The sequence below is a fragment of the Pseudomonas spartinae genome (assembly GCF_965197125.1).
Taxonomy (GTDB): domain Bacteria; phylum Pseudomonadota; class Gammaproteobacteria; order Pseudomonadales; family Pseudomonadaceae; genus Aquipseudomonas; species Aquipseudomonas composti_A.
This window is the reverse complement of sequence record NZ_CBDAMB010000002.1, coordinates 507,306-564,976: the sequence shown is the minus strand read 5'-3', so window position 1 is coordinate 564,976 and position 57,671 is coordinate 507,306. Positions and strand designations below refer to the sequence as shown.

Below are 57,671 nucleotides of genomic sequence, written 5' to 3'. Positions count from 1 at the left end.
GCTTGCCTCAGGTTACAGATTGTGGATAACCGAAGTTATCCACAACTCTGATGCGCCCGTTGCCAGGCGCATGGGTGATTACAGTTTCTTCGCTTTCTCGATGGCTTCTTCAATACCGCCAACCATGTAGAACGCTTGTTCCGGCAGGTGGTCGTAGTCGCCTTTGAGGATGCCGCTGAAGCCAGCGATGGTGTCTTTCAGGGACACGTACTTGCCTGGCGAGCCGGTGAAGACCTCGGCCACGAAGAACGGCTGGGACAGGAAGCGCTGAATCTTACGAGCACGGGATACCAGCTGCTTGTCGGATTCGGACAGCTCGTCCATACCCAGGATCGCGATGATGTCCTTCAGCTCCTTGTAGCGCTGCAGAACATACTGAACGCCACGAGCAGTCTCGTAGTGTTCGTTGCCGATGACGTTCGGATCCAGCTGACGGCTGGTGGAGTCCAGCGGGTCAACGGCCGGGTAGATACCCAGGGAAGCGATGTCACGGCTCAGTACGACGGTGGCGTCCAAGTGGGCGAAGGTGGTCGCCGGGCTCGGGTCGGTCAGGTCGTCCGCAGGTACGTATACGGCCTGGATCGAGGTGATCGAGCCTTTCTTGGTGGAGGTGATGCGCTCTTGCAGAACGCCCATCTCTTCGGCCAGGGTCGGCTGATAACCTACTGCCGAAGGCATACGGCCCAGCAGTGCGGATACTTCGGTACCGGCGAGGGTGTAACGGTAGATGTTGTCGACGAACAACAGAACGTCACGACCTTCGTCACGGAACTTCTCGGCCATGGTCAGGCCAGTCAGTGCTACGCGCAGACGGTTGCCTGGTGGCTCGTTCATCTGACCGTAGACCAGGGCTACCTTGTCGAGAACGTTGGAATCCTTCATCTCGTGGTAGAAGTCGTTACCCTCACGAGTACGCTCACCCACACCCGCGAACACGGAATAACCGCTGTGCTCGATGGCGATGTTACGGATCAGTTCCATCATGTTTACGGTCTTGCCGACACCGGCACCACCGAACAGACCGACTTTACCGCCCTTGGCGAACGGGCAGACCAGGTCGATAACCTTGATGCCAGTTTCCAGCAGGTCGTTGCCGCCGGCTTGCTCGGCATAGCTCGGCGCAGCGCGGTGGATTTCCCACTTTTCTTCTTCGCCGATCGGGCCGGCTTCGTCGATGGGGTTGCCCAGTACGTCCATGATACGGCCCAGGGTTTTCACCCCGACCGGTACCTGGATGCCTGCGCCAGTGCTGTCGACGTCCAGGCCACGCTTGAGGCCTTCGGTCGAACCCATCGCAATGGTACGTACCACGCCGTCGCCCAGCTGTTGCTGAACTTCCAGAGTGGTTTCGGCGCCGACTACTTTCAGCGCGTCATAAACACTCGGCACCTTGTCACGCGGGAATTCCACGTCGATGACGGCGCCGATGATTTGAACGATACGTCCGCTACTCATCTTTGGTTCCTCTGACTTTTTTCAACCGTTCTAACAGTTGAACCGTTCTTTAAACCGCGGCAGCGCCGCCGACGATTTCCGAAATTTCCTGGGTGATCGCTGCCTGACGCGCCTTGTTGTAAATCAGCTGCAGGTCTTTGATGAGATCACCAGCGTTGTCGGTGGCGTTCTTCATCGCAATCATCCGCGCAGCTTGTTCAGCCGCGTTGTTCTCGACCACCGCCTGGTACACCTGGGATTCGACATAGCGAACCATCAGGCCGTCGAGCAGCTCTTTGGCATCGGGCTCGTACAGATAGTCCCAGTGATGCTTGAGCTGTTGATCCGGATCGGCCACCAGCGGAACCAACTGCTCCACTGTAGGCTTCTGCGTCATGGTATTGATGAACTTGTTCGAGACCACGGACAGACGGTCGATGCGACCTTCGAGGTAGGCGTCGAGCATGACCTTGACACTACCGATCAGGTCGTTGATCGACGGCTCTTCGCCGAGGTGGCTGATCGCAGCGACGACATTGCCACCAAAGTTGCGGAAGAATGCCGCGCCTTTGGAGCCAATCACGCAGAGATCGATCTCCACGCCTTGCTCGCGATCTTTCGCCATGTCCTTGACCAGGGCCTTGAACAGGTTGGTATTCAAACCACCGCACAGACCACGGTCACTGCTCACCACTACATAACCGGCACGCTTTACTTCGCGCTCGATCATGAAGGGATGGCGGTATTCCGGGTTGGCGTTGGCCAGATGACCAATTACCTGGCGGATACGCTCCGCGTAGGGACGGCTAGCTGCCATGCGCTGTTGAGCCTTGCGCATTTTGCTGACCGCCACTTTTTCCATGGCGCTGGTGATCTTCTGCGTGCTTTTGATGCTCGCAATCTTGCTGCGAATCTCTTTTGCGCCTGCCATTTCACACCTATCGGGTTAGCAGGCGGGCGTCTCGCGACGCCCGCTGCGGCTTACCAGGTTTGGGTGGCTTTGAACTTCTCGATACCGGCTTTGATGGCGGCGTCGATTTCGTCGTTGAAGTCACCTTTGACGTTGATCTTGGCCATCAGATCGGCCAGGTCACGGTTGAAGTAGCTCAGCAGAGCTGCTTCGAAGGCGCCAACCTTGTTCACTTCCACGTCGGTCAGGAAGCCGCGCTCGGCAGCGTACAGGGACACGGACATGTCGGCGATCGACATGGGCGCGTACTGTTTCTGCTTCATCAGTTCGGTAACACGTTGACCGTGCTCGAGCTGCTTGCGGGTGGCTTCGTCCAGGTCAGAGGCGAACTGGGCGAATGCTGCCAGTTCACGGTACTGAGCCAGAGCGGTACGGATACCACCGGAGAGCTTCTTGATGATCTTGGTCTGAGCTGCACCACCCACACGGGATACCGAGATACCGGCGTTGACGGCCGGACGGATACCCGAGTTGAACATGGCCGATTCCAGGAAGATCTGACCGTCGGTGATCGAGATCACGTTGGTCGGAACGAACGCGGAAACGTCGCCAGCCTGGGTTTCGATGATCGGCAGAGCGGTCAGCGAACCGGTCTTGCCAGTCACGGCGCCATTGGTGAACTTCTCGACGTACTCTTCGGAAACGCGGGAAGCGCGCTCCAGCAGACGGCTGTGGAGATAGAACACGTCGCCCGGGTAGGCTTCACGGCCTGGCGGACGGCGCAGCAGCAGGGAGATCTGACGGTAAGCCACGGCCTGCTTGGACAGGTCGTCGTACACGATCAGGGCGTCTTCACCGCGGTCGCGGAAGTATTCGCCCATGGTGCAACCGGCGTACGGTGCCAGGAACTGCAGTGCGGCAGACTCCGAAGCCGAGGCGGCAACAACGATGGTGTTGGCCAGGGCGCCGGATTCTTCCAGCTTGCGTACCACGTTGGCGATGGTCGATTGCTTCTGACCGATGGCAACGTAGACGCAGAAGATACCGCTGTTCTTCTGGTTGATGATGGCGTCGACTGCCAGGGCAGTCTTACCGATCTGACGGTCACCGATGATCAGCTCACGCTGGCCACGGCCTACCGGGATCATGGCATCGACCGACTTGTAACCGGTTTGCACCGGCTGGTCGACCGACTTACGCCAGATCACGCCCGGTGCCACTTTCTCGACAGCGTCGGTAGCGGCGGCGTTGATCGGGCCTTTGCCATCGATCGGGTTACCCAGGGCGTCGACGACGCGGCCCAGCAGTTCCGGACCAACCGGAACTTCCAGGATGCGGCCGGTGCACTTGGCGCTCATGCCTTCTGCAAGGCTGGTGTAAGCACCCAGTACTACAGCACCTACGGAGTCTTGCTCCAGGTTCAGCGCCATACCGTAGACGCCGTCCGGGAACTCGATCATCTCGCCGTACATGACGTCGGCCAGACCATAGATGCGCACGATGCCGTCGGAAACGGAGACGATGGTGCCTTCGTTGCGGGCTTGGGAGGCGACGTCGAGTTTCTCGATGCGCCCCTTGATGATTTCACTAATTTCGGAAGGATTGAGTTGCTGCATAGCTCTGCTGCCCCTTCAAACTCAAGATTTCAATGCTTCGGCCAGCTTCGCGAGTTTGCCGCGAACTGAGCCATCGATAACCAGGTCGCCGGCGCGAATCAGTACACCACCAATCAAGGTGGCATCTTCCGCGGCGTGCAGACGCACTTCTCGGCCGAGCCGTGCACTGAGAACCTTGGCGAGTTTGTCTTGCTGTTCATCGCTCAATGCGAAGGCACTTGTTACATCCACGTCGATCGACTTCTCCTGCTCGGCCTTGTACAGCTCGAACTGGGCGAAGATGTCCGGCAACAGGGCCAGACGGTCGTTCTCGGCGAGAACGTGGATGAAGTTCTGTGCCTGGGCGTCGAACTTGTCACCACACACCTCGATGAAGGTGGTGGCCTTTTCTGTACTCGTCAGACGCGGGGCCTTGAGCACGCGCTGCATGGTGTCGTCGATAGACACCGCCGCAGCCAGGCCGAGCATGGCTGACCAATTGGCCAGTTGCTGGTGGGCCTGGGCGTGCTCGAAGGCAGCCTTAGCGTAAGGTCGGGCCAGCGTGGTCAGTTCTGCCATGATCGCGCCCTCGCTTAAATTTCGGCTGCCAGTTTGTTAACCAGCTCCGCATGCGCGTTTTGGTCGATGGATGCGCCCAGGATCTTCTCCGCACCGCTGACTGCCAGGCCACCCACTTGGGCGCGCAGGGCGTCTTTGATGCCGTTGATTTCCTGTTCGATCTCGGCCTGAGCCTGAGCCTTGACACGTTCAGCTTCGCCACGGGCCTGATCACGGGCTTCGTCGACGATCTGAGTTGCACGTTTCTTGGCTTGCTCGATGATTTCGGCGGCCTGACCTTTGGCTTCGCGCAGTTGCTGGGCCACTTTTTCGTGGGCCAGCTCCAGATCACGAGCCGCGCGGTTGGCAGCGTCCAAGCCGTCTGCGATCTTCTTCTGACGTTCCTGCAAAGCAGTAATGACCGGAGGCCATACGTACTTCATGCAGAACAACACGAAGATGAAGAAGGCAACGGACTGGCCAATCAGGGTTGCATTAATGTTCACGCCAACACCTCGCTCGTTCGTTGTCCGTCACACCAATTCACTCGAAAAGGAGTGAATTAGCCTGCGATTTGACCAACGAAGGGGTTCGCGAAGGTGAAGAACAGAGCAATACCAACACCGATCATGGTCACGGCGTCCAGCAGACCGGCGACGATGAACATTTTGACTTGCAGCATCGGGACCATTTCCGGCTGACGCGCAGCGCCTTCCAGGAACTTGCCACCCAGCAGACCGAAACCGATGGCGGTACCCAGGGCACCCAGGCCGATCAGCAGTGCAACGGCGATAGCGGTCAAACCAACTACAGTTTCCATTTTTCCTCCCGACTTACAGTCGTATTGGTTAAGGTTTTTGTTGAAGCGGTAAAGCGAAATCGTTTTTTACTGCGTCCCCATGACAGGGGTTGTCCCGGTGGCGTCACGAGTGACGCCACGGCACGTCATGCGCCTTAGTGGTTATCTTCATGCGCCATCGACAGGTAGACGATGGTCAGCATCATGAAGATGAACGCCTGCAGCACGATGATCAGGATGTGGAAGATGGCCCAGGCCAACTGCAGCACACCGCCCAGACCGCCCAGCAGCATGCCGCCGCTGTACATGATGGCGATCAGGATGAAGATCAGTTCACCGGCATACAGGTTGCCGAACAGTCGCAGCGCCAGGGAAACCGGCTTGGCGATCAGGGTGACGAATTCGAGCAGGAAGTTCACCGGGACCAGCAGGATCTTCAGGGCGATATTCTTGCTGCTGAACGGATGCATGGTCAGCTCACCGAGGAAGCCGCCGACACCCTTGACCTTGATGCTGTAGAACAGGATCAGGCCGAATACCGACAGGGCCAGGCCCAGAGTGGCGTTCGGGTCGGTGGTCGGAACCACGCGGAAGTACAGGTGCGGATCCCCAACGATGGTCGCGGCCAGCATCGGCAGCCAGTCAACCGGGATCAGGTCCATGAAGTTCATCAAGAAGACCCAGACGAAGATCGTCAGAGCCAGCGGGGCGATCAGCGGGTTACGGCCGTGGAAGGTGTCCTTCACGCTGCCGTCGACGAACTCGACCAGCACTTCGACGAAATTCTGCAAACCGCCAGGCTGGTCGGACGTCGCTTTGCGCGCTGCCAGACGGAACAGAAGAATGAAGATCAGGCCGAGAACCACCGACACCGCCAGGGTGTCCACGTGGAAGGCCCAGAAGCCCATTTCTTTGGCTTCCTGTGCGGTGTGGGCGAAACTCCAACCATTCACCGGATGCTGACCATAGGTCAGGTTCGTCAGGTGGTGCTGGATGTAACCCGAAGCGGTATCTGCTGCCATTATTTGCCCCGAACGCTTTAAGGTCTTGAGAATTTAGTTATTAGCAGCGGAGCGAACCAGCTGACCATCAGGGTCAGCAGGTAGACACCGAACAGCATCGGTGCCTCCAGCGGTTTCACACCCGCAAACGCTAGTGCAAAGAGCACGAACGTCAAAATCAGTTTTCCTGCCTCGCCCGCATAAAAAGAACGGACGATTTCCTGCGCTGCCCGCGCTCCACTGAATCGGAACGCCTTGTGGGCGAAATACAGATTCGGCAGCCAGGCGATCAGTCCACCCAACAAGGCCGAATATCCGGCGACGTTACCGCGCCATTGCCAGCCCACCGCAGCGGCCAGCAGCAGGACGATGAGTTGGGCCACCAGAACCGGAAAAACCGGCAGACGATGGAAGGGCAGGCGCTTCGGCATGCGGCGTTCCATCAACTGATGTCCTCGACTATCGAACGCTTTAACTCAATGAATTGGCATAAAAAGTGCCAACAAAATTGCGCGCAGAGTATAGGGGGCCTATCCCCCCCATTCAACTGCCGGGTAGTGATTTCCGACCGTGCGCTACACGGTCAGATGTGGCGAATTGTTTCAGCGGATATGGGCGAGCACACCCTGCAGTTCGTCGAGAGAGTTGTAGCGGATAACCAACTGGCCCTTGCCCTTGGCCCCGTGCTTTATCTGCACTGGCGAGCCCAGACGCTCTGCCAGGCGCTGTTCGAGGCGACTGATGTCAGGGTCGGCCTTGGCTTTGGCCGGTGCCGGTTTGGCCGACAGCCACTGGCGAACCAGGGCTTCGGTCTGGCGAACGGTGAGGCCACGTGCGACAACGTGTCGCGCAGCTTCCACCTGCTGTTCGAGGGGCAAACCGAGCAATGCACGGGCATGGCCCATTTCCAGGTCGCCATGGGAAAGCAGCGTCTTGATTTCTTCCGGCAGGGCAATCAGGCGCAGCAGGTTGGTGATGGTGACACGCGACTTGCCAACGGCATCGGCGACCTGCTGCTGGGTCAGTTCGAACTCCTGCTGCAGCCGCTGCAGGGCCACGGCTTCCTCGATCGGATTGAGGTCTTCACGCTGGATGTTCTCGATCAACGCCATGGCGATGGCCGCTTCGTCCGGCAGATCGCGCACCATGGCCGGGATCTTGTCCTGACCGGCCAGCTGGCTGGCACGCCAGCGGCGCTCGCCGGCAACGATCTCGAAACGACCGTCGCCAATCGGGCGCAGCACGATAGGTTGCATCACGCCCTGGGCACGGATCGAGGCAGCGAGTTCTTCCAGTGCGGTCTGATCCATGTCGCGACGCGGCTGATACTTGCCACGCTGGATCAGCTCCAGGGGTACATATTGCAGTTCGCGCGTGTCGACCTGGGAGGCCTCTTCTTGCAGTGCGCTGACGGTGTTGCCACCGAGCAGTGCGTCCAGACCTCGACCCAGACCTCGTTTCTTCGCAGCCATGCGGATGTTCCTTAAGCGGTAGCGGTTTTCGCGGCGGCACGCTGACGGCGCACCAGCTCGCCGGCCAAGGCCAGGTAGGCGATGGCACCACGGGATTGTTTGTCGTAGACCAGCGCCGGCATGCCGAAGCTCGGTGCCTCGGCCAGGCGTACGTTGCGCGGGATAACGGCGTCGTACAGCTTGTCGCCGAAGTGCTGCTTGAGCTGAGCACTGACATCGTTGGTCAGGCTGATGCGCGGGTCGTACATGGTGCGCAGCAGACCTTCGATCTGCAGATTGGGATTGAGCAACTGGGTGATGCGCTGAATGCTGTTGACCAGGTCGCTCAGCCCTTCCAGTGCGTAGTACTCGCACTGCATGGGGATGATCACGCCATCGGCAGCGACCAGGGCATTGACGGTCAGCATGCTCAGCGAAGGCGGGCAGTCGATGAGGATGTAGTCGTAGTTCTCGCGGATCGGCGCCAGGGCATAGCGCAGGCGACTCTCCTTCATCTTCATTTCCAGCAGGGCCACTTCCGCGGCGGTCAGGTCGCGGTTGGCCGGCAGCAGCTGGTAGCCGCCATGCTCGGAAAACTGCATGGCCTGGCTCAGGTCGCACTCGCCGATCAGGACATCGTAGATCGAGTGCTCGAGGCCGTGCTTGTCGACACCACTGCCCATGGTGGCATTGCCCTGCGGGTCGAGGTCGATCAGGAGCACGCGGCGCTTGGTCGCCACCAGTGAAGCAGCCAGGTTGATACACGTCGTGGTTTTGCCCACGCCGCCTTTCTGATTGGCGATCGCGAATACCTTGGCCATCTTCTTTCCCCTTAGACCGAGCGACGCAGTATCAACAGATGGCGCTGGCCTTGGCAACCGGGAACCCGCAGCACATGTGTGGCACTGAGACTGAAGTCAGCCGGCAACGCCTGCAGCTCGTCATCCGGGTGCACGCCTTTCATCGCCAACCAGTGAGTGTTGCCGTCGCCGAGATGGCGCGTCCAGTTGCTGAAGTCTTCCAGGCTGCTGAAAGCCCGCGAGCTGATGCCGTCGAAGGGGCGCTCAGGTCGGTACGTTTCGACCCGGCTGTGGACAACCTCGAGATTGGCGAGTTTCAGCTCCAGCTTCACCTGGACCAGAAAACGGGTCTTCTTGCCGTTGGAATCGAGCAGGGTGAACTGCCGCTCGGGAAACATGATCGCCAGCGGCACACCGGGCATGCCGCCGCCACTGCCGACATCCAGCCAGTTATCTCCACGCTCGGCCACGAAGGGCACCACCGACAGGCTGTCGAGCAAATGGCGCGAGACCATTTCGTCGGGGTCACGCACGGCGGTGAGGTTGTATGCCTTGTTCCACTTGATCAACAGGCCCAGGTAGGCGAGCAGTTGTTCTTGCTGCTGGGCACTGAGTTCGATGCCGAGCTCGCGGGCACCCTGGAGCAGTTCTTCGGCGTGACGCTGAGTGACCGACATCAGGCGCTCTGCTCCAGCTTCTGGCCGGCACTGCGCTTTTTCAGGTGAATCAGCAACAGCGAGATTGCCGCCGGCGTGACGCCAGGAATGCGCCCGGCCTGGCCGAGCGTGGCCGGACGGGTGTTGCTCAGCTTGAACTGGATCTCCTTGGACAAGCCGGAAATGCCGCTGTAATCCAGATCATCCGGCAGCTTGGTGTCCTCGCTGGCACGCAGCTTGGCGATCTCTTCCTGCTGGCGATCGATGTAGCCGGCGTACTTGGTCTTGATCTCGACCTGCTCGGCCACCTGGTTATCCACAGCAGGGGATTCGGTCACTTCGGCCAGGGTGGCGTAATCGATCTCCGGGCGAGCCAGCAGGTTGAGCAGGTTGTACTCGTGAGCCAGCGGCGTGCCGAAGCGGGTGGCGATGGCATCGCCCTGCGGCGTCCCTGGACGCACCCAGGTGCTTTTCAGGCGCTGCTCTTCCTGCACGATGCCCTCACGCTTGGCCTCGAAGGAAGCCCAACGCTGGTCATCGATCAGACCCAGCTCGCGGCCTTTCTCGGTCAGGCGCAGGTCGGCGTTGTCCTCGCGCAGGATGAGCCGGTATTCGGCACGCGAGGTAAACATGCGGTACGGCTCCTGAGTGCCCAGGGTGATCAGGTCGTCGACCAGAACGCCGATGTAGGCCTCGTCGCGGCGCGGGCACCAGGCTTCTTTGCCCTGGGCGCGCAGTGCCGCGTTGCAACCGGCCAGCAGGCCCTGGGCGCCGGCCTCTTCGTAGCCGGTGGTGCCGTTGATCTGACCAGCGAAAAACAGCCCGCCGATGACCTTGGTCTCGAGGCTGTACTTGAGGTCACGCGGGTCGAAGTAGTCATATTCGATGGCATAGCCAGGACGCATGATGTGGGCGTTTTCCATGCCACGAATACTGCGCACCACCTGCAGCTGCACGTCGAACGGCAGCGAGGTTGAGATGCCATTGGGATACAGCTCATGGGTGGTCAGGCCTTCCGGCTCGATGAACACCTGATGGCTGTCCTTGTCGGCGAAGCGGTGGATCTTGTCTTCGATCGACGGGCAATAACGCGGGCCGATCCCTTCGATCATTCCCGAATACATCGGCGAGCGGTCGAGGTTCGCCGCGATGATTTCGTGGGTACGCGCGTTTGTGTGAGTGATCCAGCAGCTGATCTGCTGCGGCTGATGCTCACGCTTGCCAAGGAAGGACATCAGCGGCGTGGGGGTATCGCCGGGTTGCTCGGTCATCACCGAGAAATCCACGGAACGGCCATCGATACGCGGCGGGGTGCCGGTTTTCAGACGACCGACGCGTAGCGGCAGCTCACGCAGGCGATGAGCCAGCGCGATCGAAGGAGGGTCACCGGCACGACCACCGGAGTAGTTCTGCATGCCAATGTGGATAAGTCCGCCGAGGAAGGTGCCTGTGGTCAACACCACGGAGTCCGCATGGAATCTGAGGCCCATCTGGGTGACCACGCCTTTGACCTCGGCGTTTTCCACAATCAGGTCATCGGCAGCCTGTTGAAAAATCCACAGGTTGGTCTGGTTTTCCAGAATCTCGCGTACCGCAGCCTTGTACAGAATGCGATCAGCCTGAGCACGCGTTGCACGAACGGCTGGCCCCTTACGGCTGTTGAGGATGCGGAACTGGATGCCCCCTTTGTCGGTGGCGATGGCCATGGCGCCGCCAAGGGCATCGATTTCCTTGACCAAGTGGCTCTTGCCGATCCCACCGATGGCCGGGTTGCAGCTCATCTGGCCAAGGGTCTCGACATTGTGGGTGAGCAGCAGGGTCTTCACGCCCATGCGTGCTGCAGCCAGGGCTGCTTCGGTACCGGCATGACCGCCACCGATCACGATCACGTCAAAACGGGAAGGGAAATCCACCACGCACCTCGTGCCTGTTGAGAAAGGGGGTTTTCAGAAAGGCGGCAAGTATAGGGACTTCAGCCTCTTGAATGAAGCCTTCTGCACAAAAAATAGCCAACCGGCGGGTGATCTGCATTCCACCAAGCGCCGTTACCTGACTTCCTGTTTGCCCATGCGCGATACGTTCAGGCTTATAAAGAATAGAAAGAGAGAATGTTTATAAAGCTTGTTCTTTATGTTTATGTATGGTGCAGCACTTTTCTGTGGATAAAGCTCTGAAGGCCTTGCTAGCTCTACTGTACAGCTAATGATAAGCCTGTGCTGATCCTGCTCGGTTCCACTGAGAAAGCTGCTGAACCACTGTGGATGGAAGTGCCAGTTACCCACAGGGGCATTTACGCCCAGCTTTGTCATAGGGTTATGGGCAGGGTTCAGGGGCTGTTTTCCACAGGGTTTATCCGGGTCTGAATAACTCTGAAAATAGTTTCCAGGCGTGCATTTATTGCTGATCAGAGTGCGCTCGAATGCCATCCATGGAATGGTTGGAAAGCTTGCGGATTGCAGGAGGCGAGCATCTGCCAGGCTCATTTCCCGGGCAGATCCATTAGAGAGCTGGCTGTGGGCTTCTGAATGGACAGCCTACGAGGGGCTGCTGACGGCACGCAGCTATCCGCTTGGCCAGGAAGTGAACGGCAGGAGGGTTCGAGCAGGGATCGATAGTGGGCTGGTGCCACAGGCCATATAGCTGTGGATAAAAGTGCAAGGCAGCCGGCTGCCATGTATGCCAGGCGCGAATCGGCTAAGCACAGGGGCCGGGCGAGCTTTAGCCCACGACCTTCATTTACCGATGCAGAAGCTGGAGAAGATCCGGCCCAACAGGTCATCGCTGCTAAAGGCACCGGTAATCTCGCCCAGGGCCTGTTGGGCCATGCGCAGGTCCTCGGCCAGCAGTTCGCCAGCGCCCATCAGGGTGAGCTGGTTGCGGCCGTGCTGGAGGTATTGCTCGGCCTGGTGCAGCGCTTCCAGGTGACGGCGGCGGGCGCTGAAGCCGCTTTCCGCTGTCTGTTGATAACCCATGCAGGCTTTCAGGTGATCGCGCAGCAGTTCCAGACCCTCGGCGGATTTGGCGGACAAGCTCAAGGTGACGTGGCCATCGGCGCTGGTTTCCAGCGCGACCGCCTCACCGGACAGGTCGGCCTTGTTGCGGATCAGCGTCACTCGCGCCGGATCCGGCCGCTGTTCGAGGAACTCCGGCCACAGGGCGAACGGGTCGGCCGCCTCCGGGGCGGTGGAGTCGACCACCAGCAGCACCCGATCGGCCTCGCCGATGGCCTTGAGCGCACGCTCCACACCGATGCGTTCCACCTGGTCGTCGGTATCGCGCAAGCCGGCGGTGTCGACCACGTGCAGGGGCATGCCGTCGATGTGGATATGTTCGCGCAGCACGTCGCGCGTGGTGCCGGCGATATCGGTGACGATGGCCGCTTCACGGCCAGCCAGGGCATTGAGCAGGCTGGACTTGCCGGCATTGGGCCGTCCAGCGATGACCACGGTCATCCCGTCGCGTAGCAGAGCCCCTTGTCCCGCCTCGCGCAGCACTGTGGATAAGTCGGCGCGAACGATGTCGAGCTGGCTCAGTACGTGGCCATCGGCGAGAAAGTCGATTTCTTCCTCGGGGAAGTCGATGGCGGCCTCGACGTAGATACGCAGCTTGATCAACGACTCGGTCAGTGCATGCACGCGCTTGGAGAATTCACCTTGTAACGAACGCAGCGCATTGCGCGCCGCCTGCTCGGAGCTGGCTTCGATCAGGTCGGCGATGGCTTCGGCCTGGGCCAGGTCGAGCTTGTCGTTGAGGAAGGCACGTTCGCTGAACTCACCAGGCCGGGCCAGACGCGCGCCCAGCTCGAGGCAGCGGCGCAGCAGCAGGTCGAGTACCACCGGACCGCCGTGGCCTTGCAGCTCGAGCACGTCTTCGCCGGTGAAGGAGTTCGGGCCAGGGAAATAGATGGCCAGGCCTTCGTCCAGGGTCAGTTGTTGATCAGCGTAGAACGGCCCGTGATGGGCGAAACGCGGTTTCAGCTCACGCCGGCAAATGGCCTGAGCCAGCTGGCCAGCCAGTGGGCCGGACACACGCACGATTCCCACCCCACCACGACCCTGGGCGGTGGCGACGGCGGCGATGGTGTCTCGGGCGTGGTTCATGGCGGTTTACTCGCTGCTCGGGGCGGTCGTAGGGGCAAATCATCGCGAATGAATTCGCTCCTACAGGGGGGCGGATAGCAAAACGCCCCAATCATGGGGCGTTTGCTTGGTGCTTGGAAGCTTTGCCGAATCAGGCGTTGGCTGCCTTGGTTGCTGCAGTGATCTTGCGGGTAATGTACCACTGCTGGGCGATGGACAGGCAGTTGTTGACCACCCAGTACAGCACCAGACCTGCAGGGAACCACAGGAAGAAGAAGGTGAAGATGATCGGCATCAGCTTCAGCACGCGGGCCTGCATAGGGTCCGGCGGCGTCGGGTTGAGCTGCTGCTGGATGAACATGGTCGCGCCCATGATGATCGGCAGGATGAAGAACGGATCCTTGATCGACAGGTCGGTGATCCAGAACATCCACGGGGCCTGACGCATTTCCACCGATTCCAGCAGTACCCAGTACAGGGCGAGGAACACCGGCATCTGCACCAGGATCGGCAGGCAGCCGCCCAGCGGGTTGATCTTCTCTTTCTTGTACAGCTCCATCATCGCCTGGGACATCTTCTGGCGATCGTCACCGTGCTGCTCTTTCAGTGCCTGCAGTTTCGGCGATACGGCACGCATGCGCGCCATCGAACGGTAGCTGGCGGCGGACAGCGGGAAGAAGATCAGCTTGATGATGATGGTCAGGACGATGATCGACCAACCCCAGTTGCCGAGCACGCCGTGGATGACTTCCAGCAGCCAGAAGATCGGCTGTGCCAAGAACCACAGGAAGCCATAGTCGACGGTCAGCTCCAGGCCGGGCGACAGGGTACCGAGGTATTCCTGCAGCTTGGGACCGGCATAGAGCACGGCGCCGGTCTCACCTTGGGCACCTGCCGGAACCTGCAAGGCCGAGCTGGTGAAACCAACGATGTAGTTACCCTGGCTGTCCTTGCGAGTCTGAATCTGGTTGGTGCTGTCCTTGGACGGTACCCAGGCGGTGACGAAGTAGTGTTGCAGCCAGGCGACCCAGCCACCTTCCACGGTTTCCTTGAAGCTGTGCTTGTCGATGTCTTTCATCGACAGCTTCTTGTACGGCTCGTCCGGTGTCCAGACGGCGGCACCCAGATAGGTGGCGGTGCCGGTGGCGGTGGTGGAGGACGGGTCACCACTGTTGTCGCGCTTGAGCTGGGCGAACAGATTGCCGCTCCAGGCCTGGTCACTCTTGTTATCGACCAGATAACGCACGTCGACCTGATAGGCCGCCGGATCGATGCAGCCAGGCTTCTTCAGCTGTTGCTCACGCGCCGAGCATTGCGGGTTGAGACCACGCTTGAAGCTGTAGCGCTTGATGTAGTTGACGCCGTTCTCGCTGTAGGTGAGGTCGACCACCAGGCTGTCCTGGCCTTCGGCCATTTCGTAGCTCTGCTTCTCGCTGGACCACAGGGCACGGCCGCTGGATTTGTCCGGGGCGTTCTGGCCGATCAGACCACTTTGCGCCAGGTAGGTACGCTCGTTGCCGTTGTCGAACAGCTGGAAAGGTACGTCAGGGCGGTCCTGGCGACGCGGATACTGCGGCAGGCGCAGTTGCACGACATCACCACCACGCGGGTCGATGGCCAGATCGAGCACATCGGTCTTGACGCGGATCAGCTCATCTCTGGCTGCAGCGCTCGGTGCGACAGCGGCTGCAGTGGGCTCTGCCACGGCGGTCGGAATGTCGTCGCTAGCAGCGCTTGCAGTTGCAGCAGGTGTATCGGGCAGGGCAGGCGTCGCAGCGGTCGAGGTACTAACCTCGGCTGGCAGGGCAGCCTGGCCATAGTCCTCGTTCCATTGCAGGACCATGAGGTAGGACACGACTGCCAGGGCGACGATCAGGATCGAACGTTGGATATCCATGATTATTCGGCCATCGAAGGGGAACGGGATGTTTTAACGGGTGGAACCGGATCGAATCCGCCGGCATTCCAGGGGTGGCAGCGGCCCAGACGGCGCGCTGTCAGCCAGCCACCGCGCAGGAAGCCATGTTGCTCGATGGCTTCGTAGGCATAGCAGGAACAGCTGGGGTAGAAGCGACAGTGACTGGCCATCAGCGGGCTGATGGCGTAGCGATAAACCTGGATACAGGCTAGAGCCGCTTTACGCATGGGGATTGTCGCTTGTCCCGGAGGGTGAGTCTGCGTTGCGACTGGGCCGGCTTCGGGCCAAGCGTTTCCAGAGTTTGCCGAACTGCTGAGCGAGTTCGGCATTCTCCAGATCACCTAGCCCTCTGCGGGCGACCACCACGATGTCCCAGCCTGTCAGGTTGTCCTGATTCAGGCGAAAGGACTCGCGGATTTGACGCTTGATGCGGTTGCGCTCGACGGCGAGCTTGACGCTCTTTTTGCCGATCACCAGACCTAGGCGGGGATGATCAAGCTGGTTATCGCGCGCTAGCAGCAGGACACTTTTGCCCGGAGCTTTGCCGCTTGGGGAGTCGAAGACTGCCTTGAATTGCCGGGGAGTCAGCAGTCGCTTTTCCCGGTCGAAGCCTCGACTCACCACCTGTCTGGATGAATTAGACAGTCAGACGCTTGCGGCCCTTGGCGCGACGACGCGACAGGACGGCACGACCGTTCTTGGTGGCCATACGGGCACGGAAACCGTGGGTGCGAGCGCGCTTGATGGTGCTGGGTTGGAAAGTGCGTTTCATGGTGCGTTACCTGGGTGATCGACTAGGGTCGGAATGACCCTGGTTTAAAGAGACCGGCAATTCTAGAGAAAGCCGCGCGGCAGGTCAATTTCCAACCAGCCTTATTCGCTAGATAGAAATAGAAAGAAAGGAAAGGGTTTAAAGCTCTCTTTCTATGTTTATGTTGATTAGCAGCGCCCTTGGCTGTGGAAAACCCTCTTCCAGCCACGCTGCTTGGGCTTGAGCGCCGATGATAAGCCTGTCCAAAAGAGGTGTCTCGACTGTGCGTGCCCTGTATGTAGCCTGAGGATGAAACGGCGGTTTACCCACAGGCAGGTTATCCGCCCGTTCGTCCCCAGGCTTATACAGACGCTTATCGGGTGCTTATCCACAAGGTTTATGAGCATGCTGATAAGTCTTGTGAATGTAACTAAGGCTTTGATTTTACTTGGCCATCTAACCGCTGTTATGTGGATAACTCGGTCGTTGGCCGTTACAATAGCGGCTGTTTTTGCATCGCCGCCTGAGGGGATAGTCAGTGTCAGTGGAACTATGGCAGCAATGCGTCGAGCTTCTGCGCGATGAATTGCCGGCCCAGCAATTCAACACCTGGATCCGTCCTCTGCAGGTTGAAGCCGAAGGCGACGAGCTGCGCGTCTATGCGCCCAATCGTTTCGTTCTCGACTGGGTCAACGAGAAGTACCTGAGCCGTTTGCTCGAGTTGCTCGGTGAGCGCGCTGGCGGTTTGGTCCCTGCGCTTTCCTTATTAATAGGCAGCAAGCGCGCTGCGACTGCGCGGGTCGCACCGACGGCACCGCTTCCTGCCGCCGCGCGCGCGGCTCAGGTCCAGGCTGCTGCTGTCAGCAAGCCGGTTCCGCCGCCTGCTCAGGAAGAACCTTCGCGCGCCAGCTTCGACTCGATGGCCGGTTCCGCGCCGCAAGCGCCGACACCTGCTGTAGCGCCGCGTACCGAACGCACCGTGCAGGTCGAAGGTGGCCTCAAGCACACCAGCTACCTCAATCGCACCTTTACCTTCGACAACTTCGTCGAGGGCAAGTCGAACCAGTTGGCCCGCGCGGCCGCCTGGCAGGTGGCGGACAACCCCAAGCATGGTTACAACCCACTGTTCCTTTATGGCGGCGTCGGCCTGGGCAAGACCCACCTGATGCATGCCGTGGGTAACCACCTGCTGGCGAAGAATCCCAATGCCAAGGTGGTCTACCTGCATTCCGAGCGTTTCGTCGCTGACATGGTCAAGGCGCTGCAGCTCAACGCCATCAATGAGTTCAAGCGCTTCTACCGTTCGGTAGACGCGCTGTTGATCGACGATATCCAGTTCTTCGCCAAGAAGGAGCGCTCCCAGGAGGAGTTCTTCCACACCTTCAACGCACTGCTCGAAGGTGGCCAGCAGGTGATTCTCACCAGCGACCGCTACCCGAAGGAGATCGAAGGTCTGGAGGAGCGCCTGAAGTCGCGCTTCGGCTGGGGCCTGACCGTAGCGGTCGAGCCGCCAGAACTGGAAACCCGTGTGGCGATTCTGATGAAGAAGGCCGACCAGGCCAAAGTCGATCTGCCGCATGACGCCGCGTTCTTCATCGCCCAGCGTATTCGCTCCAACGTGCGTGAGCTGGAAGGCGCGCTGAAGCGGGTGATCGCTCACTCGCACTTCATGGGCCGGGACATCACCATCGAGCTGATCCGCGAATCGCTCAAGGACCTGTTGGCTCTGCAGGACAAGCTGGTCAGCATCGACAATATTCAGCGCACCACCGCTGAGTATTACAAGATCAAGATTACCGATCTGCTTTCCAAGCGGCGTTCTCGTTCGATTGCCAGGCCACGTCAGGTGGCCATGGCTTTGTCGAAGGAGTTGACCAACCACAGCCTGCCGGAAATCGGTGTGGCCTTCGGCGGGCGTGATCACACCACGGTGTTGCACGCTTGCCGTAAGATTGCTGAACTTAGGGGATCCGACGCGGACATCCGCGAGGACTACAAGAACCTGCTGCGCACCCTGACTACCTGAACCCGTTAAAGTCTGCTCCGCGTCAGCTCTGCTGCGTTGAAAACAGGCTCGGAATGCTCATGTACAAAAGTACAGTCGCCCGCGACTCCGATCGTTCCACCCCTGTTTTCGCCTTGCATGGCGCTAGCTCGCGAGACTTTTTACAGGTTCTAATTACACGTATATCCACGAGGCAAGGGACTAGACCATGCATTTCACTATTCAACGCGAAGCCCTGTTGAAACCCCTGCAACTGGTCGCCGGTGTCGTGGAACGACGCCAGACGCTGCCGGTTTTGTCCAACGTCCTGCTGGTGGTTGAAGGCCAGCAGCTTTCGCTGACCGGTACCGACCTTGAGGTCGAACTGGTTGGTCGCGTCACGCTGGAAGACGCCGCCGAGCCTGGTGAGATCACCGTGCCGGCGCGCAAGCTGATGGATATCTGCAAGAGCCTGCCAAGCGACGCGTTGATCGACATTCGTGTGGATGACCAGAAACTGCTGGTCAAGGCTGGCCGCAGTCGTTTCACCCTGTCGACGTTGCCGGCCAATGACTTCCCCACCGTGGAAGAAGGCCCGGGCTCGCTGACCTTCAACCTGCCGCAAGCCAAAGTGCGTCGTCTGATCGAGCGCACCAGCTTCGCCATGGCTCAGCAGGACGTGCGTTACTACCTCAACGGTATGCTGCTGGAAGTGCAAAGCGGTCTGCTGCGCGCCGTCGCCACCGACGGTCACCGTCTGGCCATGTGCTCGATGGAAGCGACCATCCAGCAGGACGGCAAGCACCAGGTCATCGTGCCGCGCAAAGGTATTCTCGAGCTGGCTCGTCTGCTCACCGATCAGGACGCTGAAGTTGCCATCGTCCTGGGTCAGCACCACATCCGTGCCAACACCGGTGAATTCACCTTCACCTCCAAGCTGGTCGACGGCAAGTTCCCGGATTACGAGCGCGTGCTGCCGCGTGGTGGCGACAAGCTGGTGCTGGCAGATCGTCAGGGTCTGCGCGAAGCGTTCAGCCGTACCGCGATTCTTTCCAACGAAAAGTACCGTGGCATCCGCCTGACCCTGGCGTCTGGCCTGCTGAAAATCCAGGCCAACAACCCGGAGCAGGAAGAGGCCGAGGAAGAGATCGTTGTCGACTACAACGGTGCCGGTCTGGAGATTGGGTTCAACGTCAGCTACTTGCTGGATGTGCTGGGCGTGATGGGGACCGAGCAGGTGCGCCTGATCCTCTCCGACTCCAATAGCAGCGCCCTGCTGCAGGAAGCCGATAATGACGACTCGGCCTACGTTGTCATGCCGATGCGTCTTTAATGTCCCTAAGCCGTATCACGGTCACCGCGGTGCGCAATCTGCACCCGGTGACCCTCTCCCCCTCCTCCCGCATCAACATCCTTCACGGCGCTAACGGCAGCGGCAAGACCAGCCTGCTCGAGGCGATCCATCTGCTCGGCCTCGCCCGTTCCTTTCGCAGCACACGCCTGCAACCTGTCATCCACTACGAACAGCCCGCCTGTACCATCTTTGGTCAGGTGCAATTGGCTGAAGGTGGCTCCAGCAATCTGGGTATTTCTCGCGATCGCCAGGGAGAGTTGCAGATTCGCATCGATGGGCAGAATGCACGCAGCGCTGCGCAGCTGGCGGATCTGTTGCCATTGCAGTTGATCAATCCGGACAGTTTTCGCCTGCTGGAAGGCGCGCCGAAGATTCGCCGGCAGTTTCTCGATTGGGGCGTGTTCCACGTGGAACATCGGTTTCTCGGAGCGTGGCAGCGCCTGCAGAAAGCCCTGCGGCAGCGGAACTCGTGGCTGCGCCATGGTACACTTGACGGTGCTTCGCAGGCTGCGTGGGACCGTGAATTGTGCGGTGCGAGCGAAGAGATCGACACCTACCGCAGGGCCTATATCCAGGCTTTGAAGCCGGTGTTCGAGCGCACGCTTGCCGAGCTGTTGCAGCTGGATGGACTGACCCTGAGCTATTACCGCGGTTGGGATAAGGAGCGGGAGCTGAGCGAAGTGCTCGCCTCGACCCTCCTCCGTGACCAGCAGCTCGGGCATACCCAGGCGGGTCCCCAGCGCGCCGATTTACGTTTGCGTTTGGCGGGGCATAACGCGGCAGAAATCCTGTCGCGAGGACAACAGAAACTGGTGGTGTGTGCGTTACGCATCGCCCAGGGCCACTTGGTCAATGAGGCCAAGCGTGGCCAGTGTATTTATCTGGTGGACGACCTACCGTCGGAGCTGGATGAGCAGCATCGCCAGGCATTGTGCCGGCTGCTGGAAGATTTGCGCTGCCAGGTGTTCATCACCTGTGTAGATCATGAATTGTTGAGGGAAGGCTGGCAAACGGATACGCCGGTTGCCATGTTCCACGTGGAACATGGCCGTATCACCCAGACCCAAGACCATCGGGAGTGAAGGCATGAGCGAGAACCAAACGTACGACTCCTCCAGCATCAAGGTGCTGAAAGGACTGGACGCCGTACGCAAACGTCCCGGGATGTACATCGGTGACACTGACGATGGTAGTGGTCTGCACCACATGGTGTTCGAGGTGGTCGACAACTCGATCGACGAGGCGCTGGCGGGTCACTGCAGCGAGATCACCATCACCATCCACCCTGATGAGTCGATCACTGTGCGTGACAACGGCCGTGGCATCCCGGTCGACATGCACAAAGAGGAAGGCGTCTCGGCAGCCGAGGTCATCATGACCGTCCTGCACGCCGGCGGTAAGTTCGACGACAACAGCTACAAGGTATCCGGTGGCCTGCATGGCGTGGGCGTATCGGTAGTGAACGCCCTCTCCAAGGAGCTGGTGCTGACCATCCGCCGTAGCGGCAAGGTCTGGGAACAGACCTACGTCCACGGCGTACCGCAAGCGCCCCTGGCCGCTGTTGGCGATACCGATGGCACGGGTACGCAGATTCATTTCAAACCCTCTGAAGGTACCTTCGCCAACATTCACTTCAGCTGGGACATCCTGGCCAAGCGTCTGCGCGAGCTGTCCTTCCTCAACTCTGGCGTGGGCATCCTGCTGCGTGACGAGCGCACCGGCAAGGAAGAGCTGTTCAAGTACGAGGGTGGCCTGAAAGCCTTCGTCGAATTCCTCAACACCAACAAGACCGTGGTGAACCAGGTATTCCACTTCAATATTCAGCGCGAAGAAGATGGCGTTGGCGTGGAAGTGGCCCTGCAGTGGAACGACAGCTTCAACGAGAACATCCTCTGCTTCACCAACAACATTCCCCAGCGTGACGGTGGTACCCACCTGGCGGGCTTCCGCTCTGCCCTCACCCGCCACCTGAACAACTACATCGAGCAGGAAGGCCTGGCCAAGAAGTTCAAGGTCAGCACCACTGGTGACGATGCCCGTGAAGGCCTGACCGCGATTATTTCGGTGAAGGTGCCGGACCCGAAATTCAGCTCGCAGACCAAGGACAAGCTGGTCTCCAGCGAGGTGAAAACTGCGGTCGAACAGGAAATGGGCAAGTACTTCGCCGACTTCCTGCTGGAGAACCCGAACGAAGCCAAGGCTGTGGTCGGCAAGATGATCGACGCCGCCCGCGCCCGTGAAGCGGCGCGCAAGGCGCGTGAAATGACCCGCCGCAAGGGCGCTCTGGATATCGCCGGCCTGCCCGGCAAGCTGGCTGACTGCCAGGAGAAAGACCCGGCGCTGTCCGAACTCTACATAGTGGAGGGTGACTCCGCGGGCGGTTCTGCCAAGCAGGGCCGTAACCGCAAGACCCAGGCCATCCTGCCGCTCAAGGGCAAGATCCTCAACGTCGAGAAGGCGCGCTTCGACAAGATGCTCTCCTCCCAGGAAGTGGGCACCCTGATCACCGCGCTGGGCTGCGGTATCGGGCGTGAGGAGTACAACATCGACAAGCTGCGTTACCACAACATCATCATCATGACCGATGCTGACGTCGACGGTTCGCACATCCGCACCCTACTGCTGACCTTCTTCTTCCGTCAGCTGCCCGAGCTGATCGAGCGTGGCTACATCTACATCGCCCAGCCACCGCTGTACAAGGTCAAGAAAGGCAAGCAGGAGCAGTACATCAAGGACGACGAGGCCATGGATGAATACATGACCCAGTCGGCCCTGGAAGACGCCAGCCTGCACGTCAACGAGAACGCTCCGGGCCTGTCCGGCGGCGCGTTGGAGAAGCTGGTGGGCGAATACCGCCGTGTGATGAAGACCCTGGATCGCCTGTCGCGCGTCTACCCCAAGGACATCACCGAGCACTTCGTCTACTTGCCGAGCATCGGCATCGAACAACTGGCCGACCACGCCGGCATGCAGGCCTGGATGGAGCGCTTCAGCGCGCGCCTGAAGACCATGGAGAAATCTGGCCAGACCTACACTGCCAGCCTGCGTGAAGACCAAGAGCGTCACGTCTGGTTGCCCGTGGTCGAGGTCAAGGCGCACGGTCTGTCCAGCTACACCACCTTCAACCGCGACTTCTTCGCCAGCAACGATTACAAGACGGTCACGACGCTGGGCGACCAGCTCAACAACCTGTTGGAAGCAGGCGCTTACGTGCAGCGCGGCGAGCGCAAGAAAGCGGTCAGCACCTTCAAGGAAGCGCTGGACTGGCTGATGCATGAAAGCACCAAGCGCCACAGCGTACAGCGATACAAAGGTCTCGGTGAGATGAACCCAGATCAGCTGTGGGAAACCACCATGGACCCGGAAGTTCGCCGCATGCTCAAGGTGACCATCGAGGACGCCATCGGCGCCGACCAGATCTTCAACACCCTGATGGGCGATGCGGTGGAGCCGCGCCGCGACTTCATCGAGTCCAACGCCCTGGCGGTTTCGAACCTGGACTTCTGATGTTGTGTAGCGGTGGGCAGGATGATCCTGCCCACCCAAGAAAAAGCCCCTGCTGATGAACGTCAGCAGGGGCTTTTCTATTGGGGTGAAGCAAACGCCATAACAGTCGCATGTGCGACGGAAGAGGTTTTCTAGCGTTTAGGTGCTTTCCGGTTGCGCTGACGCCAGGCGATACGCTGGCCTCGAACTTCCACCATGGCGCCGAGCATGGCGCGGTAGCGCTTGCTGTTGAGCGTCAGCAGAGTAGCCAGGGGCAGTATCAGGCCAATGCTGTACATCACGTCTGGAGCGCGTCTACCCCAGTGTCCGAGCGCCACCAGCATGCAGGCCACCATAGCCGTGACCACCAGCCACACTGCCCAGGGGCGGCCGCGGATGATCAGCAGGTTGGCCATGCACAGGTAGATCGCGATCCCTGCGCTGCAGGACATCATGTAGACGCCATATTGCTGCTGGCTAGGTGGATACACCTCGAGCAACAGGATCATGTTGATCGCCAGGGCAAATAGCGCCAGGTAGAACGCACTGATGAAAATCAGAAAGTGTTGGCGCAGTATCGTCAGAAAATCCGGCCCCTGTTTCACTCGTCCAGCTCCTCATACAGGCCGATGGCATAGGTCTGCACCGTAGAGCTCCCTAGCAAACCGATACCGGCGCCCAGGGCGTCCTTGATGTTGATTGCCAATGCCGAAGAAATCTCAGTGGTGGCCATGCGTTTGGGAAGCTGACCACTGCTTTGCAGGGCCTTGCGCATCGCGGGAGTGAGGGCCGGGTTGCGATTTTCGAGGATCTCGTTGGTCAGGCGGCGGCGCTCCTGTCGGCTGAGCCCACTGAGGCTCTGATACCAGCTGCGGCCGGTCATGGCTCTACGCATGTTCATGACGCGCAGAATCGTTGCACCACTTCCGGCAACACCGCCCAGGGAAATGATATCCAGAGCCTTCGAGGTATTCTGGTACCACTCTTCGCTATCCAGCCTGTCGAGGGCTTCTGGATCCTTGATTTCGGTATACACCCTCGCTGCGCCGGCGACGCACTGCAAGGAGCTCGCCGAGGCTGCTGCGACACCGAGACTGGTAATCACCAAGCTCGCACCTCCGGTGAACGGCACGATGGCCGACCCGCCGATAATCGCGATCCAACCCAAGACCGCCCCGGCGCAGGCCAGCGTGGTATTGACGCTTTCTGCGACTACTCGCGATTCCCGCGGGTTGCCCTGCACCTGCTGGGCAAACTGCTGCGGCGAGATATTGCGCGGCGCCTCACGGATGATGATGCGTTTGGGCTTGATGCTGCAGATCGGGGTGAACTCTCGCAGGGTCACCACATTGAAATTGGAATCGATATACACCACACCGGCACCGGAAATGGCCGGGTCGGCATCGATGGCGAAATAGAGTTTGCGTAGGTCGATCATGGCCTCGATGCGTTGCCGCGCCATGATCTGTGATGGGGTGTTTCTCAACCCGATCAGGTAGTCGGACATTGGCCCTCCTTGGTCGAAGTACCGATGGCCGCCGGTTCTGCCCTGGAAGGAGAACCGGCGGAGCACTCGGTCAGTTACTCATCCGAAATGACTCAGACAGGGCAAGGAATTGGTGCCCAATCGCCCATGTCCGGGTTGTTGCACATGCTGTTGACCTGGCTGGCACCGGCAGTTGCCACTTGCTGGCTCTTGGCTTTCTTGGCTTCGGCCTGCTGCAGAACCTGTTCGGTCTTGACCGCTTCGGCTGGTACTTTGGCCGGCTTCTTGGCGGGTGCCTTGGCCGCTGTGGTCACTTCGGCGCGCTCGACGCCAACATTCTTCAGGTCAGCCTCGTACGCCTGGGTGTAGTTGCTCAGGTCTTCGCCAGCCTTGCCGTTGACAGCGGTGATCAGGTCGTTGGACTCGTTCAGACCGGAGATGATCTCGGCCAGACGCTTGCGACCTTCCTGCTCGTTGATCGCACCGGACTTGCGCTGTTTCAGCAGGTTGCTGAACTCGTTCTGGTAGCAGCTCTGGGAAGCCTCGGCGTAGGCGATGCTACGGTCGAAGGTGGTGGCGCTGGCATTGATATCGGTCGAGTAGGCACCGATGCGCTGACGGTCGTCGCTGATCTGTTGTTGCTTGGTGGTGTAATAGGCAGCTGCGCCGCCGACCAGGGCGCCGCCGGCGGCGCCGATGGCGGCATTGCGCTTGCGATCTTCCTTGTCAGCAGTCAGTGCGCCGGTCAGTGCACCGCCCACTGCGCCGAGTACGGCGCCGGTGGCTACCGAGCGGGTCAGGTTGGAGTCGGTATCACGCAGGTGCTGAACCGGCTGGTAGCAGCTTGGGTAGTAGTTCACCTCGGTGCTTTTGCCGACACGGTTCACGGCGGAGGTGGAGCAGCCACTGATCAGTACGGCCATCGACGTGAAACCGATGGCGGCGAGGGTCAGTACGCGGCTGCGGGGTTGCGAGGTTTGTGCAGTGGATGACATAGCTAGGGCTCTCTGCTGGTGGTGGATTGATCTGGGTCGTTCACTTCTCTGGGCTATCGCGAAGAGGTTCATGGTCGCTGGACCGCCCGCGTTTCCAGTAACTGTTTGAGGATCTCGGCCGGATCGGCGCGTTGTTGGCGGCGATACTGGGCGACATGGCTGACGAACAGGGTGGCGCGACTGACCAGGCTGTTACCGATCACTGGCTTGCGCGCAAGCTCCTCCTTGATGCGCTGAAACTGCACCTCGATGACGTCGTTGGTGTAGCGGGTGCCGCTGGCCATGTTGTCGATGTAAATGGCTACGGCCCCGTTCAGCGCACTGGTGCCGTTGCGGATGGCGGCACCGAAGATCTGTGCTGAGGCCGTGTCGTTCTTCTGCTGGGCCTCACGCTGGCTCTGACGCAGGTTGGTCAGACGGATGTTGTAGTTGTTGATGGTTTCAGCCACTAGCGCGGCCGACTGGATCAGGTTGCCGGCCGCCTCCTCGCGCTGGCGCGCAATCAACGAGACGTTGCGTTTGAGCTCTTCGTTGACCAGGCCAAGCTCGGCCTGTAGGCGCGGGTCGGTGGCGTTGGCGATGATGCTGTCGAGGCGTTGGGTCGGATCATCGGCCGCGGCGATGTCATCGGTCAGACCGGCCAGGCGCCCCTGTTTCTGCCATTGGCTGAAAAGCTCGTCATAACGCGAGCGGGGCGCTGACAGTGCGCCGATGGCGACGCGAAAACCTGTGGTCTCATTACGTTGTTCGCTGCCATCGGCGCCGAACAGCGGATACTCGCGGCGCATGCCGGTAAACAGCGTGCCCTCGCCTTCCAGGTAATTGCCGCCCTTGACCACGAAGCCGCCATAGGTGCCCTGGCGGCGCCCGGCACTGACCAGCTGGAAGGACTCCTGCACCATCTCGGCGGCGTTGCCGATCACGTCGAACAGGCCCAGCGGATTGCTCTGCTTGGTGCCGATTGGCATCAAGCGAGGTGCCTGACCGGTGCCACCTGCCACCTGGTTGAAGACCGCCCACTTACCCAGCGGACCGTCATCGTCGCTACCTTCGACCGGGCGCGGGAAGAGTCGTGCTTCCAGTTGCTGGCGGCTGACTTCCGAGCCGCCGCGGGCAGCGAACTCCCACTCCACCTCGGTCGGCAGGCGGACGAAGGCGGTGCCGCCCTGCTCTGCTTTCTTGCCGCGTCCACTGACAGGCAGCAGCTCCCGGTGATTGGCCAGCAACCAGGCGCTATAGACCGCTGCGAAGCGCTCGGCTTCGAAACGCGACAGCTTCACCTGTGGCAGGCGTCCACTCATGTCGGTGGCCGGTGCGCAAGCGGGGGCAGGCTCGCCGCTGGCCAGCGACTGAGCCTGGGCCATGACCTGGGCGTACTGGTGAGCGGTGACTTCGTACTTGCCGATGAAATACATCATCGGTTTCAGCGGGCTGCCAGCGTCGATCTTGGGCAGGCGTGCGGCGATCTGCTTCTGCCACTCTGGTGCCAGGTCCTGCAGGCTGAACTGCCCGTTGATGAAGTCGCGGCGATAGCCGGAAATGAACGACTGCTTGTAGCCGGCCTCGCCTTCGCTGAACGGATAGCCGAGGCTGACTTCCCGGTCGTCCAGGCTACCCTGGGTGAGGACGTAGACATGACGAAAGACCATCTCGCCGCCGCAGGGCAATGGCAGGCTGACGTCGCCGGGCAACGGCTTGGGGTTGTCCAGTTTCGCCAGTTGCTCCGGGTCCAGCGTGCGAGAAGGTTGGGCCTGGGACTGAGCGGGTGCGGCGGCTTTGTTTGCCGCAGGCGGCTCGTCGTCGCCTGGCGAGCAGGCTGCCAGCGTGAACGTGGCGAGTATCAGGGCGGAAGCAGCGAAACGACTGTCAGACATCGCGAATTCCTTGTGAGGGGTCGATCCTGGCCGCGCGCCGCCCGCCCAGCGCAGCGGCAAAGGCACTGGCCAGCAGAACGGCGCCAAGGGCGACCAGGTAATGTTCGGGCAGCAGACGACTGGCGTAGTCGCCCGGCACCTGTACGAAGAGATGGTTGATGCCGCCCTCTGCCAGGCGGTACAGCAGGGCTGACAAGACGCTGGCGAAGAGGCCGCTGTACAGCGCCTGGAGGATTACGAACAGCAGCAGGGCACCACTGCCGAAGCCCAGCAGGCGCAGTACGGCCAGCTCGCGCTGCTTACGCTCGACGGCTGCCAGCGCTCCGGCGCCGGTGGCCGCCAGCGCACCGCCGAGGGCCAGAGCGGTGATCAGCCAGAACAGCAGGTCGAGGTTGCGGCTCAGCGCTTGTACCTGAGCGATTTGCGCCGCCTGGGTAACGACTTGCACCTGTTGCGCGGCGAAGTACTGGCGCAGCGGCTCGACGTCTTCCAGCGTGCGTGCATACAGACGAAAACCAGGGTAGATCCGCGGTGCCTGGCTGGCCGCCGCGCCTGCCCAGCCCAGTGCGGCGACCCCAAGGCCGTCGCGGTAATCCTCGACGGCTTCCAGCAGCGCTGCCTGGGCGAACAGCGCGTCACGCTCGAACGCCGCCAATGGCAGCACCGCCAGCACCTGCACGGAGGTCTGCTGCCACTGCAGAATGCCGCCTTGCTGGCGAGCGAAGCGTGCTTGAATCTGGCTGCCGGCAGCGACCCCAAGCTTCTCCGCGGCCGTATGGCTGAGTACCACTTGCTGCAGTGTCTGGGGTACCAGCAGGCCTTGCAGCAGCGGGTCGCCGGCCGCGGTCGGCAGCATCTCCACGCTGACCGTGGTGCCCGCTGGCGCCTGCAGCTCGCTGGTAGCCGCGATCTGCCGGGTGCGGGGGATGGCGAAGGCAACCTCTTCACGCTGTTGCAGTGCGTCGATGAATTCTGCCTGCAGACGAGTGCCGCCCAGCGGGATGATTTCGCGCACGGCGGGATCACGTTGCAGGCGTTCGGTGAGGCTGCCGACTAGGCCGTACTTGAGGCCAAACAGCACCAGCAACGGCGCGATCACCGCCACCAGCGCCAGGACGCTGCACGCCGACAGACGCGCCTCGCGGCGGTAGTCCTGCCAGGCCAGGCCGGCGATCAGCAGCGGGCGCATCAGGCAGCCCGTTCTAGGTGAGCGCTGACGCCGCCGTCAGCGTCACGCTGGCAGCTCATGCGCAGGATGCTCAGGCCGGCATGCTGCGCCAGTGCCTCGTCATGAGTCGCGACGATGCAGGTCGCACCGGTCGCCTCGGCCTGGTTCAGCAGCAGCTGCATGACCCGCTCGGCATTGATTGGGTCCAGTGCTGCCGTTGGCTCGTCAGCCAGCAGCAGGCGTGGCCCGTGAGCCAGCGCTCGCGCACAACTGACGCGCTGTCGCTGGCCGATCGACAACTGCGCCGGATACTTGTCCAGCTGCTCCTGCACGTCCAGGGCCTGTGCCAGCCGCAGCACCTGGCCGTTGTCCGGCATCCCCAGGAGCTGTCGAGGCAAGGCGATGTTGCTGCGTACATCGAGAAAACCGAGCAAACCGCCGGTCTGTAGCACGTACCCCAGGTGCTGGCTGCGTAGCTGCGCCAGCTGGCTCTGCCGGCCCTGTCGCCACAGCCCGGCGATGTCGGTTGCGGTGCTGGCCGGCTGCAGGTCGAAGGTCTCTGCGGTATCCGGTGCCAGCACCAGGGCCAACAGGTCGAGCAGCGTGCTCTTGCCACAGCCACTGGGACCGACCAGCGCGACTCGCGCACCAGGTTCCAGCAGCAGGTGCTCGATGGCCAGGCTGTAGCGCTGAGCGCCCTGACCACGCTGCTTGAGGACCTGCTGCAGATGAATCTTCATGGCAGTGTCGACAGCGGTACACGGTACAGGGCGTCGCCAGGCTCGGCGTTACCGAAGCGCACCCAGTTGGCCATGTCGTTATGGAAGGTTTCGTAGAGGCGAATCTTCGATTCCAGCTCGTCGATGAAGTCTTCCTGCTCGGCCACCGACAGCGACAGCCAGAGGTCCTGGGTCATGCTCAGCGCCTTGCTGCGATACGGCAGTCCGTCGAGGTATTCGCCGAGTACGCCGCTCTGCGCCAGGTTGGCGCCCTGGCGCAACGCAGCGGGGTCACGACTCATGTAGGCGCTGGCGCTGGCGATCTCGCTGAAGAAATCCGCCGGTGAGGTCTTGGTCTTGCGCGCGGCGTCGACGATCAGCTTGAGCGACTGCTGCAGGTCGTTGAGCTGCAGCTTGGTCAGCATCACGCACACCTGCAGCGTCGGCAGACTCGGGTTGCTCAGGTCGCGGTCGGCAGTCCAGGCACTGACCAGCTGCGGCGCCTGGCTGGCGCTGCGGCGGCCGAGAAAATCCATGTGCATGGCGTAACCGATGGCCTGCGATTTGGCCGCCAGGCTGCCGCCATCGGCGAGCTGCGGCGGCACGGGCGCTTGTTGGGCGCGGACCTGTGCGGCCAGTTCGGCGAAGGTCGAGCCAATCTCGCGCACGCGCTCGCCGAAAGCCTCGACATCGCCGCCCGGTACCGAGACGTAGAGGTCGCCGATCTGCGGGTTGCTGTCGGCGGTCAGCACCCGATACTGCTGTTCGGCCGAGGCATGGTTGGCTTTGCCGGCCGGGGTGCGCAGGTGCAGGGCGAAGATCTTGATCTGCTTGCTCAGCGCGGCCTGGCGTACCTCGGCCTCGTTCATCAGGGTGCTGCTGAAGGGGTCGTTCTTGCGCAGCGCGCCGGCATCGCTGACCAGCAGGATCAGGCGCCCGCCATAACCCGACCAGTCCATGCCCTCGACCGCCTGCATGACGCCGGCGAAGGCGTCCTCGTTGAACGAGTGGCTGGAGACCGTGGTTGCCTGCACCTGTTCGGCAGCGCGCAGGAAACGCCGTGGATCACTGCCCTCCTGCAGACTGACCAGGGTCTTGCTCAGGTACTTCAGACCCGGTGTGCGCGCGGTGCTGTTGCGATAACCGACCAGGCCGAAGCTGACGTTATCCAGCTCGCCGCGGGCCTGTAGCTGGCTCTGCAGCTCGCTGACCACCTGGCGCACACGGTCGATGTAGGGCTGCATGGATACCGAGGTGTCTACCACCAGCACGATGCCGGTGCGAAATCCTGCGTCATGGGCGGCGGCGGGCGGCTGTTGTTCGGAGCTGCGGGCGGCGCTGCCGGGGTCGATCGAGGCGATGTTGAGCAGTTGCACCGGCTGGCCTTCTGCGTCGAAGGCCTCGCGGAAGTCGAAGATCGGCATCAGGTAGAACTGGTCCTGCGGTACCGCGCTGGCGGTGGGTTCCAGCGCCACCACCTGCGGCACCTGCTCGGGCTCGTTCTGCGCCTGCAGCAGCAGTTCGCGAGCCTGGCTGGTGCGGTCGATCAGCTGTTCCACGTCGCCGGCCTGCTGCATGAACATTACCGGTGCCCGCCCGGAGCGTTCGGTGAACTTCAGCACCAGGCTCTGTTTCCAGTCGCTGGCCTGCTCGGCGGCGATCCAGCCCTGCACCCGGCCATCGCTGGCAGCGCCGACCTGCAACCAGGCCTGCCCGTCCTGGTTGCGCCGGGCATACACGTAGAGCACCGAAAAGGCCGGCAATGCCGTGCCAGTGCTGTCACCCGGAGCACCGAGCAGTTGCGCCCCGGGCTTGAGCAATACGCGCTGGTAGAGCGTCTGCTTACCGGGCATGAGCAGCGGATGTTCGCCCGCCTCGCCCGTATCGGCGGCTGGAATGGTGTCTGGGGAAATCTGCGCGCCGCTTTGCGGTGTACTGACCGAGGCCTGCAGCGCGGCAGGCTGGCTGAGCCACCAGTAGGCGCCGCCGCCCAGACCCAGCGCGGCAGCGACGGCAACCGCCAGCAGCGCCATACGTGGTTTGCTGTTGCTGGTGGCCGGTCGCGCCGCTGCGTTACCGGTATTGGCTGCCGGGGAAGGCGTCAAGGTCGCCGCGGGGGCCGGTGTGCTGCGTGGAATGTCGATGGATACCGGTTGCAGATCCCCCAGTTCGCTGGCCGATGGCGCGCCCAGCGTGGCCTGCTGAGTGACCACAGGACGGATCAGGGTGGCCTCCGGGTCCGGCGCGGGCTGGGCATCGAGCGCCGCCAGCAGCTCTGCGGCGTTGCTGAAGCGTTCATCGGGGTTCTTCGCCAGCAGGCGTTGCAACAGCGTCTGATAACGACTGTGCTGTATCGGCAACTCCGGCAGCGGCTGGGTCAGATGGGCCAGCGCCGTGGACAGTGCGTCAGTGCCCATGTAAGGCAGCTCGCCGACCAGTATTTCGTAGAGCACCACGCCCAGTGCATAGAGGTCCGCGCGGCCATCGATATCCAGGCCGCGCGCCTGCTCGGGGCTCATGTAGTTGGGTGTGCCGACGGCGAAGCCCACCTGGGTGAACTGGGTGCGGTCGTCGAGTGACTTGGCGATGCCGAAGTCCGACAGCACGGCGGTGCCGTCAGCGCGGAAGAGGATATTGGCCGGTTTCACGTCGCGATGGATCAGCCCCTGGCTATGGGCATAACCCAGCGCCGAGGCAATCTGGCGGATGTACTGCAGGCCCTGTTCGGGGCTCAGGCCGGCGGCGATGCGCTCGCGCAGGGTACCGTTGGGCAGGTACTCCATGGCCATGTAGTAGTGTTCGCCGACGTTGCCGATGTCGTGCACGGTGACGATGTGCGGATGGGCCAGACGCGCCAGGGTCTTGCCCTCGCGCAGGAAGCGTTCGCAGAACGAGGCATCGGCGGCCAGCGCCGGAGCCATGATCTTCAACGCCACCTTGCGCTCGAGGGAGCGCTGCAGCGCCAGGTAGACGGTGGCCATGGCGCCTTCGCCAATCACACCGTCGATGTCGAAACCGGGAATGTTCAGGTCCATGAGGCGGTCTCGGTTGCCTTGATGACGATGGCGGTGATGTTGTCGGGAGCGCCGCGGGTCAGGCCCAGGTGGACCAGGCTGCGCACCACCTGATAGGGATCGGCGTGCGTTAGCACCTCGCGGATCTCGTGATCTTCGGCCGTGCGCGTAAGGCCGTCGCTGCACAGCAGCCAGGTGTCTCCGGGGAGGATGTCGAACAGGCTGCTGGAAAGCTCCAGCTGGTCCTGCACGCCCACTGCGCGGGTGACGATGTTGGCGCGTGGGTGCTGGCGCGCCTCGGCCTCGCTGAGCAGGCCGCTGTCCTGAAGGTCCTGCACATAGCTGTGGTCCCGCGAAACTGCCTGCAGCTCACCGCCCCTCAGGCGATACAGGCGGCTGTCGCCGGCCCACAGGCACAGGCCCTGGTCGCCTCGGCTGGCCATCAGTACCACGGTGCTGCCCATCATGGTCACGCCGCGCAGATGGGTTTGCTCGCGTACGGCCGAATTGACCTGGCTGAGGGTGAGCCGCAGCACATGCTCGTAGTCACACAGGCTGTCGCTCGCCTTGATGTTGCGCAGGCTGTCGACGATCAGGCTGCTGACGTAATCACCGGCGGCATGCCCGCCCATGCCATCGGCCACTACCCACAGGCCCGCCTCCGGACTCTCCAGATAGGCGTCTTCGTTGATCTGGCGAACCAGGCCAACGTGGCTGTAGGCCGCAGACTGATAATGCAGTGCAGTCATTGCGCGATGACCTCCGAACCTAGCAGATAGGTCGCGAAGGACTCGGTCGGTGGCAACCCCTGGCAACGTCTCAACCCGGCAGCGATACGTTGCGAGCCGCGTCCCCACCACAGGCTGGCACCGCTGCAGGTCTGGGCGGCGAGCGCAGCCAGGCGCCCAGGCGCGTCGATCACCGGCCAATGCTGCAGGCCATGCGCTTCGTCGTACGTGGGCAGTGCGATGTCCGGCAGGGGTTCCAGGCTTTGTACCGCGGCTTCGAACGCCTCGAACTGGGCACCCTCTTCCAGGGTGCTCAGCAGCAGATCCTCGATCCGCTCGAACCAGGCTTCGCTGGCCTGCAAGGCCTTGAGCGGTTGGCCGCCGGGAATACGGCAGGCGACCGTCAGCGGAAAGTAACGGCCGACGCGGTCGATGCTCGGCATCAGCACCCCGGCCATGGCTTCGTGGCCGCAGACGCCGGGAGCCAGCGCGAAGCGCCACAGCGGGCTGGTCAGATAGGCATCCAGCCAGCCTTCGCCGAGTTGGTGCTGGCTGGTCTGCAGACCAGCCGACAGCCAGGTGTCCCAGCTGTGCTGGAAGTCCTTCGTCAGGTTGCGTTCGATGAAGTCGCCGCGACTGGCGACCTTGCCGTAAAAACCCATCATCGTCATAGCCGCTCCGGCAGGGTGAAGCCGGCCACTGCGCGACTCTTGAAAGGATTGAAGGCACTGCTGGCACGCAGTTCGTAGGCGACGCTGGAGCGATCCAGACGTACCCGCAGGTTGAAGCGATCCGGCGAGGCGCCACCGATCAATTCGGACTGATCGAGCAGGCGGAACCAGGCCCACGGGCCCTCCAGCGTCAGCGCCGAGCGACCGCCTTCGACCGGTGGTGACACCGTCAGGCGTACGACGCCGATGCTGTTGGGGTTCGGCCATTGCACCGCAACGGGCCGGCTCGGGCCGTGGTCGAAGCCGATCAACTGGCCATCGAGATCGAGCTGCGACTGGCTGATGGTGGCGTTCATGCTCACCGGCTTGAGCTCGAAGCGCACGCTGGGCTGCAGGCCACCGCTGCGGAAGAATTCGTCGCGAATCAGCGCCGCTCGCTGGAAGGTCTGCAACACGCCGGCGGATATGCCCAGCTTCTGCGCTGCGCCCGGCTGCCAGCGCCAGTTGCGTGCCGAGGTGTCGACATAGGGCTGCAGGTACTTGCGGAAGTAGCTGTCCATCACCCCGCCGACGCCGAAGAACTGGCCGAAATCGTCCAGCGTGGAATCGCGCTGGCTGCCCGGTACCATCGGATAGCGGCCGCTCAGCGACTGCCGCCAGACGTTGACGACGTCGCTTTGCCAGGCCGCGTTGAGCTGATTGCGCACCCCGCCCATCATGCTGTTGGTGCTGGCGGCGACGACCGAAGCGACCAGCCCCTGAACCAGCTGCGGTTGCCGCGCGGCGGTCAGATTGACCCTCGCGGCGGCGGCGCTGGCCTGATTCTTCGCCTCGCCGAGCAGCGCCTCGCCGCTGGCGCCGACCATGCTGCTGAGCTGCACGTAGAATTCGTTGAGATCCGCCAGCAGGCCATCGATGGCCATCGGTGCCGACGGATCCTGGCTGACCAGGCTGTTGAGTTCGGCGAAGTGCGAGCTGACCGGGTCGATCTGCGTAACCGCGGCCACGGCGGTGCCTGCCGGCGTCTGGCCGAGCAACGAGCCGAGTTTTTGCTTGAGCTGCTCGACGCCCTCGTCGGTCGCCTTGGTCGCGTCTGCGGAGTCGGGTGCCTGCTGCAGGTCGGTTTCCCGCGCTACGGCGATCAGCAGTTGCTTGAGCGGTGAGGAAGGCCCCGAGAGGATCCGCAGCACGTCGGCGGCCTGAGCCACGCTGGTGATTGGCACGAAGTCGAGGTCGGCCAGCAGCGCGTCCCACTGTTGCACGTAGTCACGCAGGTACAGCTGGCGAACATCTGCGGCCAGGCTCACGGCGTCCTGGGTACTGTCGAGCTGACGGCCCAGTACCCATTGTTCCTCCGCCACGACGCTGGCCTGGCCGACGCTGGCGCGCAGGAAGGCTTCGCGGTAGCCGCGACGGGTGAACAAGCCGCTCAGCGGATCGCTCAGTGCCTTGCCGCTCTTGCGCGTGAACACCAGTGCGGCGTCGCGTCCGGCTGCCTCGCTGAGGCGGAAGTCACTGACCCCGTCCGGCAGCTTCTGGCGCTTGACCCGGTCGTACACGCGCTGTGCCAGCGGCAGACGCTGCAACTGCATGCGCAGCTCGTCGATCAGGCGCTGATCTAAGCGGGCATCCGGCGGACGGCGTGCGAACAGCGCCTGCAGGTGCCCATCGAGAGCCTGGCGCTGCTCGTCCTGCAGGTCGCGCGGCAGGCTCTGATCCCAGTCCAGGCTGACCCAGGCCTTGATGAACTCGGCGTCGTACTGCTCGCCACCGCCGAACATCAGGTAGGCCTTGAGCCCTTCGTAGAGGTAGTCGGAGCCACCGCCACTGCGCAGCTGCTCCTCGATTCGGCTGACCAGGCGCGGGGCGAAGGTGGCCACCAGCAGACGGCGATAGACGCTGGCGGCCTGCTCTTCGAGCATGTCGCCCTGATACAGACCGAAGCCTTCGGCCCAGTCCGGCGCATCGCCAGCCAGGTTGCGCACGGCGGTGAGTAGCGGCAACACCGCCAGCACGTCGCGTTGCGCCGGGCTGAGGCTGCGTACCTGCTGCTCCAGCGGCGCGATGCGCGCACCGACCTGAGCAATGTAGTCGCGGTTGGCGTTGTAGCTCAGTAGCCACAGCGTGCTCACCACCAATACCAGAGCCACGCTGGCTGCCAGCGAACCGATGGCAATCCAGCGACGGCGACGCTCGACCTTCTGGTCGACACCGACCAGGCCGCGCTCGGCGAATGCCACGCGGCTGAACAGGTGCTGCAGAAAATAGCTGCGGCCACTGCCGCTCTGTCGCGCCAGGTGCTGGCGGTCGAGGTTCATGCTCTGCGCCATGGCGCCGATCAGACGGTCGATCGGGCTACCTTCCTGAGTGCCGCTGGTGAAGTACACCCCGCGCAGCAAGGTGCGCTCCGAGTAGGCGTTGGGCTTGAACACACCGTTGAGAAATTCGCCGAGCAGGCCCTTGATCGCCGCGAACTGCTGCGGGAAGCCGTAGATCAGGTCGCGTCGGGCCGGGTCGCGCTCGCGTTGCAGGCGCTCGACCAGGCGCTGGTTGAGACGCTGTTCGAGGGCGACGAACTCGTTGTCGAACTGTTCCAGCGGGCCGCCAACGCTCTTGCCGTCGTCCAGGGCGAAGGTAAAGCCCCAGACCTGGGCACGCTCCTCGCGGCTGAGGTCGTCGAAGAACTCCATGAAGCCCGGCACCAGGTCGCACTTGGTGAGCATGACGTAGACCGGGAAGCGCACGCCGAGCTGGCTATACAGCTCCTGCACCCGTGAGCGGATCGCCGCCACGTGCGCGGCGCGCTCACTGTCACTGCTCTGCAACAGGTCGGACAGGCTGATGGCGATGAAGGCACCGTCGATGGGGCGGCTCGCGCGCTGGGTCTTGAGCAGATCGAGAAAGCCGAGCCAGGCGGCCTTGTCCACCTGGGCATGGCTGTCCTGGGTGGTGTAGCGCCCGGCGGTATCGAGCAACACCGCCTCGTCGGTGAACCACCAATCGCAATTGCGTGTGCCGCCCACACCTCGAATGGCGCCGGCACCCAGCTGCGCCGCGAGCGGGAAGTTCAGCCCGGAGTTGACCAGTGCGGTGGTCTTGCCGGAACCCGGCGGGCCGATGATCACGTACCAAGGCAGCTGGTACAGGTTGCGCCGCTCATCGCCACCCAGGCGCGCTTTCTTCAGCAGCGCCAGGGCTTCGTCCATGCGCTGGCGCAGGGTCGCCAGCTCCTCGGCGGTGGCCACGCTGGCGGCATCCGGCGGCGTTTGCGCGGCCAGGCTGTCGAGCACCTTGCGCTCCTGCTGGCGCTCGCGCAGCGCACAGAACAGACGCCAGCCCAGCCACAGGGCGAACAGTACGATGATCAGTGTCCAACGCGTCCAGGCTGGCTGTAGCGCGCTGAGCAGTGGGCCGATGAACCAGATGATCAGGCTCAGGGCAATCAGCCCGAGCACAGGGATGACCCAGCGGGTGATGAATCCGAACAGCGCCTTCACTCCACACCCTCCGCCAGTACGGTGATTTCTACCCGGCGATTCTTCGCCCGTCCCTCGGCCGTGGCATTGGACGCCAGCGGTTCGGTGTCGCTCAGGCCTTCGGCGCTGAAGCGCTGGGCCTGGCCAGTGCGCGCCGCGAGAATCTGCAGCACCTCCTCGGCACGTGCGCGAGAAAGCGCCCAGTTGGAGGGGAAACGCAATGTCGCAATCGGCTGGTTGTCGCTGTGCCCGGTGATGCGCACCTGGCCCTTGACCTTGGCGACCGCCTCGGCGATGCGCAGCAGCAATGGCTGGAAGTCGTCGCGGATGCTGGCGCTGCCGGAGCTGAACAGCTCATCGCCACGGATGGTCACCACCGAGCGATCGACGCCATCCTCGACCGCCACGCGGTTGGCGCGAATGTCGTCGGCGAGGAAGGTGGCCAGGCGCGGGCGTTCGATTACTCGCGGTTTGACCACAGCTGGCTCGATGCTCTGCACCGGCACCTCGCCCAGGGCGTGAATCTGCCGAAACACCGGCTCGGCGTCGGACGTCAGTTTCATCCGCAGCACCAACAGCAACACCAGCAGCAGTGCCAGCGCCACGGCCAGCCCTACCCAGGGCGGCAGCAGTCGCGACAGCCGGTCCGGTGCCACGCTGACGCCGCGCCAGTGGGGTGACAGCTCGTGCTCACGCTCGCCGCGAACGCTGCGCAGGGTTGCCGCCGTGCGCTCGCGCAGTGCCTCCAGCTGGCTGCGACCATCGTGCATGACCCGATAGCGGCCCTCGAAGCCGAGGCTGGTGCACAGGTACAACAGTTCGAGCAGGTCGAGCCGTTCGCGTGGGCTTTGCAGGCAGTGTTCGAGCAACTGGAACACCTTCTCGCCACCCCATGCCTCGTTGTGCACGGTGATCAGCAGGCTTTGCTTGCCCCATTCGCTGGTGCTGCCCCAGGGGGTGCTCAGCACCGCCTCATCGAGAGCAGTGCACAGCGCGTAGCGTGCCAGCAGCACTTCGTTGCGCGGCACGCCGGCGGCCTCGGCACGTTGCTCGAATTGGCGCAGGTAGCCCAACAGCTGCGCACGCAGGCTGGCTGGCGCGGGATGGGCGAGGGTGCTGCGCAGCCGCGTCAGCATGCTCAGCAACGGCCCAGCAGCCTGCTCCAGCGGGTTCATGCCGCGGGCCTGGCCCGTCGGCAGCGGTGCGGCCGGCATTTGCAGGGGCGGTGCGGCCGGCGCTTCGCTGGCTGGCTGCGGTCCACGGCCACCCGGGCGTGGCATGAATTGCGTGCGATCGTTGTTCGGCTGTTGTGGCGCCGGTGGCTTGTTCAGCCAGTCGTCTTGATCCGTCATGGATTAACCCCGTATCGCCCAGAAGGCCAGGTTCAGGCCGGGGTACTCACCCGCCACGTGGAAAGCGAAGCCACCGGATTGCGCCAGTTGCTTCCAGTGTTCGCTGCCACGGTCGAGTTCGTAGTAGGTCGAACCGGCGTGGAACGGAATCTGTCTCGGCGCCACCGGTAGCGGCAGCAGGTTGATGCCCGGCAACTGCAGGTTGACCAAGTCACGAATGTGCTCGACCGAGCCGATCTTGCTCTGTTGGCCGAAGCGTCCGCGCAGGGTTTCGGCGGGCATGTCGGCGCGTACCACCAGGATGAAACTGGCGTTGTCCAGCAGGCTGCGGTCGGCCAGCATGGCCACGTGCACGCCGTAGGCCTTCTCGACGATGGGAATCGGCACGGCCTTGCTGTCGATCAGCATCGACAGGGCTTCGCGCAGCGCCTGCATCACCGGGGTGAAACTGGTCTGCAGGTCATCGTGCAGATACGGCGCAAACTCCGACGGGCGCCGTCCGGCGCTGGAGAAGGTGGCGAATTCTCCGGCCAGAGCCAGCAATTCGCTGTACAGACGCTCGGGATGCAAGGGCTGTAGTTGGGCCAGGTGAGCGAACAGCGGTTGGGCACGGTTGACCAGCTGCAGCAGCATGAAATCGGCGATCTCCGAGGCGCCGCCGGCGCTGGAGGCGACGACGCGTCCGGCCAGGGCTTCGCCGCGCTGATGCAGCAACCCCAGCAGCTCGCCGCGAAACGCGGCCAGTGGCGCACTGGTTGCCACGTCAAGCAGCGGCGGGATGTACTGCTCATCCAGCACCAGTGCACGGTCGGCGCGCTTTTCGCGAACGCGCGCCACGCCCAGGGTGGCATATTCCTGCAGGCCGTCGGCCGCGCTGAGCAGGCGTAGCGCACGTTCACCCACCATCACCGGCACGCGGCTTTCGAAGGCTGCGTTGTCGTCGCGCACTTCGCGCACCTGGCCACGATAGCGGGCGCCGCCCAGTGCTTCACCCGCTTCCACGGTGTCACGCACACCCGCCCGGCGCAGCGGCAGCGCCAGGTAGATCACGCCGTCGCGCAGGTTGTCGGCGATATCCAGCGGTTCTGGCGCCACGTCGTCCTGCGGGATGTTGAACGGCGTACCGTCGGGTAGCAGGCCACGCGCGCTGATAATCGCCAGCTTGCCCTGTGCCAGCAGGCCGACATCGAGTTGCAGGTCGGCGAAGCCCCAGCCGGCCGCAGACAGAGGGCGGCTGCGGGCATCGATCAGTGCCTCCAGATAGCGGTCGTGCTGCTGGAAATGCTGGGTGCCGATGAACATGCCTTCGGACCAGATCACACGGTTGTTCCAGGACATACGGGCTCCTGTTAGCGAGAGTCGAGACGAGACGGCGCGGTGAGTTGAGCCGCGCTGGCGGCGTGGGTCCCGAGGTCGATGCGGTAGTGACTGAGGGCGCCCTGCTTCGGCTCCAGCACCAGGCGCCACTGCGCCCGGTCAATTTCGCGGTAGCCGACCAGCAGGCCGAGATGACGGGTAGACGGGGCGAGCTTGCGGGTCAGTTCACGGGTCTGGCCGGGATGCACCAACCACTCATCCTCCGCCACCAGTTCGCCGCCCAGCATTGCCTCGGCGCGCTCGGCGAGGCTGAAGTAATCCGTGCGACTGAAGGTCGCCGCACTGCGCAGTTCCAGCAGCCGCACGCGCACGGGCGCGCTGTATCCGTCAGTGGTGGGGTTGAGCTCATCGTCAGCCCGCAGTTGCAGGACGACCGTGGTCGACCCGTGCGCAGGGCTGGCCTCTTCCATTGCGTCCTTGCTGCAGCCGCTGGTCAGCCCCGCCAGCATAAGGCCCAGCAGAACGGGCCGAAGTGTTCGTTTTCGCACGTTGTTCATCCTTGCCCACGCCCCTAAGGGCGTCGTTGACGGGCGATATGTTGCTCATAGGCCCGGCCGAACTCGCGGCCGAACAGGTCCTGAAAATCGTCTTCGGCTTCGCGCGACAGGGTCGCGTAGAGCTCCACGAATTGCTGCCAGCACTGCGCCTGGCGTGAGCCCGGGAGCAGGCTGGCCAGCCCGCCACCCTTGCCCATGCGCGCTTCCAGTGCCTGCGGCTCGAAGCGCGCCAGCAAGTGGCGGATGGCCGCCTGCACGCCTGCCATGACCGCCAACTGATGGGCGCGTAGATCCTCGAAACCGTCCTGTACGGCCTGGTCGGCCGGCATGAACGCCGAATTGCCGCCCCGCAGCAGCAGAAGCAGGGCCTCCTCGGCATTGGGCGCAAACTTCAGCGGGTTGTTCTGTACTGGCTGGACCATGGTCTGTTGCAGGCGAAACTCGCCCTTGAGGCTGCTGCGCGCGCGCAGCACGTCGATCAGTCCGTCGACCATCAGGCGATAGCTTCGGCCGATGTTTTCCATCTGCGCGGCGGCATGCTGGGTATCCAGCTGCAGGCGCTCCAGCCCTGCGCCACGGAGGAAGGCTTGCAGCAGCGCATCTTCCTGCTGAGCGGTCACTGGCTGACTGGGTGCAGACGCAGGCGTCGGTGCGGGCGTCGGAGGAGGCAGCGATACCGGCTCGGTCGGCTCCGGCGATAGGTCAAAATCCGCGGGTGGCAGTGCAGTCGGTGCGGGGGCGGCGGGCACGAGGCCATCGAGCAGGTCCCAGTCATCCGGGATCAGGCCTGGCTCGACGCTTGGCGTCTGTGGCAGCGGTGGGGCTTTGACGTCCGGAGGACGAAAATCATGCTGCTGCGCCGGGACGTGGTCGGCAACGGGCTTCGGTGCCGATGCGCTAGGGCCGAGAAAGTCGAACAGATCAGGCAGGGTTTCGTGTGGTGCGACGCTCTGCAGATGAGCACTGGCTGAAGCGTCGAAGGGGTTTGGCGACGCGCTGAACGGGTCAGATGGAGCGTCCTGATGGCCTGCCATCAGGGCCTCGAAACTATTGCCAGACGGGGCCGTGGAAAATGGTGCCGAGCCTTCGGCAATGGAACTTTCCAGCGCTACCTGAATTTCATATTCACCGATACGAATAACTTCGCCGTGATTAAGAAGTTCACTGTTGCCACGTTGCATGCGCACACCGGCCTTGACCAGCTCCACACCGTTGGTGCTGCTGTCGGTGATGTAGTAGCGGCCGTCCTTATTTTGTACGAGGCAATGTTTCGATGAAACAAGGCGCGCCGGGTCCGGTAAAACCCAGTCATTATCGGGCGCGCGGCCAATTGCCATCGAGCCATATTCCAGGGTTTTCTCGGGGCATTGACCGGGGGTGATCTTGTGATAGCTGGTGATGGTCAAACGCAGCGCCATGTGGCCTCCCTGCCCGGCTTTCGTGACACCCGCGAAATCGTGAAAGCCTTGATTAATGCGGCTCTCGGGCCGCATCTAGCTTTCGAGAATGGTCCATCAAGCGGGCTGTGGATCGCGAAAACACGCGATCTTACCTTCCATTTCGTGGTTCAAGTATGCACTCAAACGCACAAGTTACCGAAACTTTGGGGTCGTTCACAAAGGTTCTTGGTGCGCGGATTCTACCTTGACTTTATATATTTTTAAGTTGAAGAATGCACGACGTCATCGAGATTGTGTAGTGGCCAGTTGGTATTAATCAGCGACTGGCAAAGTGCTGGCTAGGATGAAGCGACTGCACTTTTGTGACACAGTTCAAATCGATAAGGAGATCGAAAACGTGGAGATTTCGTTGTTGCTCGCCGCTATTTCCGATACTTCGCCCTGTGGTGAAGATCTGGAATACGACAGCGACTTTCTCCAGCTTGAGCGCGATGCGCTGGGGCGCCCTGAGCGCAGCATGGGTGATGCCATTCAGGCCGCCGAGCCGCCCGAATGGCGCCAGCTGGAGCAGGCCTGCCACGTCCTTCTGCAACGCAGCAAGGATCTGCGCATTACTCACTATCTGCTGCAGAGCCGCCTGGCTTTGCGCGGTATCGAAGGTCTGGCTGACAGCCTCGAACTGATCCTCGAGCTACTCTCGCGCTACTGGCCCGAGATTCACCCGCAGCTCGATGCCGACGACGACAATGACCCCACCGTACGCATCAACGTTCTTTCCGGCCTGACCTGTGAAACCAATCTCGGCTTGCTGCGCAATGCCGTGCTGGTGCGTTCGCGGGTGTTCGGCAATATCACCACCCGGGCGGCACTGAGTGCCGCCGGTCTGCACGTGGCCAGCGACGAGAGTCTTAGCATCGAAGAGCTCGGCGGCGCCTTGCAGGATGCTGACAGCGAGTCGCTACAGCTCACTCACCAGGCTCTGAACCGTGCCCTGCAAAGCCTGAGCGCCATCGAGCGTCTGGTCAGCGAGCAGGTCGGTTCCGCTCAGGGCGTGGACCTGTCTGCGCTGCAGCAACCACTCAAACTGGCCTTGCAGGTCCTGGGCGACAGCTCTGCCGTGGCAAGCGCAGAGAGCGATCCGATAGACGCGTCAGCCGCTGGCGAGCAGCCCGCGGCGCAGGTGTCGGCGCCTGCCGCAATGCGAGCCAGCGGCGAAATCGCCAACCGCGACGACGTGCTCAGAAGCCTGGAACGAATCCTCACCTATTACGCCCGCCACGAGCCTTCCAGCCCGCTGCCGGTGCTGCTCAACCGGGCTCGCAGCCTGGTCAACGCCGACTTCGCGACCATTGTGCGCAACCTGATACCCGATGGCATGAGCCAGTTCGAAAACCTGCGCGGCCCCGACGAGTACTAGGCCGACCGGCCCAGGTATGCGGGATCACGCTTTACCGTAGACGGCCGGTGGCCGACACGCCGCGTCGCGTCAGGCGACCAGGAGAGAAACCATGGCGAACAGCAGTTCTCAGAAATTTATCGCGCGCAACCGCGCGCCCCGTGTGCAGATCGAATACGACGTCGAGCTCTACGGCGCCGAGAAAAAGGTCCAGCTGCCCTTCGTCATGGGCGTCATGTCCGACCTCGCCGGCAAGCCGGCCGAACCGCTGCCGGCAGTAGCCGATCGCAAGTTCCTGGAAATCGACGTCGACAACTTCGACTCGCGCCTCAAGGCGATGAAGCCACGTGTGGCCTTCAACGTGCCTAACGAACTGACCGGCGAAGGCAACCTCAGCATCGACATGACCTTCCAGAGCATGGACGACTTCAGCCCGGCCGCCGTGGCGCGCCAGGTCGACGCCCTCAACCAGCTGCTCGAAGCCCGTACCCAGCTGGCCAACCTGCTGACCTACATGGACGGCAAGACCGGCGCCGAGGACGTGATCATGAAGGCGATCAAGGACCCGGCATTGCTGCAGGCCCTGGCCAGCGCGCCGAAACCCCAGGACAACGAGCCCCAGGCCTGATTCGGATGACCACCATGAGCGAACAGTTGCAACACGACCAGGCCGCACTGGCCAATACCGAGCAGACCAGCGAATTTGCTTCGCTGCTGATGCAGGAATTCAAACCCAAGACCGAGCGCGCCAAGGAAGCGGTGGAAACGGCCGTGCGTACCCTGGCCGAGCAGGCCCTGGCGCAGACCGATCTGATCTCCAACGATGCGATCAAGTCGATCGAGTCGATCATTGCCGCCATCGACGCCAAGCTCACCGCCCAGGTCAACCAGATCATCCACCACAGCGATTTCCAGCAGGTGGAAAGCGCCTGGCGTGGCCTGCACTATCTGGTCAACAACACCGAGAGCGATGAGCAACTGAAGATTCGCGTGCTCAACATCTCCAAGCCGGAGCTGCACAAGACCCTGAAGAAGTTCAAGGGCACGGCTTGGGATCAGAGCCCGATCTTCAAGAAGATGTACGAAGAGGAATACGGTCAGTTCGGTGGTGAGCCCTATGGCTGCCTGGTCGGGGACTACTACTTCGACCAGTCGCCGCCCGATGTCGAGCTGCTCGGCGAGCTGTCCAAGGTCTGCGCGGCCATGCATGCGCCGTTCATTGCCGCTGCGTCGCCGACCGTGATGGGCATGGGCTCCTGGCAGGAGCTGTCCAACCCGCGCGACCTGACCAAGATCTTCACCACCCCGGAATACGCCGGCTGGCGCTCGTTGCGCGAGTCCGAGGACGCGCGCTACATCGGCCTGACCATGCCGCGTTTCCTGGCCCGTCTGCCGTATGGCGCCAAGACCGATCCGGTGGAGGCCTTCGCCTTCGAAGAAAACACCGACGGCGCCGACAGCAGCAAGTACACCTGGGCCAACGCCGCCTACGCCATGGCGGTGAACATCAACCGTTCGTTCAAGCACTACGGCTGGTGCTCGCGCATTCGTGGCGTGGAATCCGGCGGTGAAGTGCCGAACCTGCCGGCGCACACCTTCCCCACCGACGACGGTGGCGTGGACATGAAGTGCCCGACCGAGATCGCCATCTCCGACCGCCGCGAGGCCGAGCTGGCGAAGAACGGCTTCATGCCGCTGCTGCACAAGAAGAACACCGACTTCGCTGCCTTCATCGGTGCGCAATCGTTGCAGAAACCGGCCGAGTACGACGACCCGGACGCCACCGCCAACGCCAACCTGGCCGCGCGCCTGCCGTACCTGTTCGCCACCTGCCGCTTTGCGCATTACCTCAAGTGCATCGTTCGCGACAAGATCGGCTCGTTCAAGGAACGCGACGAGATGCAGCTGTGGCTGCAGGACTGGATCCTCAAGTACGTCGACGGTGACCCGGCGCACTCCACCGAGACCACCAAGGCACAGCACCCGCTCGCTGCCGCCGAAGTGGTGGTGGAAGAAGTGGAAGGCAACCCGGGTTACTACAACTCGAAGTTCTACCTGCGCCCGCACTACCAGCTCGAAGGGCTGACGGTGTCGCTGCGGCTGGTTTCCAAGCTGCCGTCGGCCAAGGGCGCCTAACCGCCTTGTAACCGTGGGAGCGGCTTCAGCCGCGAATGCGTCTTCGCGGCTTGCGCCGCTCCCGCGGCACATCCAGCGGATGCGCAAGACGAGTGAGATTACCGGGGGCATCCCCACATATACGCAGTGGCCCATGCCACGTCAGGAGAAAACATGGCTGTCGATATCTTCATCAAGATCGGTGACATCAAGGGCGAGTCTCAGGACAAGACCCACAAGGACGAAATCGAAGTGCTCAACTGGAGCTGGGGCATGTCCCAGTCCGGCAACATGCACACCGGAACCGGTGGTGGTGCGGGCAAGGTGAGCATCCAGGATCTGTCGCTGACCAAGTTCGTCGACAAGGCGACCCCCAACCTGATGATGCATTGCTCCAGCGGCAAGCACGTGCCCAAGGTCACCCTGACCGTGCGCAAGGCAGGCGGTGATTCCCAGGTCGAGTACCTGATCATCAACCTCGAGGAAGTGCTGATCTCCTCGCTGAGCACCGGCGGTTCGGGCAACGACGATCGCCTGATCGAGAACATCACCCTGAACTTCGCCAAGGTCACGGTCGACTACCAACCGCAGAAAGCCGACGGCACCAAGGAAGGCGGCCCGATCAAGTACGGCTGGAACATCCGCTCCAACGTCAAGATCTGACGCGCTCCACCTCCGGGCTCCCGCCCGGAGGTGGATATCCTCGACAAGCCGCAGGCGGTTGCCACGCTGAGACCGTTGCGCAAAGAGACCTTGCCATGCCCAAGCCTTCGTTCATCAATCTCTGGAAAGCCTACGAGAACCTGTTGGTCGAACATCCGGACCGCAAGCCCTGCGACGGCAACTGGGCCAACCAGTGCGCCATTCGCCTGAGTCTCGCGCTGAACAACGAGCGTACGCTGCAGATCAACTCCTCGACCTACAGCGAACCACGCTGCGCCCACGGCCATGCCCGGGGGGCCGAATCACTGGCCAACTGGTTATGGAAGAAGCGTCAGCTGGGTGCTCCAAAGATCTACAGCAACAGCGCGGCCGACCGAACCAGCCTGACCGGCAAGACCGGGATCATTTTCTACAAGGATTTCTATTACCAGCCCACAGATCCGGATGGCCGCCCCAGCGGCGACCATATCGACCTGTGGAACCGTGGGCTGACATTGACCGGTGATTATTTCCATCGGGCCAAGGCTGTCTGGTTCTGGGAGCTGAGCTGATGCGCGCCATGCTGCGTAACTCATTGCTGGCGACCATGCTGTTCAGTCTCGGCGCCTGTGCCGAGCAGAGCGCGAATCCCTCTGTCGGCATCACGCAGGCCGAATTCGCGGGCCAGACCGTGCGGCTCAGCGATGTTCAGGGGCGCTGCGCTCTGACGCTGGCGGATGCTGCGCCGCTGGCTCTGGACATGCAGTGGCCCTGCCGCTTCAGTGAAACACCCCAGCAGCAGTTGCGGGTCGAGTACTTCCGCCAGACACCGATCATCATGGTCGAGCGCAGCGAGCCGCAGCCAGCGCCGAGCCGCAGTTGCCTGACCGATCTGCAAGCGTTGCGCCTGTACCATGACCAGTTGGAGGCTGCTCCGGTCAGCCGCATCGCCGCCTGCGGCCCGAGCCAATGGGATCAGAAAGCCTTCGTCGGGATGTTCGATTGGTAACCATGACCCCGCGCGAGCGCCTGCAGCCATCGCTGCTTGACCGCCTGACCGATGACGACCCGAGCAATCCGCAGGAAAGCGCGGACCGCCGCGTGCTCTCGCTGAACCAGCTCAAGGCCTCGGTGCTGCGCGATCTGACCTGGCTGTTCAACACCATCGCCCTGCTCGACGCCGACACCACCCGGCACACGCCAGCGGGTACCTCGGTGATCAACTACGGCCTGCCGGCACTGGCCGGCAGCAGCGTTTCCGGCATCGATATCGCCGCCCTGGAGAGCCTGATCCAGCGCGCCATCATCACCTTCGAGCCGCGCATTCTGGCTCACAGCGTGCGGGTGCGGGCGCATGTCGGCCATGAACAGATGAACCACAACGCGCTGAGTTTCGAGATTCAGGGCGACCTCTGGGGGCAGCCGGCGCCCCTGCCCTTGCTGCTGCGCACCGAGCTGGACCTGGAGTCCGGCCATGTGCAGGTGCTGCCTGCCGAGCAGCGGAGACGCTCATGAACCCCCGTTTGCTGGAGTTGTACAACCAGGAGCTGCAACACATTCGCGACGGTGCGGCCGAGTTCGCTCGCGAGTATCCGAAGATCGCCAGCCGCCTGAGCCTGTCCGGCCTGGAATGCACCGACCCCTATGTCGAGCGGCTGCTGGAAGGTTTCGCCTGGCTGACCGCACGTGTGCAGCTCAAGCTCGACGCCGAGTATCCGGTGTTCACCCACAACCTGCTGGAAATTGCCTACCCGCATTACCTCGCGCCGACGCCCTCGATGACGGTCGTGCAGCTGCACACCGACGCCAATGACGGCGCGCTCAACGGCAGTTTCAACCTGCCGCGCGACAGCGTGCTGCGCGCCACTCTCGGCAAGGACAGCCAGACCCCCTGCGAGTACCGCACGGCCCATCCGGTGACCCTGTGGCCGCTGCAGGTGGCCGACGCCGAGTACATCAGCAACCCCGCCGCAGCGCTCGGCCGTCTCGCCGCCAGCGAGTCGCGCGCCAAGGCCGCACTGCGCATCACCTTGCGTAGCGGCGCCGAAATCCCCTTCGCCAGTCTGGATCTGGATAACCTGCCGCTGTACCTCAACGGCCTCGACGAACTGCCGTTTCGCCTCTATGAGCAGCTGCTGGGCAACCGCCTTACCGTGTTCGCCCGCCAGCCGGGGCGCGACTGGGTCGAACGGTTACCGGCCGACGCCCTTCGTCCGTGCGGCTTCGATGATGCCGAGGCAGCCCTGCCGGTAGTGCCGCAGGCCTTCCAGGGCTATCGCCTGTTGCAGGAATATTTCGCCCTGCCGCAGCGTTTTCTGTTCGTCGACTTCTGTGGCCTGCGCCGCGCGGTGCGCCAGTGCAGCGGCAACGAGCTGGAGCTGATCGTGCTGTTCGACCGTCTCGACAGCCACCTGCAGAACCAGGTCGATGCCAGCCAGTTCCTGCCGTTCTGCACCCCGGCGATCAACCTGTTCCCGCGGCGCCTGGATCGCATCCACCTGAGCGACAAGGTGCATGAGCACCATGCCATCGCCGACCGTACGCGCCCGATGGACTTCGAGATCCATTCGCTGCGCGGCGTCACCGGCCATGGCAGTGGCCCGGAGCAGACCTTCCTGCCTTTCTATGCCGTGCGCGACCCCGCGCGTTATGGGCGCGATCAGGCGTACTACATCGTGCGCCGCGAGCCACGCGTGCTCTCGGCCGGGCAGCGCCGCAACGGCACGCGCTCCAGCTACGTGGGCAGCGAAACCTTCATCAGTCTGGTCGACAGCCAGCAGGCGCCGTATCGCCATGACCTGCGCCAGCTGGGCCTCAGCGCCCTGTGTACCAACCGCGACCTGCCGTTGTTCATGACGGTCGGCAGCGGCAAGAGCGACTTCACCCTGGCCGACAGTGCCCCGGTGCAGAGCGTGCGCTGCGTCGCCGGGCCGAGTCGGCCGCGTGCCAGCGCGGCACACGACAACCAGGCCTGGCGGCTGATCAGCCAGCTGTCGCTGAACTACCTGTCACTGGCCGAGCAAGGCCAGGGCGCCGCCGCGTTGCGCGAAATGCTGCGGCTGTATGGCGATGTGCAGAATCCGGCCCTGCAGCTGCAGATCGAAGGCCTGCGCGAGGTCAGCGCCAAACCCTGTACGCGGCGCCTGCCGATGCCGGGCCCGATCGTTTTCGGTCGTGGTCTGGAAATCACCCTGGAGTTCGACGAGAACGCATTTCGCGGTACCGGGGTGTTTCTCCTCGGCGCTGTGTTCGAGCGTTTCCTGGCGCGCTACGTATCCCTCAACAGCTTTACCGAGACGGTGCTGCGCAGCACCGAGCGCGGCGAGATCATGCGATGGAAAGCCCGGCCCGGCCGTCGTCCGAACCTCTAGATACGCTTGCACAGATGCAGGCGCAGCCCTGGGAGTACGACTTCTTCCAGGCCCTGCGACGTATCGAGAACGAGCATCCGCACCTGCCGCGCCTGGGTCGTTCCCGGCGCCTGGCTGACGATCCGCTGCGCCTCGGGCAACGTCAGGAAGGCACCTTCGCCCCGGCCACACTGGCTGCCGTGACGCACACCGGCGATGAGCGTCCGGCACGCCTGGAGCAATACTTCTTCGGCCTTGGCGGGCCCAGCGGGCCGCTACCGCTGCATCTGACCGAGTATGTGCGCGAGCGTCAGCGCAACCACGCCGACAGCACCAGCAAGCACTTCCTCGACCTGTTCCATCATCGTCTGCTGAGCCTGTTCTATCGTGCCTGGGCCGAAGCCCGGCCGACCGTCAGCCATGACCGCCCGGATGACGACTACTGGTCGGCGCGCCTCGCGGCCTTCAGCGGTCGTGGCATGCCCAGCCTGCGCCAGCAGGGCTTGCTGGACGATACGGCGAAGCTGCACTTCAGCGGTCATCTGGCTGCACAGACCCGTTACCCCGATGGTTTGAAGGCCATCCTCTCTGACTATTTCGGCGTGCCGGTGCAGATCGAAGAGTACGCCAGCAGCTGGTTGAGCCTGCCCGAGCGCACACGCCTGGGCGTCGAGTCCAGTCAGCTGGGCGTGGACTTCTGCCTGGGCAGCCAGGTCTGGGACCGCCAGCACAGCTTCCGCATCTGCTTCGGCCCGCTGACGCTCGAGCAGTACAACGCCATGCTGCCCGAAGGCGAGTCCTTCGCCGCGCTGGTGGCCTGGGTCGCTGAATACATGGGCGATGAACTCGACTGGCAACTGAATCTGATCCTGCAGCGCGAGGAAGTCCCCGCGCTGCGCCTCAACGGCCAGGCTCGCCTGGGCTACACCACCTGGCTTGGCCAGCCACAGCACGACGCCAGGGATCTGGTGCTGGCCCGCCATCACGCCGTAGCGACTTCGCCGGCGGATCAATCAAGGAGAACTCCACATGGGTGAAATCAGCCGTACCGCGTTATTCGGCAAGCTCAACAGCGTTGGTTACAAGGCCATCGAGGCCGCCACCGTATTCTGCAAGCTGCGCGGCAACCCCTACGTCGAACTGGCGCACTGGTTCCATCAGCTCCTGCAGCTGCAGGACTCCGACCTGCATCGCATCATCCGTCAGTTCAGCCTCGAGCCGGCGCGTCTGGCGCGTGACCTGACCGACGCCCTCGACCGCCTGCCGCGCGGCTCGACCTCGATCACCGACCTGTCCTCGCATGTCGAAGAAGCGGTGGAGCGCGGTTGGGTATACGGCAGCCTGATGTTCGGCGAGCACCAGGTGCGTACCGGCTACCTGGTTATCGGCATCCTCAAGACGCCGAGTCTGCGTCAGGTGTTGCTGGGCCTGTCGAGCGAGTTCGACAAGATCAAGGTGGAGACCCTCAGCGAGCGTTTCGATGAATACGTCGGCGATTCGCCGGAGAACAACCTGGCTGCCAGCGACGGTTTTGCCGCTGCCGCACCAGGCGAGGCCAGTGGCGCCATGGCGCCGGCGGCGATGGGCAAGCAGGAGGCGCTCAAGCGCTTCACCATCGACCTCACCGAGCAGGCGCGCAAGGGCGAGCTCGACCCCATCGTCGGCCGCGACGAGGAGATTCGTCAGATGGTCGACATCCTCATGCGTCGCCGGCAGAACAACCCGATCCTCACCGGCGAGGCGGGCGTCGGCAAGACGGCGGTAGTCGAGGGCTTCGCCCTGCGCATCGCCGCCGGTGATGTGCCGCCGTCGCTCAAGGATGTGGAACTGCGCAGCCTGGACGTCGGCCTGCTGCAGGCCGGTGCCAGCATGAAGGGCGAGTTCGAGCAGCGCCTGCGCCAGGTCATCGAAGACGTGCAGGCGTCGCCCAAGCCGATCATCCTGTTCATCGACGAAGCCCACACCCTGGTCGGCGCCGGTGGCGCGGCCGGTACCGGCGACGCGGCCAACCTGCTCAAGCCGGCGCTGGCGCGCGGCAGCTTGCGCACCGTGGCCGCCACCACCTGGGCCGAGTACAAGAAGCACATCGAGAAGGACCCGGCGCTGACCCGTCGTTTCCAGGTGGTGCAGGTGCCCGAGCCCTCCGAGGACAAGGCGCTGCTGATGATGCGCGGCGTGGCTTCGACCATGGAGAAGCACCATCAGGTGCAGATTCTCGACGAAGCCCTGGACGCTGCGGTCAAGCTGTCGCATCGCTACATCCCGGCGCGCCAGCTGCCGGACAAGTCGGTCAGCCTGCTCGACACCGCCTGTGCCCGCGTGGCCATCAGCCTGCACGCCGTGCCGGCCGAGGTGGACGACAGCCGCCGGCGTATCGAAGCGCTGGAAACCGAACTGCAGATCATCGCCCGTGAGCACGCCATCGGCATCGACGTCAGCCTGCGCCAGGCCAACAGCGAGAGCCTGTTGGCCGCCGAGCGCGAGCGTCTGACCGAGCTGGAAAGCCGCTGGGCCGAAGAGAAGCAGCTGGTCGACGAACTGCTGGCTACCCGCGCCAGCCTGCGTGAAAGTGCTGGCGTGGTTGACCAGGACAGCGCCAGCGATCATCAGGCTCTGCGTGCCCAGCTGGTCGAGCTGCAGCAGCGCCTGAGCCAGTTGCAGGGTGAAAACCCGCTGATTCTGCCGACCGTCGATTACCAGGCGGTGGCCTCGGTGGTGGCTGACTGGACCGGCATTCCGGTCGGGCGCATGGCGCGCAATGAGGTTGAGACCGTGCTCAACCTCGACAGCCTGCTGGCCAAGCGCATCATCGGCCAGGACCACGCGCTGAAGATGATCGCCAAGCGCATCCAGACCTCGCGCGCCGGCCTCGACAACCCCAGCAAGCCGATCGGCGTGTTCATGCTCGCCGGCACTTCCGGCGTCGGCAAGACCGAGACCGCGCTGGCGCTGGCCGAAGCGCTGTATGGCGGTGAGCAGAACCTGATCACCATCAACATGAGCGAATTCCAGGAAGCGCACACCGTCTCCACCCTCAAGGGCGCGCCGCCCGGCTATGTCGGTTATGGCGAAGGCGGCGTGCTGACCGAGGCGGTGCGTCGCCGGCCATACAGCGTGGTGCTGCTCGACGAGGTGGAGAAGGCTCACCCCGACGTGCATGAGATCTTCTTCCAGGTGTTCGACAAGGGCGTGATGGAAGACGGCGAAGGCCGCCTGATCGACTTCAAGAACACCCTGATCCTGCTCACCACCAACGCCGGCACCGAACGCGTGGCGCAGCTGTGCCAGAACCCGGACAACCTGCCTGACCCGGAAAGCATCGCCCGCGACCTGCGTCAGCCGTTGCTGGAAATCTTCCCGCCGGCGCTGCTCGGCCGCCTGGTGACCATTCCCTACTACCCGCTCAGCGATGCCATGCTCAAGGCCATCACCCGCCTGCAGCTGGGGCGCATCAAGAAGCGCATCGAAAGCACCCACAAGGTGCCGTTCGACTACGACGAAGCGGTGGTCGACCTGGTGGTCTCGCGCTGCACCGAGAGCGAGAGCGGCGGCCGGCAGATCGACGCCATTCTCACCAACGGCATGCTGCCGGACATGAGCCGTGAGTTCCTCACCCGCATGATGGAAGGCAAGCCGCTGGCCGGCGTGCGCATCAGCGTGGTCGACAACGACTTGAACTACAGCTTCGCCGACAACGCCTGAGCCCGAGTGCGGGTCGGCTAGCGCCGGCCCGCATCATGGCAGGCCGGAACCCCGACCTATGTTCTTCGCCCAATCTTCCCGTTTTGCCCGCATCACCAGCCCGCTCGGGCCGGACGTTCTGCTGTTGCGCTCGATGCACGGCAGCGACGAACTGGGCCGGCTGTTCGAGTACGAGATGCAATTGGTGTCCCACGACGCCAACCTCGATCTCAACCAATTGCTTGGCAAGCCGCTGTCGCTCTCGGTGCAGCAGCATGGCGGTGGCGACCGCCATTTTCATGGCATCGTCGCCGCCTGCGGGCAGACCGTAGACCGTGGCCAGTTCGCGGCTTACCGGGTCACCCTGCGGCCCTGGCTGTGGCTGCTCAGCCGCACGTCCGACTGCCGCATCTTCCAGCACATGAGCGTGCCGCAGATCATCAAGCAGGTGTTCCGCGACCTCGGCTTTTCCGACTTCGAAGACGCACTCAGCCGCCCCTACCGCGAGTGGGAGTACTGCGTGCAGTACCGTGAGACCAGCTTCGATTTCGTCAGCCGGCTGATGGAAAAGGAAGGCATCTACTACTACTTCCGCCACGAGGCCGACCGCCATGTGCTGGTGCTCGCCGATGCCTACGGTGCGCACCAGCCGGCGCCCGGCTATGCCAGCGTGCCCTACTACCCGCCCGACGGACAGCACCGCGAGCGCGACCACTTCAATGACTGGTACCTGGCGCAGCACGTGCAGCCGGGCTCGATGGAACTCAACGACTACGACTTCCAGCGCCCCAGCGCGCGCATCGACGTGCGCTCGGTCATGCCTCGCCCGCACAGTGCCGGCGACTACCCGCTGTACGATTATCCGGGCACCTACGTGCAGAGCAGCGATGGCGAGCAGTACGCGCGCAACCGTATCGAGGCGCTGCAGAGCCTGCACGAGCGCATCGAGGTCAGTGGCAGCGTGCGCGGTATCGCGTCGGGCAACCTGTTCAGCCTCACCGGCTTTGGCCGCGCCGATCAGAACCGCGAGTACCTGGTGGTCGGCGCGCGTTATCACGTTGCTCAGGAGTCGCTGGAGAGTGGCGATGGCGGCGGCGGCCAGTTCACCTGTCAGCTCACCTGCACCGACGCGCAGCAGACCTTCCGCCCACTGTGCGGCACACCCAAGCCCATGGTCCAGGGGCCGCAGACCGCTGTGGTGGTAGGCCCCGCCGGTGAGGAGATCTGGACCGACCAGTACGGCCGGGTCAAGGTGCACTTCCACTGGGATCGTCACGACCAGTCCAACGAAAACAGCTCCTGCTGGATCCGCGTCTCGCAGTCCTGGGCCGGCAAGAACTGGGGTCATATCCAGATTCCGCGTATCGGCCAGGAAGTCATCGTCAGCTTCCTCGAAGGCGACCCCGACCAGCCGATCATCACCGGCCGCGTCTACAACGCCGAGCAGACCGTGCCCTACGACCTGCCTGCCAACGCCACCCAGAGCGGCATCAAGAGCCGCTCCAGCAAGGGCGGCACGCCAGCCAACTTCAACGAAATCCGCATGGAGGACAAGAAGGGCGCCGAGCAGCTGTACATCCATGCCGAGCGCAATCAGGACATCGTCGTCGAGGTGGATGAAACCCACTCGGTGGGCAACAACCGGGTCAAGAGCATCGGTATGAACGAGACCGTGACCATCGGCAGCAACCGTGTGCGTGCGGTTCAGCTGCAGGACACGCTGATAGTTGGTACTACCAAGAGTGACAGCATCAGCCAGAGCTACCTGATCGAAGTCGGGCAAAACCTGCGTCTGGTCTGCGGCAAGAGCATTCTCGAGCTCAACGCCAGCGGCCAGATCAACCTCAGCGGCGTGGCGATCAACTTCCACGCCAGCGGCGACGCCGAATTCAATACGGGCGGCGTGCTCAACCTGAACATCGGTGGCGGCCCTGGCGCCACGCCCGATGGTCAGGGTGACCAAGGCAGCATCGACGCCGCCGTCAAATCCATGTTCGGGCAAGAGAAAGGAAACTCATGATGAGCTACACCACCCAGGAGCTGAGCCTGCAACTGCCCGGCAAGGACCTGCAGGACAGCAGCATCAACATCCTGCGCCTCAACGATCTCGGCACCTCGCTGGTGATTACCCGTGGCGCCATCGGCGATGGCGAAACCTTGCGCAGCCACTTCGAAGCTCAGGTCGCCAAGCTGGCGAAGCAGGTCAAAGACCTGCGCTCCAGCGCCCTGCAAGATGTCCAGGTCGGCCCGGCCCAGGCCATCGTCGGCGTCGAACTGCGCAGCCAGTTCAGTAAGGGACCGGAGCAGGTCTATCAGTTCCAGCTTGGCGTATTGCTGGGCGATGGTCGGCGTCTGCTGGCGCTCAGCTACGTAAAACCCACGCCACTCGATGATGCCGACGCTGCCCATTGGGCGCAGATCAAGCAAAGCCTCAGCCTCAACGGATGACCTGCGATGTCTGATGCGCTCTGGGCTGCCCGGCTCGGCGATGATCTGCTGCACACCACATTGCTTGCCGACATCGTCGGTGGCGTGCTGGAAGTGGCCGCCTATGCCGCCATCACCGCCGTCGCCTGTGCTGCGGTGGTCGCCGCCACCGGCCTGACCGTCCTCACCTTCGGCGTCGGTGGATTTGCCCTCGCCGCAGTAGTCGGTATCGCCGTGGGGGTCGGCATGAACAAAACCGGCTGGGACAAGGGGCTCACGACCTTCTGTGAAGGCCTGGGCAACGCCATCTCCCCGCCCAATGTCCAGGCCAAGATCGTCACCGGCGCCAACAAGACCAAAACCAATGGCCTGCCTTCAGCGCGCGCCGCTGGCAAGTTGGGCAGCGCCGCTGCGCCGTCCGGTACCGAGCTGGAGCAGGCGCCGCCCGCCGAGGAGCCGGAGCCCAGCTTCCTCGACATGGCCAAGAGCTTCTTCAGCGAGATGTGGCAGCCGACGGTTGCCCAGCCGGCACCTGGCGTCATCCCCTGCCCGCTGGATGCCATCGAGTGCAAGAAACACCCGCCGATGCCCGTGCAATTGCTCGCCGAAGGCTCGATCAAGGTCAGCATCGAAGGCCAACCGGCAGTGCGCAGCGGCGATCGCAGCACCTGCGAGGCCACGGTGGTGGAAAGCGGCAATATCTCGCCGAACGTGCGCATCGGTGGTGACGCCGTGGTGGTGCAGCCGATTCGTAGCGGCAAGACCCCCGGCATCGGCCTGGCCCTGACTGTGCTCATGGCGCTGCGTGGCAACCCGCGCAAGCTTTGCAGCAAGCTGCCCTGCCTGGTCGCCGGTTTTGCCGGCAACATGGCCATGGGCGGCGCGACCGCCTATGCCACCAATTCCATCGCCAACGCCCTCGGTTCGGCCAGCAGCGGTGCGCCCAACCCGGTGCACGCCAGCACCGGGGCCAAGGTGCTCGGTGAAGACGACGACCTCGACTTCGTCCTGCCAGGGCTGATGCCCATCGAGTGGCAGCGCTTCTACAGCAGTCGCGACGAGCGCCGTCACGGCCTGCTGGGGGCTGGCTGGAGTCTGCCGTTCGAGATCGCCGTGCAGGTACGCGCCCACCCGGAGGGTGGCGAAGTGCTGACCTATATCGACGAGCAGGGCCGTCCTGTCGAAATTGGCAGCCTGCCTCCGGGCGATGCCTGCTACAGCCCGGGCGAAGGCCTGAACTTCCGCCGCGATGAAAGCGGCGCGCTGCTGGTGGAAAGTGTCGATGGCCTCTACCGCCTGTTCGAACCCTTGCCCGAAGCGCCGCAGCGGCTACGCCTGAGCAAGCTGGGTGATCGCAACGACAACCGCCTGCTGCTGGAATATGACGCCGCTGGCCGGCTGCGTGCTGTGCGCGATGGTCATAACCAGCTGTGCATCGAACTGATCGCCGACACCCGCCACCCGCAGCGCCTGGGCCGGGTCGAGCGCCTGTTCGCCGATGAGCGGCGCGAGGTACTGGTCGCCTATGCCTATGATGCGCAGGGTGATCTCAGTGAGGTCCGCGACGACAAGGGCCAGTTGCTGCGTCGCTTCGTCTATGACAGCGGCCGCCGCCTGATCGAACACCAGCGCCCGACTGGCCTGCGCTGCTTCTACGAATGGAACGAGTTTCAGGGTGCCGATGGCCGTGAATGGCGGGTGACACGGCACTGGACCGACGACGGTGATGAGTACCTCCTGCAGTACGATCTGGATGCGGGGATCACCCGGGTCACCGATGGCCTTGGCCGCACCAGCGAACGTCAGTGGAACGATCAGTACCAGATCACCCGCTATCGCGACGCCCTCGGCCAGCTCTGGCTGTTCGACTGGAACGACGAACGCCAGTTGCTGGCCGCCGTCGCACCGGACGGCGCGCGTTGGCAATTCGCCTATGACGAATCCGGCAACCTCTGCGAAACCCTCGACCCGCTGGGGCGCCGTGACTTCACCCAATGGCTCGGCCACTGGTCGCTGCCGGAAGCCGAGACCGACGCCGCCGGCAATGCCTGGCGGTACCGCTACGACAAGCGCGGCAACTGCATCGCCGAGATCGACCCGCTGGGCCATGTCACCCGCTACCGCTATGACGCCAGCGGGCTGCCGGTGGAGATCACCGACGCCAGCGGCAAGCGCAAGACCCTGCGTTGGAACGCCCTCGGCCAGCTCACCGAGCAGGTTGACTGTTCCGGTTATCCCACGCGCTTTGGCTACGACGAGCGTGGCAATCTGGTGCAGATCACCGATGCCCTCGGCGAGATCACCCGCTACCACTACGACAGCCAGGGGCGCCTGTTGCAGACGCAACTCGCCGATGGCCGCTGCGAGGAATTTCAACGCGACGCCATCGGCCAGCTCAGCGCCTACCTCGACCCTGCCGGCAAGCCCGTGCGCTACCGTTACGACCGGCGTGGCCAGGTGCGTCAGCGTACCGATGCCCTGGGCCGCAGCGTCGGCTTCGAATACGACGCCTATGGCCGTCTCCAGG

At 62.8% G+C, this 57,671-nt stretch carries 49 protein-coding genes (1 of these 49 only partly in view); 17 read left to right on the top strand and 32 right to left on the bottom strand.

The window, feature by feature from the left end:
• Positions 1-78: 78 nt before the first annotated feature.
• The 18 genes from atpD to rpmH form a co-directional block, all read right to left on the bottom strand.
• Positions 79-1,455 carry a F0F1 ATP synthase subunit beta gene (gene atpD, locus ACN8M7_RS06455; RefSeq protein ID WP_061238798.1) on the bottom strand — a complete coding sequence of 459 codons (1,377 nt, stop codon included), beginning with the start codon at positions 1,453-1,455 and terminating at the stop codon, positions 79-81.
• 49 nt (positions 1,456-1,504) lie between these two features.
• Positions 1,505-2,365 carry a F0F1 ATP synthase subunit gamma gene (gene atpG, locus ACN8M7_RS06450; protein WP_061238799.1) on the bottom strand — a complete coding sequence of 287 codons (861 nt, stop codon included), beginning with the start codon at positions 2,363-2,365 and terminating at the stop codon, positions 1,505-1,507.
• A 50-nt stretch (positions 2,366-2,415) separates the two neighbouring features.
• A complete protein-coding gene (gene atpA / locus ACN8M7_RS06445; RefSeq protein WP_037000975.1) occupies positions 2,416-3,960 on the bottom strand; it encodes a F0F1 ATP synthase subunit alpha in 1,545 nt (514 codons plus the stop codon).
• A gap of 21 nt (positions 3,961-3,981) precedes the next feature.
• Positions 3,982-4,518 (bottom strand): F0F1 ATP synthase subunit delta, encoded by a 537-nt coding sequence (locus tag ACN8M7_RS06440; protein ID WP_037000976.1) that lies wholly within the window; start codon positions 4,516-4,518, stop codon positions 3,982-3,984.
• Between the two features lie 14 nt (positions 4,519-4,532).
• Complete coding sequence (locus ACN8M7_RS06435; protein ID WP_061238800.1) at positions 4,533-5,003, bottom strand: F0F1 ATP synthase subunit B; 471 nt, start codon at positions 5,001-5,003, stop codon at positions 4,533-4,535.
• 56 nt (positions 5,004-5,059) lie between these two features.
• Positions 5,060-5,317, bottom strand: coding sequence for a F0F1 ATP synthase subunit C (gene atpE, locus ACN8M7_RS06430; protein WP_003097235.1), 258 nt, complete (start codon positions 5,315-5,317; stop codon positions 5,060-5,062).
• A 134-nt stretch (positions 5,318-5,451) separates the two neighbouring features.
• Positions 5,452-6,318 (bottom strand): F0F1 ATP synthase subunit A, encoded by an 867-nt coding sequence (atpB, locus tag ACN8M7_RS06425; protein WP_061238801.1) that lies wholly within the window; start codon positions 6,316-6,318, stop codon positions 5,452-5,454.
• Between the two features lie 17 nt (positions 6,319-6,335).
• Complete coding sequence (locus ACN8M7_RS06420) at positions 6,336-6,740, bottom strand: F0F1 ATP synthase subunit I (RefSeq protein ID WP_490260163.1); 405 nt, start codon at positions 6,738-6,740, stop codon at positions 6,336-6,338.
• Positions 6,741-6,899: 159 nt separating this feature from the next.
• Entirely contained in the window at positions 6,900-7,769 is an 870-nt protein-coding gene (locus tag ACN8M7_RS06415) for a ParB/RepB/Spo0J family partition protein (protein WP_490260162.1), read from the bottom strand.
• A gap of 11 nt (positions 7,770-7,780) precedes the next feature.
• Positions 7,781-8,569 carry a ParA family protein gene (locus ACN8M7_RS06410; protein WP_490260161.1) on the bottom strand — a complete coding sequence of 263 codons (789 nt, stop codon included), beginning with the start codon at positions 8,567-8,569 and terminating at the stop codon, positions 7,781-7,783.
• An 11-nt stretch (positions 8,570-8,580) separates the two neighbouring features.
• A complete protein-coding gene (gene rsmG / locus ACN8M7_RS06405) occupies positions 8,581-9,228 on the bottom strand; it encodes a 16S rRNA (guanine(527)-N(7))-methyltransferase RsmG (protein WP_490260298.1) in 648 nt (215 codons plus the stop codon).
• Positions 9,225-11,117 (bottom strand): tRNA uridine-5-carboxymethylaminomethyl(34) synthesis enzyme MnmG, encoded by a 1,893-nt coding sequence (gene mnmG, locus ACN8M7_RS06400; protein WP_490260160.1) that lies wholly within the window; start codon positions 11,115-11,117, stop codon positions 9,225-9,227. Before mnmG ends, rsmG begins: the two co-directional genes overlap by 4 nt.
• Positions 11,118-11,249: 132 nt before the next feature.
• A complete protein-coding gene (locus ACN8M7_RS06395) occupies positions 11,250-11,687 on the bottom strand; it encodes a hypothetical protein (protein WP_490260159.1) in 438 nt (145 codons plus the stop codon).
• A 249-nt stretch (positions 11,688-11,936) separates the two neighbouring features.
• Complete coding sequence (gene mnmE, locus ACN8M7_RS06390) at positions 11,937-13,304, bottom strand: tRNA uridine-5-carboxymethylaminomethyl(34) synthesis GTPase MnmE (protein WP_061238807.1); 1,368 nt, start codon at positions 13,302-13,304, stop codon at positions 11,937-11,939.
• Between the two features lie 130 nt (positions 13,305-13,434).
• Positions 13,435-15,180, bottom strand: a complete 1,746-nt coding sequence (yidC, locus tag ACN8M7_RS06385; RefSeq protein WP_490260158.1) for a membrane protein insertase YidC — start codon at positions 15,178-15,180, stop codon at positions 13,435-13,437.
• Positions 15,181-15,182: 2 nt separating this feature from the next.
• Positions 15,183-15,428: a membrane protein insertion efficiency factor YidD gene (gene yidD, locus ACN8M7_RS06380; RefSeq protein ID WP_061238809.1), complete on the bottom strand. Its 246-nt coding sequence runs from the start codon at positions 15,426-15,428 to the stop codon at positions 15,183-15,185.
• The gene (gene rnpA, locus ACN8M7_RS06375; protein ID WP_490260157.1) at positions 15,421-15,825 is read right to left on the bottom strand and encodes a ribonuclease P protein component; all 405 of its coding nucleotides are present in this window, start codon (positions 15,823-15,825) and stop codon (positions 15,421-15,423) included. The genes yidD and rnpA overlap by 8 nt, the downstream gene beginning before the upstream one ends.
• A 13-nt stretch (positions 15,826-15,838) precedes the next feature.
• The gene (gene rpmH / locus ACN8M7_RS06370) at positions 15,839-15,973 is read right to left on the bottom strand and encodes a 50S ribosomal protein L34 (RefSeq protein WP_003246698.1); all 135 of its coding nucleotides are present in this window, start codon (positions 15,971-15,973) and stop codon (positions 15,839-15,841) included.
• A gap of 517 nt (positions 15,974-16,490) precedes the next feature.
• Between rpmH and dnaA the strand changes: the two genes are divergently transcribed.
• The 4 genes from dnaA (at position 16,491) to gyrB (ending at position 22,797) form a co-directional block, all read left to right on the top strand.
• On the top strand, positions 16,491-17,978 hold the full coding sequence (gene dnaA / locus ACN8M7_RS06365) for a chromosomal replication initiator protein DnaA (RefSeq protein ID WP_490260156.1): 1,488 nt from the start codon (positions 16,491-16,493) through the stop codon (positions 17,976-17,978).
• Positions 17,979-18,165: 187 nt separating this feature from the next.
• The gene (gene dnaN, locus ACN8M7_RS06360; RefSeq protein WP_061238812.1) at positions 18,166-19,269 is read left to right on the top strand and encodes a DNA polymerase III subunit beta; all 1,104 of its coding nucleotides are present in this window, start codon (positions 18,166-18,168) and stop codon (positions 19,267-19,269) included.
• Positions 19,269-20,372 carry a DNA replication/repair protein RecF gene (gene recF / locus ACN8M7_RS06355; protein ID WP_490260155.1) on the top strand — a complete coding sequence of 368 codons (1,104 nt, stop codon included), beginning with the start codon at positions 19,269-19,271 and terminating at the stop codon, positions 20,370-20,372. Before dnaN ends, recF begins: the two co-directional genes overlap by 1 nt.
• Positions 20,373-20,376: 4 nt before the next feature.
• Entirely contained in the window at positions 20,377-22,797 is a 2,421-nt protein-coding gene (gene gyrB, locus ACN8M7_RS06350; RefSeq protein ID WP_490260154.1) for a DNA topoisomerase (ATP-hydrolyzing) subunit B, read from the top strand.
• A 131-nt stretch (positions 22,798-22,928) separates the two neighbouring features.
• Here gyrB and ACN8M7_RS06345 read toward each other — a convergent pair whose 3' ends face one another.
• The 14 genes from ACN8M7_RS06345 to tagH form a co-directional block, all read right to left on the bottom strand.
• Complete coding sequence (locus tag ACN8M7_RS06345; RefSeq protein WP_490260153.1) at positions 22,929-23,381, bottom strand: hypothetical protein; 453 nt, start codon at positions 23,379-23,381, stop codon at positions 22,929-22,931.
• A complete protein-coding gene (ssp4, locus tag ACN8M7_RS06340; protein ID WP_490260152.1) occupies positions 23,378-24,283 on the bottom strand; it encodes an Ssp4 family T6SS effector in 906 nt (301 codons plus the stop codon). The genes ACN8M7_RS06345 and ssp4 overlap by 4 nt, the downstream gene beginning before the upstream one ends.
• Positions 24,284-24,375: 92 nt before the next feature.
• Positions 24,376-25,257: a type VI secretion system-associated lipoprotein TagQ gene (gene tagQ / locus ACN8M7_RS06335; protein WP_490260151.1), complete on the bottom strand. Its 882-nt coding sequence runs from the start codon at positions 25,255-25,257 to the stop codon at positions 24,376-24,378.
• A gap of 68 nt (positions 25,258-25,325) precedes the next feature.
• Positions 25,326-27,131 carry a formylglycine-generating enzyme family protein gene (locus ACN8M7_RS06330; RefSeq protein WP_490260150.1) on the bottom strand — a complete coding sequence of 602 codons (1,806 nt, stop codon included), beginning with the start codon at positions 27,129-27,131 and terminating at the stop codon, positions 25,326-25,328.
• Positions 27,124-28,320 carry an FtsX-like permease family protein gene (locus tag ACN8M7_RS06325; RefSeq protein WP_490260149.1) on the bottom strand — a complete coding sequence of 399 codons (1,197 nt, stop codon included), beginning with the start codon at positions 28,318-28,320 and terminating at the stop codon, positions 27,124-27,126. Before ACN8M7_RS06325 ends, ACN8M7_RS06330 begins: the two co-directional genes overlap by 8 nt.
• Positions 28,320-29,039 (bottom strand): ABC transporter ATP-binding protein, encoded by a 720-nt coding sequence (locus ACN8M7_RS06320; protein WP_490260148.1) that lies wholly within the window; start codon positions 29,037-29,039, stop codon positions 28,320-28,322. The genes ACN8M7_RS06325 and ACN8M7_RS06320 overlap by 1 nt, the downstream gene beginning before the upstream one ends.
• Entirely contained in the window at positions 29,036-32,053 is a 3,018-nt protein-coding gene (locus tag ACN8M7_RS06315) for a protein kinase domain-containing protein (protein WP_490260147.1), read from the bottom strand. The genes ACN8M7_RS06320 and ACN8M7_RS06315 overlap by 4 nt, the downstream gene beginning before the upstream one ends.
• Entirely contained in the window at positions 32,044-32,781 is a 738-nt protein-coding gene (locus tag ACN8M7_RS06310; protein ID WP_490260146.1) for a PP2C family protein-serine/threonine phosphatase, read from the bottom strand. Before ACN8M7_RS06310 ends, ACN8M7_RS06315 begins: the two co-directional genes overlap by 10 nt.
• On the bottom strand, positions 32,778-33,431 hold the full coding sequence (tagF, locus tag ACN8M7_RS06305; protein WP_490260145.1) for a type VI secretion system-associated protein TagF: 654 nt from the start codon (positions 33,429-33,431) through the stop codon (positions 32,778-32,780). Before tagF ends, ACN8M7_RS06310 begins: the two co-directional genes overlap by 4 nt.
• Positions 33,428-36,928 carry a type VI secretion system membrane subunit TssM gene (gene tssM, locus ACN8M7_RS06300; RefSeq protein ID WP_490260144.1) on the bottom strand — a complete coding sequence of 1,167 codons (3,501 nt, stop codon included), beginning with the start codon at positions 36,926-36,928 and terminating at the stop codon, positions 33,428-33,430. Before tssM ends, tagF begins: the two co-directional genes overlap by 4 nt.
• The gene (locus ACN8M7_RS06295) at positions 36,925-38,259 is read right to left on the bottom strand and encodes a DotU family type VI secretion system protein (protein WP_061238827.1); all 1,335 of its coding nucleotides are present in this window, start codon (positions 38,257-38,259) and stop codon (positions 36,925-36,927) included. The genes tssM and ACN8M7_RS06295 overlap by 4 nt, the downstream gene beginning before the upstream one ends.
• A 3-nt stretch (positions 38,260-38,262) precedes the next feature.
• Positions 38,263-39,597 carry a type VI secretion system baseplate subunit TssK gene (gene tssK / locus ACN8M7_RS06290; RefSeq protein ID WP_490260143.1) on the bottom strand — a complete coding sequence of 445 codons (1,335 nt, stop codon included), beginning with the start codon at positions 39,595-39,597 and terminating at the stop codon, positions 38,263-38,265.
• Between the two features lie 11 nt (positions 39,598-39,608).
• Positions 39,609-40,133 (bottom strand): type VI secretion system lipoprotein TssJ, encoded by a 525-nt coding sequence (gene tssJ, locus ACN8M7_RS06285; RefSeq protein ID WP_490260142.1) that lies wholly within the window; start codon positions 40,131-40,133, stop codon positions 39,609-39,611.
• A 14-nt stretch (positions 40,134-40,147) separates the two neighbouring features.
• Positions 40,148-41,551, bottom strand: a complete 1,404-nt coding sequence (gene tagH / locus ACN8M7_RS06280) for a type VI secretion system-associated FHA domain protein TagH (protein WP_061238830.1) — start codon at positions 41,549-41,551, stop codon at positions 40,148-40,150.
• A 379-nt stretch (positions 41,552-41,930) separates the two neighbouring features.
• On the opposite strand from tagH, the gene tssA reads away from it, so the two are divergent.
• The 13 genes from tssA to ACN8M7_RS06215 form a co-directional block, all read left to right on the top strand.
• Positions 41,931-42,950, top strand: coding sequence for a type VI secretion system protein TssA (gene tssA / locus ACN8M7_RS06275; RefSeq protein ID WP_061238831.1), 1,020 nt, complete (start codon positions 41,931-41,933; stop codon positions 42,948-42,950).
• A 91-nt stretch (positions 42,951-43,041) separates the two neighbouring features.
• Complete coding sequence (gene tssB / locus ACN8M7_RS06270; RefSeq protein WP_061238832.1) at positions 43,042-43,557, top strand: type VI secretion system contractile sheath small subunit; 516 nt, start codon at positions 43,042-43,044, stop codon at positions 43,555-43,557.
• A 14-nt stretch (positions 43,558-43,571) separates the two neighbouring features.
• A complete protein-coding gene (gene tssC / locus ACN8M7_RS06265; RefSeq protein WP_490260141.1) occupies positions 43,572-45,065 on the top strand; it encodes a type VI secretion system contractile sheath large subunit in 1,494 nt (497 codons plus the stop codon).
• A 153-nt stretch (positions 45,066-45,218) separates the two neighbouring features.
• Positions 45,219-45,707 (top strand): Hcp family type VI secretion system effector, encoded by a 489-nt coding sequence (locus ACN8M7_RS06260; RefSeq protein WP_061238833.1) that lies wholly within the window; start codon positions 45,219-45,221, stop codon positions 45,705-45,707.
• Positions 45,708-45,802: 95 nt separating this feature from the next.
• Positions 45,803-46,258 (top strand): type VI secretion system amidase effector protein Tae4, encoded by a 456-nt coding sequence (locus ACN8M7_RS06255; protein ID WP_061238834.1) that lies wholly within the window; start codon positions 45,803-45,805, stop codon positions 46,256-46,258.
• Complete coding sequence (locus tag ACN8M7_RS06250; RefSeq protein ID WP_490260140.1) at positions 46,258-46,695, top strand: hypothetical protein; 438 nt, start codon at positions 46,258-46,260, stop codon at positions 46,693-46,695. Before ACN8M7_RS06255 ends, ACN8M7_RS06250 begins: the two co-directional genes overlap by 1 nt.
• A 2-nt stretch (positions 46,696-46,697) precedes the next feature.
• Positions 46,698-47,201 carry a type VI secretion system baseplate subunit TssE gene (gene tssE / locus ACN8M7_RS06245; RefSeq protein ID WP_490260139.1) on the top strand — a complete coding sequence of 168 codons (504 nt, stop codon included), beginning with the start codon at positions 46,698-46,700 and terminating at the stop codon, positions 47,199-47,201.
• Positions 47,198-49,057 carry a type VI secretion system baseplate subunit TssF gene (gene tssF, locus ACN8M7_RS06240; protein ID WP_490260138.1) on the top strand — a complete coding sequence of 620 codons (1,860 nt, stop codon included), beginning with the start codon at positions 47,198-47,200 and terminating at the stop codon, positions 49,055-49,057. Before tssE ends, tssF begins: the two co-directional genes overlap by 4 nt.
• Positions 49,021-50,073 carry a type VI secretion system baseplate subunit TssG gene (tssG, locus tag ACN8M7_RS06235; RefSeq protein ID WP_490260137.1) on the top strand — a complete coding sequence of 351 codons (1,053 nt, stop codon included), beginning with the start codon at positions 49,021-49,023 and terminating at the stop codon, positions 50,071-50,073. Before tssF ends, tssG begins: the two co-directional genes overlap by 37 nt.
• Entirely contained in the window at positions 50,066-52,738 is a 2,673-nt protein-coding gene (tssH, locus tag ACN8M7_RS06230; RefSeq protein ID WP_490260136.1) for a type VI secretion system ATPase TssH, read from the top strand. Before tssG ends, tssH begins: the two co-directional genes overlap by 8 nt.
• 58 nt (positions 52,739-52,796) lie before the next feature.
• A complete protein-coding gene (locus ACN8M7_RS06225) occupies positions 52,797-54,737 on the top strand; it encodes a type VI secretion system Vgr family protein (RefSeq protein ID WP_490260135.1) in 1,941 nt (646 codons plus the stop codon).
• Positions 54,737-55,165: a DcrB-related protein gene (locus ACN8M7_RS06220; RefSeq protein ID WP_490260134.1), complete on the top strand. Its 429-nt coding sequence runs from the start codon at positions 54,737-54,739 to the stop codon at positions 55,163-55,165. The genes ACN8M7_RS06225 and ACN8M7_RS06220 overlap by 1 nt, the downstream gene beginning before the upstream one ends.
• A 6-nt stretch (positions 55,166-55,171) precedes the next feature.
• Positions 55,172-57,671, top strand: partial view of an RHS repeat-associated core domain-containing protein gene (locus tag ACN8M7_RS06215; RefSeq protein ID WP_490260133.1) — the 5' portion only. It continues 1,955 nt past the right edge of the window; the window shows 2,500 of its 4,455 coding nt (coding positions 1-2,500); it begins with the start codon at positions 55,172-55,174; its stop codon lies off the right edge, out of view.

Excerpts from the sequence above, each read along its gene's own strand:
- ACN8M7_RS06225 (WP_490260135.1), top strand. The coding sequence starts at position 52,797 with ATGTTCTTCGCCCAATCTTCCCGTTTTGCCCGCATCACCAGCCCGCTC.
- ACN8M7_RS06420 (WP_490260163.1), bottom strand. The coding sequence starts at position 6,740 with ATGGAACGCCGCATGCCGAAGCGCCTGCCCTTCCATCGTCTGCCGGTT.
- ACN8M7_RS06330 (WP_490260150.1), bottom strand. The coding sequence starts at position 27,131 with ATGTCTGACAGTCGTTTCGCTGCTTCCGCCCTGATACTCGCCACGTTC.
- ACN8M7_RS06410 (WP_490260161.1), bottom strand. The coding sequence starts at position 8,569 with ATGGCCAAGGTATTCGCGATCGCCAATCAGAAAGGCGGCGTGGGCAAA.
- ACN8M7_RS06250 (WP_490260140.1), top strand. The coding sequence starts at position 46,258 with ATGCGCGCCATGCTGCGTAACTCATTGCTGGCGACCATGCTGTTCAGT.
- ACN8M7_RS06315 (WP_490260147.1), bottom strand. The coding sequence starts at position 32,053 with ATGGACCTGAACATTCCCGGTTTCGACATCGACGGTGTGATTGGCGAA.
- yidC (WP_490260158.1), bottom strand. The coding sequence starts at position 15,180 with ATGGATATCCAACGTTCGATCCTGATCGTCGCCCTGGCAGTCGTGTCC.
- atpB (WP_061238801.1), bottom strand. The coding sequence starts at position 6,318 with ATGGCAGCAGATACCGCTTCGGGTTACATCCAGCACCACCTGACGAAC.
- rpmH (WP_003246698.1), bottom strand. The coding sequence starts at position 15,973 with ATGAAACGCACTTTCCAACCCAGCACCATCAAGCGCGCTCGCACCCAC.
- ACN8M7_RS06310 (WP_490260146.1), bottom strand. The coding sequence starts at position 32,781 with ATGACTGCACTGCATTATCAGTCTGCGGCCTACAGCCACGTTGGCCTG.
- atpD (WP_061238798.1), bottom strand. The coding sequence starts at position 1,455 with ATGAGTAGCGGACGTATCGTTCAAATCATCGGCGCCGTCATCGACGTG.
- ACN8M7_RS06295 (WP_061238827.1), bottom strand. The coding sequence starts at position 38,259 with ATGACGGATCAAGACGACTGGCTGAACAAGCCACCGGCGCCACAACAG.
- yidD (WP_061238809.1), bottom strand. The coding sequence starts at position 15,428 with ATGCGTAAAGCGGCTCTAGCCTGTATCCAGGTTTATCGCTACGCCATC.
- atpE (WP_003097235.1), bottom strand. The coding sequence starts at position 5,317 with ATGGAAACTGTAGTTGGTTTGACCGCTATCGCCGTTGCACTGCTGATC.
- tagF (WP_490260145.1), bottom strand. The coding sequence starts at position 33,431 with ATGACGATGATGGGTTTTTACGGCAAGGTCGCCAGTCGCGGCGACTTC.
- tssB (WP_061238832.1), top strand. The coding sequence starts at position 43,042 with ATGGCGAACAGCAGTTCTCAGAAATTTATCGCGCGCAACCGCGCGCCC.
- ACN8M7_RS06255 (WP_061238834.1), top strand. The coding sequence starts at position 45,803 with ATGCCCAAGCCTTCGTTCATCAATCTCTGGAAAGCCTACGAGAACCTG.
- recF (WP_490260155.1), top strand. The coding sequence starts at position 19,269 with ATGTCCCTAAGCCGTATCACGGTCACCGCGGTGCGCAATCTGCACCCG.
- tssG (WP_490260137.1), top strand. The coding sequence starts at position 49,021 with ATGGAAAGCCCGGCCCGGCCGTCGTCCGAACCTCTAGATACGCTTGCA.
- tagH (WP_061238830.1), bottom strand. The coding sequence starts at position 41,551 with ATGGCGCTGCGTTTGACCATCACCAGCTATCACAAGATCACCCCCGGT.
- tssK (WP_490260143.1), bottom strand. The coding sequence starts at position 39,597 with ATGTCCTGGAACAACCGTGTGATCTGGTCCGAAGGCATGTTCATCGGC.
- ACN8M7_RS06220 (WP_490260134.1), top strand. The coding sequence starts at position 54,737 with ATGAGCTACACCACCCAGGAGCTGAGCCTGCAACTGCCCGGCAAGGAC.
- ssp4 (WP_490260152.1), bottom strand. The coding sequence starts at position 24,283 with ATGTCCGACTACCTGATCGGGTTGAGAAACACCCCATCACAGATCATG.
- tssF (WP_490260138.1), top strand. The coding sequence starts at position 47,198 with ATGAACCCCCGTTTGCTGGAGTTGTACAACCAGGAGCTGCAACACATT.
- tagQ (WP_490260151.1), bottom strand. The coding sequence starts at position 25,257 with ATGTCATCCACTGCACAAACCTCGCAACCCCGCAGCCGCGTACTGACC.
- tssC (WP_490260141.1), top strand. The coding sequence starts at position 43,572 with ATGAGCGAACAGTTGCAACACGACCAGGCCGCACTGGCCAATACCGAG.
- ACN8M7_RS06415 (WP_490260162.1), bottom strand. The coding sequence starts at position 7,769 with ATGGCTGCGAAGAAACGAGGTCTGGGTCGAGGTCTGGACGCACTGCTC.
- tssH (WP_490260136.1), top strand. The coding sequence starts at position 50,066 with ATGGGTGAAATCAGCCGTACCGCGTTATTCGGCAAGCTCAACAGCGTT.
- ACN8M7_RS06260 (WP_061238833.1), top strand. The coding sequence starts at position 45,219 with ATGGCTGTCGATATCTTCATCAAGATCGGTGACATCAAGGGCGAGTCT.
- dnaN (WP_061238812.1), top strand. The coding sequence starts at position 18,166 with ATGCATTTCACTATTCAACGCGAAGCCCTGTTGAAACCCCTGCAACTG.
- ACN8M7_RS06440 (WP_037000976.1), bottom strand. The coding sequence starts at position 4,518 with ATGGCAGAACTGACCACGCTGGCCCGACCTTACGCTAAGGCTGCCTTC.
- tssE (WP_490260139.1), top strand. The coding sequence starts at position 46,698 with ATGACCCCGCGCGAGCGCCTGCAGCCATCGCTGCTTGACCGCCTGACC.
- ACN8M7_RS06325 (WP_490260149.1), bottom strand. The coding sequence starts at position 28,320 with ATGCGCCCGCTGCTGATCGCCGGCCTGGCCTGGCAGGACTACCGCCGC.
- tssJ (WP_490260142.1), bottom strand. The coding sequence starts at position 40,133 with ATGAACAACGTGCGAAAACGAACACTTCGGCCCGTTCTGCTGGGCCTT.
- ACN8M7_RS06320 (WP_490260148.1), bottom strand. The coding sequence starts at position 29,039 with ATGAAGATTCATCTGCAGCAGGTCCTCAAGCAGCGTGGTCAGGGCGCT.
- ACN8M7_RS06395 (WP_490260159.1), bottom strand. The coding sequence starts at position 11,687 with ATGAGCCTGGCAGATGCTCGCCTCCTGCAATCCGCAAGCTTTCCAACC.
- gyrB (WP_490260154.1), top strand. The coding sequence starts at position 20,377 with ATGAGCGAGAACCAAACGTACGACTCCTCCAGCATCAAGGTGCTGAAA.
- atpA (WP_037000975.1), bottom strand. The coding sequence starts at position 3,960 with ATGCAGCAACTCAATCCTTCCGAAATTAGTGAAATCATCAAGGGGCGC.
- mnmE (WP_061238807.1), bottom strand. The coding sequence starts at position 13,304 with ATGAACCACGCCCGAGACACCATCGCCGCCGTCGCCACCGCCCAGGGT.
- atpG (WP_061238799.1), bottom strand. The coding sequence starts at position 2,365 with ATGGCAGGCGCAAAAGAGATTCGCAGCAAGATTGCGAGCATCAAAAGC.